The organism is Vreelandella zhaodongensis (genome assembly GCF_013415115.1).
GTDB lineage: Bacteria > Pseudomonadota > Gammaproteobacteria > Pseudomonadales > Halomonadaceae > Vreelandella > Vreelandella zhaodongensis.
Genome location: NZ_JACCDD010000004.1, coordinates 230,686 through 288,356, shown reverse-complemented (window position 1 = coordinate 288,356; position 57,671 = coordinate 230,686). Strand labels below are relative to the sequence as shown.

The 57,671-nt window shown below is 53.5% G+C and carries 51 protein-coding genes and 1 tRNA gene (2 of these 52 only partly in view); 28 read left to right on the top strand and 24 right to left on the bottom strand.

All coding sequences use genetic code 11. From position 1 onward, the window contains the following. Both tgt and queA read right to left on the bottom strand, forming a co-directional pair. Positions 1 to 472, bottom strand: the 5' end (the start) of a protein-coding gene (gene tgt, locus HZS79_RS09400; RefSeq protein WP_162218241.1) for a tRNA guanosine(34) transglycosylase Tgt. Its footprint begins 647 nt before the window's first position; the window shows 472 of its 1,119 coding nt (coding positions 1–472); it begins with the start codon at positions 470 to 472; its stop codon lies off the left edge, out of view. 64 nt (positions 473 to 536) lie between these two features. Then, on the bottom strand, positions 537 to 1,568 hold the full coding sequence (gene queA / locus HZS79_RS09395; RefSeq protein WP_162218214.1) for a tRNA preQ1(34) S-adenosylmethionine ribosyltransferase-isomerase QueA: 1,032 nt from the start codon (positions 1,566 to 1,568) through the stop codon (positions 537 to 539). Between the two features lie 113 nt (positions 1,569 to 1,681). Here queA and HZS79_RS09390 point away from each other — a divergent pair. Then, positions 1,682 to 1,768 (top strand) — tRNA-Leu (locus tag HZS79_RS09390). A 53-nt stretch (positions 1,769 to 1,821) separates the two neighbouring features. On the opposite strand, the gene HZS79_RS09385 is transcribed toward HZS79_RS09390, so the two are convergent. The 11 genes from HZS79_RS09385 to HZS79_RS09340 all read right to left on the bottom strand — a co-directional run bounded on the left by HZS79_RS09385 (position 1,822) and on the right by HZS79_RS09340 (position 10,991). Beyond that, complete coding sequence (locus HZS79_RS09385) at positions 1,822 to 2,847, bottom strand: phage integrase (protein WP_179927707.1); 1,026 nt, start codon at positions 2,845 to 2,847, stop codon at positions 1,822 to 1,824. Between the two features lie 2 nt (positions 2,848 to 2,849). Then, positions 2,850 to 4,142 carry a phage replication initiation factor gene (locus HZS79_RS09380; RefSeq protein ID WP_179927706.1) on the bottom strand — a complete coding sequence of 431 codons (1,293 nt, stop codon included), beginning with the start codon at positions 4,140 to 4,142 and terminating at the stop codon, positions 2,850 to 2,852. Between the two features lie 68 nt (positions 4,143 to 4,210). Continuing rightward, on the bottom strand, positions 4,211 to 5,629 hold the full coding sequence (locus tag HZS79_RS09375; protein WP_179927705.1) for a secretin GspD/PilQ domain-containing protein: 1,419 nt from the start codon (positions 5,627 to 5,629) through the stop codon (positions 4,211 to 4,213). Then, positions 5,610 to 6,674 (bottom strand): zonular occludens toxin domain-containing protein, encoded by a 1,065-nt coding sequence (locus tag HZS79_RS09370; protein WP_179927704.1) that lies wholly within the window; start codon positions 6,672 to 6,674, stop codon positions 5,610 to 5,612. The genes HZS79_RS09375 and HZS79_RS09370 overlap by 20 nt, the downstream gene beginning before the upstream one ends. Next, positions 6,674 to 7,024, bottom strand: a complete 351-nt coding sequence (locus HZS79_RS09365) for a DUF5455 family protein (RefSeq protein WP_179927703.1) — start codon at positions 7,022 to 7,024, stop codon at positions 6,674 to 6,676. Before HZS79_RS09365 ends, HZS79_RS09370 begins: the two co-directional genes overlap by 1 nt. Next, complete coding sequence (locus tag HZS79_RS09360; protein WP_179927702.1) at positions 7,025 to 8,326, bottom strand: hypothetical protein; 1,302 nt, start codon at positions 8,324 to 8,326, stop codon at positions 7,025 to 7,027. It abuts the gene before it with no gap. Positions 8,327 to 8,924: 598 nt separating this feature from the next. Further along, on the bottom strand, positions 8,925 to 9,179 hold the full coding sequence (locus HZS79_RS09355; protein ID WP_179927701.1) for a major coat protein: 255 nt from the start codon (positions 9,177 to 9,179) through the stop codon (positions 8,925 to 8,927). 109 nt (positions 9,180 to 9,288) lie between these two features. After that, positions 9,289 to 9,387: a tail virion protein G7P-2 gene (locus tag HZS79_RS16965; RefSeq protein WP_371829567.1), complete on the bottom strand. Its 99-nt coding sequence runs from the start codon at positions 9,385 to 9,387 to the stop codon at positions 9,289 to 9,291. An 11-nt stretch (positions 9,388 to 9,398) separates the two neighbouring features. Next, positions 9,399 to 9,737, bottom strand: a complete 339-nt coding sequence (locus HZS79_RS09350) for a hypothetical protein (protein WP_179927700.1) — start codon at positions 9,735 to 9,737, stop codon at positions 9,399 to 9,401. 376 nt (positions 9,738 to 10,113) lie between these two features. Then, on the bottom strand, positions 10,114 to 10,782 hold the full coding sequence (locus HZS79_RS09345) for a hypothetical protein (RefSeq protein ID WP_179927699.1): 669 nt from the start codon (positions 10,780 to 10,782) through the stop codon (positions 10,114 to 10,116). After that, entirely contained in the window at positions 10,782 to 10,991 is a 210-nt protein-coding gene (locus tag HZS79_RS09340) for a MerR family transcriptional regulator (RefSeq protein ID WP_240645136.1), read from the bottom strand. The genes HZS79_RS09345 and HZS79_RS09340 overlap by 1 nt, the downstream gene beginning before the upstream one ends. 127 nt (positions 10,992 to 11,118) lie before the next feature. Here HZS79_RS09340 and HZS79_RS09335 point away from each other — a divergent pair, with 127 nt between their 5' ends. Together HZS79_RS09335 and HZS79_RS09330 are read left to right on the top strand one after the other, a co-directional pair. Beyond that, positions 11,119 to 11,403 carry a helix-turn-helix domain-containing protein gene (locus tag HZS79_RS09335; RefSeq protein ID WP_179927698.1) on the top strand — a complete coding sequence of 95 codons (285 nt, stop codon included), beginning with the start codon at positions 11,119 to 11,121 and terminating at the stop codon, positions 11,401 to 11,403. Between the two features lie 70 nt (positions 11,404 to 11,473). After that, positions 11,474 to 12,298, top strand: coding sequence for a DUF7946 domain-containing protein (locus HZS79_RS09330; protein ID WP_179927697.1), 825 nt, complete (start codon positions 11,474 to 11,476; stop codon positions 12,296 to 12,298). 13 nt (positions 12,299 to 12,311) lie between these two features. On the opposite strand, the gene HZS79_RS09325 is transcribed toward HZS79_RS09330, so the two are convergent. Beyond that, on the bottom strand, positions 12,312 to 12,803 hold the full coding sequence (locus HZS79_RS09325) for a DUF4124 domain-containing protein (RefSeq protein WP_179927696.1): 492 nt from the start codon (positions 12,801 to 12,803) through the stop codon (positions 12,312 to 12,314). Positions 12,804 to 13,411: 608 nt separating this feature from the next. Here HZS79_RS09325 and HZS79_RS09320 point away from each other — a divergent pair. From HZS79_RS09320 to HZS79_RS09275, 10 genes are all read left to right on the top strand, one after another. Continuing rightward, positions 13,412 to 19,843: a calcium-binding protein gene (locus tag HZS79_RS09320; protein WP_179927695.1), complete on the top strand. Its 6,432-nt coding sequence runs from the start codon at positions 13,412 to 13,414 to the stop codon at positions 19,841 to 19,843. Between the two features lie 181 nt (positions 19,844 to 20,024). Then, positions 20,025 to 20,792 (top strand): helix-turn-helix transcriptional regulator, encoded by a 768-nt coding sequence (locus HZS79_RS09315; protein ID WP_179927694.1) that lies wholly within the window; start codon positions 20,025 to 20,027, stop codon positions 20,790 to 20,792. Between the two features lie 131 nt (positions 20,793 to 20,923). Continuing rightward, a complete protein-coding gene (locus HZS79_RS09310; protein WP_179927693.1) occupies positions 20,924 to 21,280 on the top strand; it encodes a RidA family protein in 357 nt (118 codons plus the stop codon). A 1-nt stretch (position 21,281) separates the two neighbouring features. Continuing rightward, entirely contained in the window at positions 21,282 to 22,217 is a 936-nt protein-coding gene (lhpI, locus tag HZS79_RS09305) for a bifunctional Delta(1)-pyrroline-2-carboxylate/Delta(1)-piperideine-2-carboxylate reductase (RefSeq protein ID WP_162218210.1), read from the top strand. A gap of 178 nt (positions 22,218 to 22,395) precedes the next feature. Beyond that, positions 22,396 to 23,469: a TRAP transporter substrate-binding protein DctP gene (gene dctP / locus HZS79_RS09300; RefSeq protein ID WP_179927692.1), complete on the top strand. Its 1,074-nt coding sequence runs from the start codon at positions 22,396 to 22,398 to the stop codon at positions 23,467 to 23,469. A 57-nt stretch (positions 23,470 to 23,526) separates the two neighbouring features. Beyond that, positions 23,527 to 24,072, top strand: a complete 546-nt coding sequence (locus HZS79_RS09295; protein WP_162218208.1) for a TRAP transporter small permease — start codon at positions 23,527 to 23,529, stop codon at positions 24,070 to 24,072. Continuing rightward, a complete protein-coding gene (locus tag HZS79_RS09290) occupies positions 24,069 to 25,343 on the top strand; it encodes a TRAP transporter large permease (RefSeq protein WP_179927691.1) in 1,275 nt (424 codons plus the stop codon). Before HZS79_RS09295 ends, HZS79_RS09290 begins: the two co-directional genes overlap by 4 nt. 20 nt (positions 25,344 to 25,363) lie before the next feature. After that, positions 25,364 to 26,398 (top strand): histone deacetylase family protein, encoded by a 1,035-nt coding sequence (locus HZS79_RS09285; RefSeq protein WP_179927690.1) that lies wholly within the window; start codon positions 25,364 to 25,366, stop codon positions 26,396 to 26,398. A gap of 10 nt (positions 26,399 to 26,408) precedes the next feature. Continuing rightward, a complete protein-coding gene (locus HZS79_RS09280; RefSeq protein ID WP_179927689.1) occupies positions 26,409 to 27,515 on the top strand; it encodes a histone deacetylase-like amidohydrolase in 1,107 nt (368 codons plus the stop codon). Beyond that, positions 27,512 to 28,468 carry a branched-chain amino acid transaminase gene (locus HZS79_RS09275; RefSeq protein ID WP_179927688.1) on the top strand — a complete coding sequence of 319 codons (957 nt, stop codon included), beginning with the start codon at positions 27,512 to 27,514 and terminating at the stop codon, positions 28,466 to 28,468. Before HZS79_RS09280 ends, HZS79_RS09275 begins: the two co-directional genes overlap by 4 nt. A 58-nt stretch (positions 28,469 to 28,526) precedes the next feature. Here the strand turns inward: HZS79_RS09275 and HZS79_RS09270 are convergent, their stop codons facing one another. Continuing rightward, positions 28,527 to 29,636 (bottom strand): pyridoxal phosphate-dependent aminotransferase, encoded by a 1,110-nt coding sequence (locus tag HZS79_RS09270; RefSeq protein ID WP_179927687.1) that lies wholly within the window; start codon positions 29,634 to 29,636, stop codon positions 28,527 to 28,529. Positions 29,637 to 29,772: 136 nt separating this feature from the next. Between HZS79_RS09270 and HZS79_RS09265 the strand changes: the two genes are divergently transcribed. The 7 genes from HZS79_RS09265 to HZS79_RS09230 all read left to right on the top strand — a co-directional run bounded on the left by HZS79_RS09265 (position 29,773) and on the right by HZS79_RS09230 (position 38,547). Then, a complete protein-coding gene (locus HZS79_RS09265; RefSeq protein ID WP_179927686.1) occupies positions 29,773 to 33,438 on the top strand; it encodes an ATP-binding protein in 3,666 nt (1,221 codons plus the stop codon). Further along, a complete protein-coding gene (locus HZS79_RS09260) occupies positions 33,435 to 34,064 on the top strand; it encodes a condensin complex protein MksE (RefSeq protein ID WP_179927685.1) in 630 nt (209 codons plus the stop codon). The genes HZS79_RS09265 and HZS79_RS09260 overlap by 4 nt, the downstream gene beginning before the upstream one ends. Beyond that, on the top strand, positions 34,061 to 35,290 hold the full coding sequence (locus tag HZS79_RS09255) for a hypothetical protein (protein ID WP_162218200.1): 1,230 nt from the start codon (positions 34,061 to 34,063) through the stop codon (positions 35,288 to 35,290). The genes HZS79_RS09260 and HZS79_RS09255 overlap by 4 nt, the downstream gene beginning before the upstream one ends. Then, the gene (locus HZS79_RS09250) at positions 35,287 to 36,156 is read left to right on the top strand and encodes a DUF7281 domain-containing protein (RefSeq protein WP_179927684.1); all 870 of its coding nucleotides are present in this window, start codon (positions 35,287 to 35,289) and stop codon (positions 36,154 to 36,156) included. The genes HZS79_RS09255 and HZS79_RS09250 overlap by 4 nt, the downstream gene beginning before the upstream one ends. A gap of 83 nt (positions 36,157 to 36,239) precedes the next feature. Next, complete coding sequence (locus HZS79_RS09245) at positions 36,240 to 37,010, top strand: hypothetical protein (RefSeq protein ID WP_179927683.1); 771 nt, start codon at positions 36,240 to 36,242, stop codon at positions 37,008 to 37,010. A gap of 162 nt (positions 37,011 to 37,172) precedes the next feature. After that, positions 37,173 to 37,466 (top strand): HigA family addiction module antitoxin, encoded by a 294-nt coding sequence (locus tag HZS79_RS09235; protein ID WP_030069600.1) that lies wholly within the window; start codon positions 37,173 to 37,175, stop codon positions 37,464 to 37,466. Positions 37,467 to 37,584: 118 nt separating this feature from the next. Continuing rightward, positions 37,585 to 38,547 (top strand): ribonuclease Z, encoded by a 963-nt coding sequence (locus HZS79_RS09230; protein WP_179927682.1) that lies wholly within the window; start codon positions 37,585 to 37,587, stop codon positions 38,545 to 38,547. Between the two features lie 172 nt (positions 38,548 to 38,719). Here the strand turns inward: HZS79_RS09230 and HZS79_RS09225 are convergent, their stop codons facing one another. Both HZS79_RS09225 and HZS79_RS09220 read right to left on the bottom strand, forming a co-directional pair. Beyond that, positions 38,720 to 39,916, bottom strand: a complete 1,197-nt coding sequence (locus HZS79_RS09225) for an E22 family MetX-like putative esterase (protein ID WP_179927681.1) — start codon at positions 39,914 to 39,916, stop codon at positions 38,720 to 38,722. Between the two features lie 77 nt (positions 39,917 to 39,993). After that, complete coding sequence (locus HZS79_RS09220; protein WP_179927680.1) at positions 39,994 to 41,166, bottom strand: UbiH/UbiF/VisC/COQ6 family ubiquinone biosynthesis hydroxylase; 1,173 nt, start codon at positions 41,164 to 41,166, stop codon at positions 39,994 to 39,996. Between the two features lie 115 nt (positions 41,167 to 41,281). On the opposite strand from HZS79_RS09220, the gene HZS79_RS09215 reads away from it, so the two are divergent. Beyond that, positions 41,282 to 42,121: an NAD-dependent protein deacetylase gene (locus tag HZS79_RS09215; protein ID WP_179927679.1), complete on the top strand. Its 840-nt coding sequence runs from the start codon at positions 41,282 to 41,284 to the stop codon at positions 42,119 to 42,121. Here the strand turns inward: HZS79_RS09215 and HZS79_RS09210 are convergent. Continuing rightward, a complete protein-coding gene (locus tag HZS79_RS09210) occupies positions 42,118 to 42,759 on the bottom strand; it encodes a DNA-3-methyladenine glycosylase (protein WP_162218193.1) in 642 nt (213 codons plus the stop codon). The genes HZS79_RS09215 and HZS79_RS09210 overlap by 4 nt on opposite strands. 70 nt (positions 42,760 to 42,829) lie before the next feature. Between HZS79_RS09210 and HZS79_RS09205 the strand changes: the two genes are divergently transcribed. From HZS79_RS09205 to HZS79_RS09190, 4 genes are all read left to right on the top strand, one after another. Further along, complete coding sequence (locus HZS79_RS09205; RefSeq protein WP_179927678.1) at positions 42,830 to 44,305, top strand: protein adenylyltransferase SelO family protein; 1,476 nt, start codon at positions 42,830 to 42,832, stop codon at positions 44,303 to 44,305. A gap of 63 nt (positions 44,306 to 44,368) precedes the next feature. Then, positions 44,369 to 45,415 carry a DNA polymerase IV gene (gene dinB / locus HZS79_RS09200; RefSeq protein ID WP_179927677.1) on the top strand — a complete coding sequence of 349 codons (1,047 nt, stop codon included), beginning with the start codon at positions 44,369 to 44,371 and terminating at the stop codon, positions 45,413 to 45,415. Positions 45,416 to 45,553: 138 nt separating this feature from the next. Beyond that, positions 45,554 to 46,375: an alpha/beta fold hydrolase gene (locus HZS79_RS09195; protein ID WP_179927676.1), complete on the top strand. Its 822-nt coding sequence runs from the start codon at positions 45,554 to 45,556 to the stop codon at positions 46,373 to 46,375. A gap of 18 nt (positions 46,376 to 46,393) precedes the next feature. Continuing rightward, positions 46,394 to 46,642, top strand: a complete 249-nt coding sequence (locus HZS79_RS09190) for a YkoF family thiamine/hydroxymethylpyrimidine-binding protein (RefSeq protein WP_030069625.1) — start codon at positions 46,394 to 46,396, stop codon at positions 46,640 to 46,642. Between the two features lie 48 nt (positions 46,643 to 46,690). On the opposite strand, the gene gabT is transcribed toward HZS79_RS09190, so the two are convergent. The 5 genes from gabT to csiR form a co-directional block, all read right to left on the bottom strand. After that, on the bottom strand, positions 46,691 to 47,965 hold the full coding sequence (gene gabT / locus HZS79_RS09185) for a 4-aminobutyrate--2-oxoglutarate transaminase (protein WP_179927675.1): 1,275 nt from the start codon (positions 47,963 to 47,965) through the stop codon (positions 46,691 to 46,693). Between the two features lie 136 nt (positions 47,966 to 48,101). After that, positions 48,102 to 48,905 carry an EAL domain-containing protein gene (locus tag HZS79_RS09180; protein ID WP_179927674.1) on the bottom strand — a complete coding sequence of 268 codons (804 nt, stop codon included), beginning with the start codon at positions 48,903 to 48,905 and terminating at the stop codon, positions 48,102 to 48,104. A gap of 240 nt (positions 48,906 to 49,145) precedes the next feature. Continuing rightward, positions 49,146 to 50,360 carry a CaiB/BaiF CoA transferase family protein gene (locus HZS79_RS09175; protein WP_179927673.1) on the bottom strand — a complete coding sequence of 405 codons (1,215 nt, stop codon included), beginning with the start codon at positions 50,358 to 50,360 and terminating at the stop codon, positions 49,146 to 49,148. A 19-nt stretch (positions 50,361 to 50,379) separates the two neighbouring features. After that, positions 50,380 to 51,558, bottom strand: a complete 1,179-nt coding sequence (locus HZS79_RS09170) for an acyl-CoA dehydrogenase (protein ID WP_179927672.1) — start codon at positions 51,556 to 51,558, stop codon at positions 50,380 to 50,382. An 83-nt stretch (positions 51,559 to 51,641) separates the two neighbouring features. Continuing rightward, positions 51,642 to 52,331 carry a DNA-binding transcriptional regulator CsiR gene (gene csiR / locus HZS79_RS09165; RefSeq protein WP_179927671.1) on the bottom strand — a complete coding sequence of 230 codons (690 nt, stop codon included), beginning with the start codon at positions 52,329 to 52,331 and terminating at the stop codon, positions 51,642 to 51,644. A 263-nt stretch (positions 52,332 to 52,594) separates the two neighbouring features. Between csiR and HZS79_RS09160 the strand changes: the two genes are divergently transcribed. The 3 genes from HZS79_RS09160 to HZS79_RS09150 are packed head-to-tail and all read left to right on the top strand — an operon-like array spanning position 52,595 to position 56,149. After that, complete coding sequence (locus HZS79_RS09160; RefSeq protein WP_179927670.1) at positions 52,595 to 53,554, top strand: TAXI family TRAP transporter solute-binding subunit; 960 nt, start codon at positions 52,595 to 52,597, stop codon at positions 53,552 to 53,554. 31 nt (positions 53,555 to 53,585) lie between these two features. Continuing rightward, positions 53,586 to 54,098: a DUF1850 domain-containing protein gene (locus tag HZS79_RS09155; RefSeq protein ID WP_179927669.1), complete on the top strand. Its 513-nt coding sequence runs from the start codon at positions 53,586 to 53,588 to the stop codon at positions 54,096 to 54,098. 32 nt (positions 54,099 to 54,130) lie between these two features. Next, positions 54,131 to 56,149, top strand: a complete 2,019-nt coding sequence (locus tag HZS79_RS09150) for a TRAP transporter permease (RefSeq protein ID WP_162218180.1) — start codon at positions 54,131 to 54,133, stop codon at positions 56,147 to 56,149. A gap of 107 nt (positions 56,150 to 56,256) precedes the next feature. Here HZS79_RS09150 and HZS79_RS09145 read toward each other — a convergent pair whose 3' ends face one another. Next, positions 56,257 to 57,671 carry the 3' portion of a penicillin-binding protein 1A gene (locus HZS79_RS09145; protein ID WP_162218179.1) on the bottom strand. It continues 1,114 nt past the right edge of the window, so the window shows 1,415 of its 2,529 coding nt (coding positions 1,115–2,529); its start codon lies beyond the right edge, outside the window — the gene reads right to left on this strand; it ends in the stop codon at positions 56,257 to 56,259.

Sequence of the window (57,671 nt, the reverse complement as noted above, 5' to 3'; positions counted from 1 at the left end):
ACTTTTCCGCTTCTTCAAAGGTAGCGGGGTACGGCGTGCACTCGTCGAAGATCATCACAACGTCAGAGCCCAGCGAGCGCTGCACGGCCATGGACTCTTCCGGCCCCATAAATACCTTGCTGCCATCTACTGGCGAGCGGAAATGGACACCTTGCTCGGTAATCTTACGCATTTCACCCAGGGAAAAGACCTGGAAGCCACCGGAGTCGGTCAGAATAGGCTTATCCCATTGCGCAAAGTCATGTAGGTCACCATGAGCTTCAATGACATCGGTACCTGGGCGCAGCCATAAGTGGAAGGTATTGCCGAGAATGATTTCTGCGCCAATCTCTTTCACGGAGTCTGGCGTCATACCTTTCACCGTGCCGTAGGTGCCTACCGGCATAAAGGCAGGTGTTTCTACAGTACCGCGGGGAAAGTGCAGACGTCCACGGCGCGCACGGCCATCGTCAGCTAGGCGCTCAAAGCGCATAAAACATTCGTTTCGCATCTAAATAACTCGTCAATAATCGGTTAAAGCGCTGGGCGTATCGTGCTTAGCGGGTCAGCAGCATGGCGTCGCCGTAACTAAAGAATGCGTAGCGCTCGTCTACTGCCGTGCGGTAAGCGCGCATCATGTGTTCATAGCCAGCAAACGCGGAGACCAGCATCAGCAGGGTCGACTCGGGCAGGTGGAAGTTAGTAATCAGGGCATCCACACAGCGCCACTGGTAGCCCGGGTAGATAAAGATATCGGTGTCGCCGCTGTAGGGGGCGATCTGGCCGTCGCTACTTTTCAGGCACGCGCTTTCTAAGCAGCGCACGCTGGTGGTGCCGACGGCAATGACCCGTTTCCCGGCGGTCTGAGTGTCACGCACTTTTTGACAGGCGGCCTCAGAAACCTCAATCCACTCGCTGTGCATGTGGTGTTCAAGAATGTTGTCGACGCGCACTGGTTGAAAGGTGCCAGCGCCGACATGTAACGTGACAAACGCACTGTTAATGCCTTTTGCGGCCAGGGCATCTAGTAGCGGTTGGTCAAAGTGAAGCCCAGCGGTGGGCGCCGCTACTGCGCCGTCGCGGCGGGCATACACCGTTTGATAGCGTTCCCGATCACTCAGTTCATCGTCACGGGTGATATAGGGCGGTAGTGGCATATGGCCGTGCTTTTCAAGCAGCGCAATCATGGGCGTGTCGCCTAAAAAACGCAGCTCAAAAAGTGCATCGCGGCGGCCCTCAACCACCGCATGAATATCGCCTTCAAAGATCAGCTCGGTGCCGGGTTTGGGCGATTTACTCGAACGGATATGCGCTAAACCACGGTGGCTGTCCAGCGGACGCTCCAGCAGCATTTCGACTTTACCGCCGCTAGCCTTGTGGCCATGCAAGCGTGCTGGAATGACACGCGTATCATTGAATACCAGCAAGTCGCCGGGTTCGAGCAGCTCAAGTAAATCAGGAAATCGGCGATGCTCAAGCGCGCCGCTTTGGCCATCCACGCATAGCAAACGGCAGTCGCTGCGCTGCTCAGAAGGGTAACGAGCGATTAGCTCGTCGGGTAGCTCGAAATGAAAATCCGCGCGCTGCATGGAAATGGCTCTTGTCAGTGGTCAAACAGGCGGCATAGGATAGCGCTTTAGATGGATAAAGTCAGTCAATGTGATTGACCTGCGAGGTTATCTCCGTATAATGCGCAGCCATTGCCGGTGTGGCGGAATTGGTAGACGCAGCGGATTCAAAATCCGCCGCCTTTACGGGTGTGCCAGTTCGAGTCTGGCCACCGGCACCATCTTTAGAATCAGGGGCTTAGGCCCCTTTTTCGTGTCTGTTTGCCTGGTTTTTTTACTCCCCCGTTTTTTCGAGTGTCCACTTTTTGTCCACCGATATTTTTGGCGCGTACTTAATCGCGTCGGCTAAATGATCGGGCGAAAGGTGTGCATAACGCATTGTCATAGAAATAGTTTGGTGCCCAAGAATTTTTTGTAGCGTCAAAACGTCGCCCCCGTTCATCATGAAATGGGAAGCAAACGTGTGACGTAAAACGTGAGTGCGTTGGCCTGTGGGTAACGTAATTTTCGCTTTAATGAGCGCTGCCGAAAAAGCTTTATAGGCAGGAGTGGGGAAAAGCCTGCCGATCCTAGAGCCATGAGCAAGCAAAGCCTGGTATAGGTCTTCTGGAAGGGGGATAGTTCTATTCCTACCGTTTTTGGTTGTGCTAAAGGTAACGCGGCTGTTCCTGAGCATTTCCGCCCTTAAATATTGTGCTTCACTCCACCTGGCTCCTGTCACTAGGCATAAGTGAGTAATGAGCAAAACATCTGGGTTACTGGATTCGCTAAGCGCTTCAAAAAGCGCGTTGATATCTTCATGGGTGAGATAGGAAAGTTCTTTTTCTTGAAGGCGTAGCGGCTGCACTTTGGCGAAAGGGTTGGTATCGCTCCATTCATCTAGCTTGATAAGCGTATTGAATACGGCTCTAAGATGCGCCTGGTCATGGTTCACAGTGTTAGGGGTAATACCGGATTCGAGGCGTTTCTGTCGTAGGCGGGTAGCGTCAGCGGGGGTGATTGTGCTGGCGAGAGGGTTGCCCATCATATCAGCGAGCGCATTTAGCTGTGAAAAACGCCGTTGGCCGTCTCTAAGCGACACGCCGTGATAGTTAAACCAAAGCTGGATTAAATCCTTTAAACGCCGCTTGTCGCGCTTTTTGGGGCCATATGGCTCACCTAAAGCTGCCTGACCAAGTACATAGCTTTCAAAGCGCTTCGCTTTAGCATGGCTAGGGAAAGTTTTGCGGACGCGTTTTCCATGTACGCCAAAGGGGCGGACATCAACCTGCCAGCCATTTTCTACTTTTTTGATGGCCATGTTTACGCTGCCTTACCCACCAATCGCCGTTCTATCAATTTCTGTTCTACGATCTGCCGGAATTGGCCGGAGTCGACGCCTCTTCGTCGGTAATATTCTGCGAGGTCTTCCCACATGCCGGAGCGTTGGAGAAAGCGAACAGCTTCATGGGTGCGGAAACCCTGACGGGCGTAAATGCTAATGAGGTTGCCAAACGCCAGGGTTACGTTCTTTTCGTTGCCGAGCCCAGGCGCTTTGCGGGCGCGTTTGTACATGAAACCAGGCTCATGACAGTAGAAACGGGCATCCTCTTGCATCACTTGCCACGCGGGATCAATAAGATTGCGACGAATATCCAATCGATAGGATTGCATGGCAGTACGCCAGAGGCCGGAGAGGTGCGGTACTACGTCAATAAAGCGGTTGAAGCCGTGGGAGTCGTCAAGGACTTCGCCAGTGTCGACGTTGCAGGGGATGCCCTGTGCATACTCTCGGAGCACCGATTGATGAAAGCGCAGCTCGATACGCCACACATCTTGATCAGGATCGTAAGCTTGACTGAGGTCGTCTTTAACGGCGTTTTTCCAGATACCTTCCCAGAAATGCATTTTGTCGCGGTGCTTGGCTTCGAGTGTTTTGTTATAGATACAGCATTGGAGCGCCCCAGCCGTACCAAACATGTAGGTTTCACCGCGGCCATAGGTGGTAGCAATATTGCCGTGGGCGAACTCTAAGGTATCAATGCCGTCGATCCGCATAATTTTCTTAGAGCGAGTTACGAAGCGTTGCATAAAATCGCTAGGTGGCTCCCAGCCTTGTACGTCTAACGCCAAGTGTATTGCACAGCCGATAGGTTCAACATGAGCGAGCATATGAGCCGCAATGTTGTACATGAAGTCTTGGCACTCTTGGGGGCTGCGCTCTTGAATGAAGTGAGGGGAAAGCTCAATTTTTAGGTGGGTACCGATGTTCTCATTTTTGACATGACGTGCCTGGAAAAAGACGATCACTCCTAGTTCATTGTTTTGGAGTCGATAGCGGAAGCCGGAACCGGCTGCGCCGGCACCTACTGCCCAATCTACATCAAAGAGACGCATGGTTGCGCCTTTGCCTTCGTTGTAAACGTTAATGATCTCATCAAATTGGTTAAGGCACGGTTTGCCTTGGTAAAGCTGGCGGACGGTATCGACGCCAGCATTCAGAAGATGAATTTTGTGCATTTCACGCTGCCCAGCAGAGCTAATCAGCAGCTTGCCAAATTGATCTTCTTCTCCTCGCTGTAACGATGCCAACGAATAACGATTCCAACGTTCCATGGCCTATTCCCTGTAAATTTCTAAATGTCGCAATGTGCTGTAGTGAGCCAATAGCTCAAGTTGGATAATTACTCTGCGAGACGTGTTACAGGGAGGGTCTCGACCTCGTGACGCCAGCTTGTAGTCATCAGACCTGCCACGGTTTGAGCGGCGTTATGGTCGGTGACGAGCTGGTTAGCGTCATAACGAGGCAGAACAGTTGCCTGTAACAGCACATGTAGATTGGTACGTTGGCGGGAGTTGGATTCGTTCTGGAATAGACGACCGGCAACGGGAACGCTCTGTAAGCCTGGAACGCCCGAGACCTGTTGTTGGTCGTTTTGGGACGAGAGGCCGCCTAGAAGAAGCGTTTGGCCGGAACGTATCTGAACGGTGGTATTGATATGCCGTTGATTCGTAATAATGTCAGAGGCTAGCACAGAATCAGTCAGCGAGTCAGCCGAGGTAGTGATATCCATGATCACTAAACCAGAGGCAGTGACCACAGGCAGCACGTTTAAACGTATACCAATATCGCGGCGTTCAATGGTCTGGAAAGGGCTGTTAACGTCGGCTGATTCACCAGTGACGCGACCAGTGACAAACGGCACATTCTGACCGATGGAGATCGTGCCACGCTTACCGGACAGGGTAAGTATTTGCGGTGTGGATAACACGTTAGAGCTTGAATCTCGCTGTAAGGCATTGATAGCTAAAGCGAGTACGTTGCCGTCGAAGATCCCGAAAGTAGCACCAGAGGAGGCTAACGATGTTCCTAAGCTACCGGTGTTAAAGCCACCAGCAATGCGGGAGCCGGTGGCGCGACCAAGAGCAACACCAAGATCGAAGGTATCCCCATCCGTGGTTTCGAAAATTACCGCCTGGATGAGTAACTGAGGGTGGGCGACGTCTACTTGGGGGATAAATCCTTGGAGCTGTTCAAGCTGCTTTTCTGGCCCTTTGGCTAAGATAGCGTTGGAAGCGTGAAGCACCTGTACCCGAGGCGGGGTAATGCCGTCCTGGGCGTTCTGAGTGAGAAAGCTGGTGACCAGTGGGGCAATGTCATCGGCGCGCACGTTGTCGAAGGAGAACAGGTGTGTTGCCTGGGGAGCTGGTGGTGGGGTGGGTGTTGGCTCGTTGGCGATCGTGGCAGCGGGTTTGGTTGGTTCTAAAGAAACACCTGGTGTTTGTTGGGTCATGGATGCCGTTGGGCGTTGGCTAGCAGGCGCAACGGTGGGCGGGTTACCTGGCTGTATAGTGTAACCATGTGAACTCAACACACCTTGAAAGAACTCATCAAGCTGGTGATCGGGCACATCCGGTGCATAAACGGTAAGCGTTCCGGTAGCAGTGGGATGGATGGCTAAGGAGGTGTCGGTTTGCTCTACGTACCAGCGCACAAAATCACGGATATCAGTGTCTTGCATCTGTATCGGCGTGGCGTTGGCGGTGCTGGTGAGCGTGGCGAAGGCAAAAGCGGCAACGGTATTAGCAACGAACTTCTTCATGGGTAACTCCATTTTCTACGCGGACGAGGCAAGCATTCACGGGGACGATGTCGAAGCCTTGGCGGGCGAGGTCGTCAGTGGTGGATGTGTTGCGGTCGCTATCAATGAGGTGGTAGTTAGTGTGGTCGCCAAACTGGCTAAAGCTGGCGATGCGGGTGGTGCTTAGGTTGGGAAGCTCTAACGGTGCAGCGGGGGGCGGTTGATCCTGGGCACGGGCATTAACTCGGTCAGCCACTAAAACGGATACCGTGAGTAGGCAGCCGATACCAAACGAGGCAAACGAAAGAAACGGGCGGTTGAAGCGTTTCCAGTAGATACGGGTCATTTTCATATAGAACCTCGCGTCATGGGGTACGCGGTGCATGCCGTGGGTGTACCAGGGCGGCAGCACGGAGTACGTGCCGTGGGGGTAGTGATCAGAGAAGGCTTGTTTGGTGTCGTAAGCGGGGTAGAGGGCGCGGCCGGTATAAGTCCAACGTTCAACGGTGAGGCTTTGCGGAGAGTCGCCATACTTAACGATGCCGAGGTGGACTTTCGGTAACGGTATTTTTGAGCCCATGAACAGCGAGTAAATAGCGCCGATGAAGGGGATGGAAACCCGATCCAGGCGACGGCAGTAAACAACGTGTTCCGCCAGGGCAACACGGGCTTGCTTGTCCATGATCGACAAGTCTTGAATCAGAAAAATAATGTCCCAGCCCAATTTACGAGCATGGAGAAACCAGTTGATAACGTCTTGGCGGCTTTTGTCGTTCCAGGATCGGGCGTTAAACCAAGTGCCGCATTCATCCAGGACGAGCAAGCCGTTGTGGTTTTCGTCGTAAGCGTCGGTACCGGTGCCGATAGATTCCAGGTCAGCAAGAACGGGTTTATCAGGAATGCGGTAGCAGCGGGTTTCTTTGGCTTTTTCACCAATGAGCTTATCTAGGTTTAAGTCTAGGTTCGTTGCGACCTTACAGCCCTGGCTAAGCTTGTCCTTGATCTTGCCGACAGCGACAAGGGTTTTTCCAGCGCCGAGCTTTCCGGTGACGACGTAAACGGCCATTAGAGAACGGGCCTCCCTTGCTCCCAATCAATTAATTGTTTTTTCTGCTGGAAGACCCACATGGCCACTTTGCTGCTGTAAATAGCAGCTATGCAGGCTTCAAGGTTGTCAGGCTTCACAGCACCCATGCCGTTAGCGAGTTCAGAAGGAAGTGAGGCGCTAATACCGTTGATGATCAACGCAAAGGTGGAAGCAAGAGCCACCAGGAGCGTGATATAGAGCGTTGTCCATACCAGCATGCCCGCTAAGCGGCTGGTAAAGCGGGACGCGATACGGGTGACAAACCATTCAACAATGCGCGTGAAAAAGCTGATGATTGCGCCCATGCCTAGCAGTGCAGGAAGTGCCATCTACGCTGTCCTCTGTTCAGAACGAAAGAAGGTGTCGATGATGCTAACTACCGTCCAGAAGTAGATGATCCACGTGAGCCAGAGCTTGATGGTGTTGAATGCTTGGCAAGTGATTTCCATGGGGCCGAACTGTAGCGGAACGCAGCCACCGGAAGGCAGCGAGGGTAAGCGGGAGGTGACTTGTTCGGCTATGCCAGAGGTAGCTCCATCGCCGATCTCATCCATCAGGATGTTTACATCATCGGCGTGCTGTTCTTCTTGGGCTGCTACTCCATCAAGGGTGTCGTCAAGGCCAGAGGAGTTGAACAGGTCATCACCGCTACCGAGATCTTCGGTAAAGCGAGAGGCGATATCATCAACCATTCCATTGAGCAAACGAGCAATACCACCTAAAAGGCCATCCCCTTCACCTTCTTCACCTTCCCCCTCACCTGCTTCACCAGACCCCGAACCAAAAGCGTTAATGGCATCGACAATGGACATGCCGAGGTCATCTAGTGAACCGGTTAGAGTTCCCGTTTGGCCTTCAATAGCACTAGTGAGGTTATTCGTTTGGTCATCAAGGGAAGTTGCAAGCGTATCTGTTTGGCTGCTCAATGAGCTGTTTAGAGCATCGGTTTGAGCGTTAGTAGCCGTATTAAAGTCACTTGTTTGACTACTAATTGCGCCGGTAACGTCGTTAGATAGAGCGTTGATGGCATCGCGGTTAGAGCGGCCAACGGAGCCAATAGCTTCAATAATGCCGGAATCATCAAGCTCAAAATCGGGCACAGTCGAGCCGCCACCGGACGAGCCACCACCAGACGAGCCACCACCAGTGTCACTACCACCAGTATCGCCACCGCCAGTATCGCCACCACCAGTATCGCCACCGCCAGTATCGCCACCACCAGTATCGCCACCGCCAGTATCGCCACCGCCAGTATCGCCACCGCCAGTATCGCCACCGCCAGTATCGCCACCGCCAGTATCACTACCACCAGTATCACTACCGCCAGTATCGCCACCACCAGTGTCACCGGTATTAGGGTTCGTTTGAGTTACGCCGTTAGTATCAACATAACTGAACCAATCAGGAGCCTGATCCCAATCAACTAAAAAAGCCGATTCACCGATAAACACACAGTTAGAGTTATCAATACAACCGCCAGGAAGCTCATGTAGATAAGATGAATCAACGTCAAACGAAAATTCAGACGAAAAACCACTATCTATTAAATCAAACTCAGTGTTTCCAACAATGGAAGAAAGGTCTCCAGGACTACCAGAAGAAGTCGCAACTAAGTCAACAGTACAAGTCATAGGCTCATCACCAACCTGAGAACAAACCGACGAGGAACCAGTAACTGAACAAGTACCACCCATAGTTGAATAAGTACCACCAGAGGTTAAGTAATTTGCAGAACCTAAAGATAACGGAATAGAAGAGCCAGAATATTCTGAACAGCTATTATCATCGGCGGGGTAAACGCTTAAAGGATTTTCAATCATCCATTGATAAAGTTCGGGAGAATAATCAGACCGTTTAACAATACAATTAGCATATTGTATTGTTTCGCCATTAGAATTTCTGCGACTCTCTCTCCAATAAGACAATTCACCCCTAGAGGTCATGCCAGGAGTTATATTAGCGTAGTGAGAGCCAGGGAAACGAAAAAAACAAGTATGAGCATACCCAGGTTCATAAGCAGAAAAGGAATAATCAGAAAACACCATTAAAAAAGGCGCTGTAAGTGTTAAAAGAACGGCTTTTTTAATCATGTTTTCCTCGCTATATAAAAAGGGGCGTTTCTGCCCCTTGGTTGATCCCTGGATGGTTAGAGCACGCCGAACAGACTCGCGGCAACCCCAGCCGCTCCCTAATTCGACGCGCCTAACCATCTGGGGTTAATGAGCGGTATTAAGAAGCGCGGTTAGCAAACTTCTTAAACAACTTGATACCGATCAGCGCAGCGGTGATGGAAGCTACTACTGGCCATGCGTAACCGGCCATATCAGCACCGGCTGCTTGTACTTCAGAAAAGGCAGTTTCTGCACCAGTGGTTTGTGCGTGAGCAGCTGCCGAACCCATTAGCAGGGCAGCACCGCCAGCGATTTTGCCGCGTGTGGTGGTAGCGGCGTGTTTAACGTGTTGTGCGATGGTGTTAAGGGTCATGAGACAGACTCCATAAAGCGTTTCAACGTAAGAATGATGTGCCCAAAAGCCCAACCGAGGGCGTAGGACGTGAAAAGAGAACCAACAACAAACGTAAGGCTGGGATCGTTCATCGTTGGCCCCCATTTATTGCGCCGATCCCGAAGGCCAAGACGAGGCCGACGCAATAAACCAGGAGCCACAGACCAGAGAGTTCACTAGTGTCCATGGCTCAAAATCCTATTTTTTATCGCTGTTAGTAGACGATTGCTGCTGTGGGCTACCAGTGGCGTTAGGTTTGCGGGCGGCAATAACGTGAATGGTGGTTTTGCCACCCGCTGATGCGGCAGAGGTGCGCAGTTCAATATCAAGTTCCATGCTGCAAGGCATGTGGGGGGCTGAGGCGTGGAGCTGGTCGAAGATTTCATAAGGCGCGGTCATAACGCTGACCTGGTTGCCTAAGACGTTTTCGTTGTCAGCAGAAGCCGACTGCATAACGGTGATTTTTGCGCCTTTAACGCCGTTATCCATGCTGTAACGTGATGCGCCGATAACGTGGGCTTGAATAGTGTTGATCATGGTCGTGTTTCCTTTTCGTTAGCGTTGGGTTCTGGCGGCCTGGGTTAGGCAGTAGTCCGCGAGAATGGCTAGCTCAGTGGTTTCAGGTGTAATACCGTCGACGACTAATAGGCAGTATTCAGCCTGGGCGTAGTACGTCGCGGCGCGTGCATAGTCCCTACCGTGGAGGCACCGCTGGCCCCGCTCCCTCAAAGCTCTGGAATCGAGGCAGGGGGTTGTCCCCTTCGCCCTATCCGTGCCCTTCGGTCGTTTTGCACGGCAGCCCACCCCGGCACGGCTGTCAACCGCTCGTGCCTCGGGTATGACAGCCGCACCGGTGAGGGCTCTAGAAGCCGTGCGACCGAAGGGCGACGGATGACGGGCAGGGGACACAGGTTTATGCCCCGTTTCCGTAGGGAGCGGGGGTGGCGTCACTGGCAGGTGCTTTCAGCGGTGCCTTATCGCCGTGTTCTAACTGGGTAATGCCGTACTCAATCAGAAGCTCCCCCAGTGCCGAAGGAGTGAGGCTGTTGGTGCCTGCCTGGATTAAGTAACGGCTGTGAATCTCTTGGTCGAGAAACACGCGGATGGGCTGTTTTTTAGCCATGTGCATAACTCCGAAAGGGCTAAAGGCCGTTGTGGATAACGGGCGACGCGTTAGCCGTGGGGGTGTGGATAGATGCGCAGGAACAACAATTACCGACGAACAGGGGGAGGCATCGGTGGTTGCAGGGGCGCAGTGATCGGCCAGGGAAAGGCCGTAGTGCTTGGCGAGGTAGGCCAGGGCGTGGTGGTAGTGTTTAAAGACGATGCCGTAGCGGTGGCCGTTATTAAGCACGCTGACACGGGTAATGGTGCTGTCGTCTAGGTCTAGCGCGAACAGGTGAGCGGCAGGCACATCGATAAAGCAGAAACCACCCGCAGGCGCGATATGTTGGTGAAGCGTGACGTTGTCGGGCGTGTGATCACCGTCCAGCAAGAGCTTTTGCGTGCTGATAGTGAGAATGTCGGTGTCCAGCAGGGTGAAGGAGGCCGCAAGCGAGGAGATAGGGGCTAGAACGGTCATTAGTTCCAATCCTCCGATTGCAGGCACTCAGCGGTAAAGAGCGCGACATTTACCAAACGGCGACGACCCACCTTAATAAGAGGGAGGTTTCCTTGGTTAAGCTGGCCGCGAACAGTGTCGGGGGAAAGGCCAGTTAGCTCTGAGAAACGCTCTATCGTCATGATGGGCACTTGAGGTGCTGGGACGTGGGGCGTGTTGCTCGTTTCCATGCTGTACCTGCTCGCTGTGGCATGTTGTGTTATCTTCAGAATCTGAACTGCTTTATGCAGTACACTTCAGAACATGTGTACCAATTAATTGGTATCCGATGAAATTAGTATACGAAGAAGTTGGTATATGTCCAGTGATTTAGCCCAAAAAATGCGAGAAATTCGTGAGGCCGAGACATCAGGCCGCACAGAGTTTGCGCAACTAATTGGTTTTAATAAAAAAACTGTTGAGAGTATTGAGCAGGCAGGAAGAGCGCCCAAAGGTGAAATGTTGGAGGCGATTTGTAAGCAATGGCCGAAGTACACGCTTTGGTTAATGACTGGCCAAACTAACGATGAGTGCGGACAAGTAAGCCCCGAGATAGAGAGGGCTCGCCGTGAGTTGAAGCAAACAGGGACGGATACCGACTAGCGCAACGGGTTGTGAATAGATGGTTCCAGGGAGGTAGGGGTTGTGGATAAAGATAAAAAAGGGGGATGTGATGAGTAATAGGGAACCATTTCCGCAAGGAAGTATAGATATCCAATTTAAACTCACCTTTAAAGGTGGAATATACGATAGTAATGTGAGCGATTTATATGATGGCATTGAGGCTTTGGATGGCTTTTCGAAAATGCTACATATAACAACTCATGCTTATATTAATCAAGAGGTTATAAGGAAGGCTACAGCTTTAAAGGGAGCGAAAATATACCGTACTGCTTCAAGGCCTGGAAGCTTTGTTGAAGTAATAAATGTTGTTCTAGAGCATCCCGTTGAAGCTATTGCGACGAAAGTTGTTTATGACGGGCTTTATGATTTTGTAAAGTATGTTGGAGCTAAAGCCATTGGTAAAGCCTACTCTCCAAAAAATAGAAAAGTAAAGAAGCTGGTGAGAGATGAGCCTTTTATTAGCGCGCTCAACGACTCGGTGAGAAAGCCAGTAAAAGAAATGCATAGACCTATAGTTACGGATAGGAACGTTAGAGTTGAAGTTGGTAAGCCTAGGACTCCCTTGTTGTTATTTAATGAGGATAGCTATCTTTATCTGAAAGAAGAAAGACTTTTAGATTTAGAGGAGAATTTGTCATGCAATGTGACTAAAATGAATACTCTTTCTCCTCATGGAAGGATTTATTTAGACTCAGAGCGTAAAACAGTTTCATATGAGGCTGATGATGGTTTGTCATTTTCTGAAGGATTGTTGTTAAGCAAATCTCTTGACGATACAAAAAACCGTAGAAATAATAAGATAAATATTGATGTGAGAAAATTGGTAGATGGAAATGGACGTTTGCTAAAAATATTTATATATGGTGTTAGGTAGCTTTAAAGTCAGGTTATCTTCTTGCATAACTAGAAACCTCACCATTGCAGATAATGACCGTATGGCGTCCGCTTTGAAAACGCTGGCGTCCATCCCAGTACAAACGGCGGCAGAGATTTCCCCCGTAGGTGTAACTGGATATACGGGTTGGATTGCCCAACACGCTAATGGCCTGGTTTTCAGACATTCCAGGAATCACCACCCCGCGAGCGCGGGCACGCACTTCAGCGTTACGGCGTTGGGTGCTGGTTTGGTAGCTACTGCTGGATGAGCTGTAGGCGGGTTGGCGTAGCTGAGGTGTCGCAGATCGGGCAGGTTGAGAGGGTGTGGTAACCCTTGGGGGAGCAATAATGGTTAAGTTGTTGGTATCGACTGTTTCAGAATTGCCGTTCGCACAGGGGAAATCTTGAAAGGTGGTATGGCCATTCTCGACACACTTGAATAGTTCAGCGTGAGCGGTAACGGGAAGAGCAAATAAGAACGCGAGTAGCGCTGTTTTTTTCATCGTCCATGATGCCTGAGTGAATATCGGTTACGAAAGATTACCAAGGAAATTTTGGTTTTGGGGCGTTGGGGATAAGTTTTTTTGATAATACTTGTTTTGGCATGGCTTAAGGGAAGTGGAAAAAAAGTGTCCATCGCTGTATGCCAAAGCAGGTCAAAACAGGCTGTTGATAAGGCAGAGAAGCCAGAAAATACGGGCAGTGTGCTGTAACGTGCTAATAAGCAAAGGCTTCAAAATCCGCCGCCTTTACGGGTGTGCCAGTTCGAGTCTGGCCACCGGCACCAAATTTAAGGGCTTAGCGATTTATCGCTAAGCCCTTTTTTGTTGTTTGTCATTTGCCGCTTCTGCTCATCCCGCTATCCCTTCCCGCTATTCTCACTGCCTGCTTGTGGCTGCGCTTTTGTCGTGGCGATGCGTCTAATGCTCTGTTACCGCTATATAACCAGCCTTTTTCAGGGTTTGGTTAGTACCTCTTTGTGGAATACTTAAGCTTATTTTTCTAATACGCCTGATTAACGGGGTGTGTGCAGGCGTGTGGGCGATGAACGTCAACCAGACACAAAAATAGGGCGCCAAGCGCCTGTGAACTTTAAGTGGAGAAGTGCTCAATGGCGATATCATCAGCCGATATTCTTAAGTCGACCCAGCCTGGTGTGATGAACGGCCACTTGCTCAATGGCGTCAGGGTGAGTTCAGTGGGCTCCCAGGGCGACTGGCAAGAGTTCGCTGACACCCAAGAGGGTGTGGCACGCATAGAAATACCGGCTGATCCACAGGCACGTCTTGCTTTTGTTCGTCGTTGGATGGTGAAAAACCAGAAATTGTTAAAACGCGGCGGAATGGCTTCGACGCTAGTACTACCGCTGATGGCGCAGCAGGTATTGGCTGATGATATGGTCGCCATTAATGACCTGCAGGGCGTTGATGATGTCATTCGCCAGCCTAATGGCAGCCTCACCTTGGTGATGAATAACGGCCAGCATATTTATCTGGCGGCAGCGGATGTTGAGCTTGAAGGTGGACGCGTGGTGGTCGATATCACGGCGTTAATGGAAAAATTAGATGCAGGCAGCGGCCTTCTGGTGCCATTAAGCCAGTTACCCAATGTGCAGACATGGGAACTGATGCCCGATGGCAATGTGATGATTACCCGCGCTGACGGTTCGCAGTTACTGGTGGAGCGGGGCGCTGTGGTGCAGCAGGGCGATCTTTTATTAATTAGCCCGAGCAGCGCATTGCAGCAAGGTGTGGCTGAAAGCACTGACTTTGCCACGCTGCTTTTTGTGCCTAGTGCGTCTTTTTCTTCACCTAGCGCTAGCGGTAGAGAAGTCTCAACGGCTGGAACGAGCGCGAGCAGCGCGCCGGTCAGCTCTTTTGGTGAGATACCACCTTGGCTTTATATCGGTGGCGGCGCACTGGCGTTAGGGGCGGTTGCAGCAGGCGGTGGTGGTGGCGGTGGCGGAGGCGGCTCTGAACCATCTACGATCAGCGGCTATGTAATTGATGGCTACATTGCTGGCGCAACTGTTACCCGTGCCGTTAATGCCAATCAAGTGGAAACCGACAACAGCGGTTTCTTTAGTGGCTTGCAGGGCAGCGGCATTTTGACTGCTACGGGGGGTGTGGATATTGCTACTGGGCTGCCCTTCAATGGGGTGTTGCGAGCACCAGAAGACGCCACGGTGATCACGCCATTGACCACCATGATGGTTCAGTTATCGTCGCAGTTCGATATTAACGACGCCACTTCACAAAGTGTCATTAAAACTGCATTGGGATTGGATGAACGCGTTGATTTGCTGACTAGCGACCCACTGGGCGAGGACTCTGCTAGCGTAGAGTTGCTTGTCGCGGGTGTTAAAGTTGCTGGCTTGCTGGCGATGGCCGACAGTGCAGGTATCAGCAGTAGTGACGCGCTGTCACTTCTGGCTAACGCTCTCAACCAAGCCAATGAGGCAGGGCGTGAGCTGACCAATCAGCAAATGGCCGATGCGCTAGGGCTGCCTTCTATAGCAGGTCAAGTGAAGCAAGCATTGGACGCTATTGATAAAGCGGGGGCAGACGTCAGCCTTGATGCTTATCGAGAAGGCGACAGTAATCCGCTTCGCGATGCTCAACAAGCGGTTCAAAACCCCAACAGCGATCTTTCCAATACGATTGATGTTCGCGCTGATCTTGCTTATCTCACGCTTCAAACCGCGGTTAATCTTGCGCAGAACGGAGACTTGCCCTCTCAGTACTTGATCAACCCTGATCAGGGGTTCTCTGCGGGCACGTTGGGGTTGACCGTCGCCGCTGACCGTTTAGCGCTGGTGGAGAAGATCTTAGCAGGTGATTACGATGTTGGAACGGCGCCTATCGAGCTTTCCGACATTTACACTTGGTCAATTCGCGCTAGCGTCGAAGATGTGTTGGTGACTGGCGGTTTGGAGCGCCCCGCCGTTTTAGGTGCTGAGCGCGTTACGCTAACGGACGAAACGATCCGGCCGGACCAGTTTGCAGACTTGAATACGCTGGATAACTTTGTACTTGGCAGCACGGTGGTGCCTTACACGCTTGAAGAGGCGCTGAAAACGGCAGAAATGCCCGCAAACTACACGTTAGATCCAGAAACGCCGTTTGTTAATAATGAATTAAGCCTGCGTGAAGCGGCAGAGCTTATTGACGAAACACGGCTGTTAACGGATCGCGCTCTGAACACTGGCGAGGATGGTTTAACACGCGAGATGTTGTTGAACTGGACCATCCTCGATAGCTTTGACAACGTGATGGGCGCTTCCAGCGCTGACCCGCAGCTTAATGAAGCCCGCGGTATCAGCATCACCGAAGCAGTGATTACTCCTGAGCAATTTAAGCAGCTTGATGCGTTGGGGAGTTTTGAGCTAGGAGCCACAGAAGTAGGCTATACGCTTTCAGAAGCCCTTGAGGCAGCGCCGCTGGCCAGCAACTACATTATTGATCTCGATGTTCCCCTTAACGTGGGAACCGTGAGCGTTGCGCAAGCGGCGTCAGCATTTGCCGATGTTTCGCGTGTTTTGGAAGGTGCTAACAATCAACCACCGCTGACGCTATTTCAATGGGCCGTTAGTGATAGTGCCAATGCCATTATTGCGGATATCAACGATGGCCACATCGCTGGCGCTAACCCCGTCACTATCAGTGATCGTGCGATAACCGTTGGTGAGTTTGACCAGCTTAATACGCTGGAAAACTTCCAGCTAGGCGAAACCGTCGTAGGCTACACCTTGGCGCAAGCAATCACTGCCGATGTGCTTGCGGATAACTATGAAATTGCCGAGCAACCGCCCTTTAATGCGGGCAGCGTTAGCGTATTGGAAGCAGAAGAGACGCTTGCCACAGTAGAAGATCTCCTGGCTAATGCGGTTAATCCACAAACGCCCAATGCCGACCAGCTCTTCAACTGGATAGTGTTTGATACGGTTGATGCTATTTTGGGCGCGGGTGACGTCGCTCACTTATTGCGTGCCAATGCAGTCAACGTTAGCGACGGCTTGATCACCCTGGCGCAGCATAACGCTCTTCTTGAGCTGGATAGCAACTACGTACGCACCGGAGAAACCGTTGAGTACATCCTTTCAAGCGCTATTACCGCTGACAATAATGAGTCGCTGCTCAATAATTATGCGATCAACCTAGAGGCTATTCGTGAGGCTGGCGAAATCACTGTGGAAGGAGCACGTGACGCGTATGCCCAGGTCGTCGAGTTGGTGGAAAATGCTGAAAATAGTGCTGAACTGCTCGAAAACCTGCCGTTTAGTTGGGTAGTCGTCGATAACGCCAACACCATCATTGGTGATATTGCCGACGACCATGTGACGCTGGCGGATCAAGTGCGCGTTACTAATGCTGGGATTAATCAATCCCAGTACGAACGTTTGGCAATGCTGGAGAATTTTGAACTGGCGTCCGCTGTTGTTCGATACACGTTAGAAGGTGCCCTCAATGCAGACATTGAGTTGGCGGACAATTATCAAATTGAAACAGAGGCTTATACCCCCGGAAGTCTCAGTGTTGCTGATGCCAGTTCTGAGCTTGCCCGTGTTGAAGACATTATAAAAAGCGCCAATAACGCCGATGGGCTAGACGCTGGCGAGCTATTCAACTGGGTGATTAACGATACTGCTGAGGCTATTTTGGCGGCTGGACAAGATGCGTCGCATATCGTACGCGCCGATGAGCTTCGTGTAACTGATCGAACTATTTCGGTTGGCGAATACAATGCTCTGCTAGCCATTGAGAGTGATAATGGTGGGTATCAGCGCGGCGACGAGCAGGTGGAGTACACGCTAGAGCAAGCGTTTACCATGGGCGACGATGACGTAGTGGCTAATTATATCATTAGTACTGGCGCGTTATTTGCGCCGCAGCCATTGACTGCACAGGCTGCTATTAATGATCTGGCCGCTGTGCGCCAACTACTGGATAACGCTGAAAACACGCCTAATCTCAGCAATGTTTATACGTGGAGCGTGCTTGATAGCTACGCCAATATCCAGGCGCAATTAAGGGCCAATCTTCCAGACGGGTTGCAGCTTGCGGATACGGTTCAAGTTACTACCCCCACGTTAACCGCTGGGCAGTACGAGCGTTTGGATACGACGCTGAATAACTTTAGTTTAGGTGATACGACCGCAGTAACCTATGTCGATATTAGCGATGCGTTGCGTGCCGAAGAGGCCGATCTGCTCGCGCCAGAAGGGCGTTTTAGCCTGCTAGATGACACAACAGCCCTGGTAGAGACCTTAACTGTCTCAGAATCCGCCGACACCTTGGCCAACATCCGCACGGTGCTAGAAGCAGCTAACGGCCTCGCCAATGATGATCAAACCGTTCAAACACTGTTTGACTGGACGGTAAGTGACACGGCTGACAACGTTATTCGCGTCATCAATCAAGGCCACATAACGTTGGCTGGCAATGTCGTGATTACGGATGATCAAATCACCTATGCGCAATATCAGTCGTTGATTACCCTAGGTAACTATCAGTATACCGATGACCCTATTGAGGTGCTGTATACCCTAGAAGAAGCATTAGAGGTCATTGACGAAGAGGGTGTCGAAAGCCTCAATAAAGATCCAAGCGACAGCAGTGTGGGTTATCGCATTGCCGATGAAGAGCTGCCTGTCGGCACCTTCACTGCTGCAGACGTTAAACCGTTGGTAGATAAAGCGCTATCTGCACTGGTAAATGCCAATGCGCCCACGCCAGCAGTAAATGCACTACTGAAATGGACGGTTGTTGATACGGCAACTGCCTTGCTAGAGGCCCAGGCTGGCACCGAGTTCCCGCTGCATATCACGGGCGCGGAGCAGGTGTCGGTTAATAACGACATCCTAGCGATTGCCGATTTACAGCGTTTACAACGGTTAGATAATTTTGAGCTTGGCGATACGCCGGTGCGATTTATCTTAACCAGCAACTTAACGCTGAATCAGATTGAAAGCATTGCCAATAGCTATGAAATCACCCCAAACAGTGGTGAGCTACCCAATTTCTCACTTACTACGGTTGCCGATGCACAAGCCCGATATCAGTCGGTTCAGGCAATTGTCGATGGTGCGCTAAACAGCCGCGATGTCAGTGTGGAAGTGCTGCAAATGTGGAGTATTACCGGGGCTCGGGCGGATGATTTATTAGCGGCGAGTGATGAAGCGTGGGTAACGGGCGCTACTACTACCAGCTTGGAGTTGGGGGCTGATGAGCTTCTGACCGCCGAACAGTACGAAGCGTTTGTTGCGCTAGGCAACGTGACGCTCGATAGCATAGAAGTGGGTTACTCCTTACAAGATGCGGTTGCCGTGGTAGATGCTGGAGAGGTGTTGCCTGCCAGCACAGAGGAGCGTCCGGGCAGTTATCAAGTGTTGGCTGATCAGCCTTTCGATGCCTCCTCGTTAACCGTAGCGGAAGGTGAGCAGCTGCTAGCCACCGTCGCCTCAATTATGGCAGACGCCAACAATGCCGCTGCGCTAGACCGCGAAACGCTGCTGAACTGGGTGGTAGAAGATAGTGTTCAGCAGCTCATGGACGCCATCGATAGTGACGTGCTGTTAGCGGCGAGCAGTGTGCGCGTCAATACTGATGAGATCGGTTATCAAGATTTTGAAGTGCTCAGCGAGCTAGAGAACTTTGACCAAACAGGGCTGACGGTTTCTTACCCCCTGGCAGACCTAGTGCAGCGCTTTATCAGTGGAGGAAGCATCCCAGAAAACTACTCGCTGGATACCAATCAAAGCGCATTTTTTGATGCTGGATTGTTGGATGTTCGCGCGGCTGAGGAACTGTTTGACACCGCTAGCACGTTGCTAGATGGCGCGGTAAATAACGATGTGCCTCTCTCCTCATTAACGTCATGGGTGGTGCAGGATACCTACAGCAATATCTACACCCTTAATGTCGCAGGCAATGGGGGGGTACCTGCTGACTTTCTAGTCGATGATGCCGCAAGCATTGTTGTAATCGATGACCCGCTTGAGAGTGATGCCGAGCAGGACCTGAATATAGCCTTTACGGTCAATGGCTACACGCATCAGCCCGGTGCTGAAGCGGGTGGCAGCGTTGAGCAACTATCTAAAACCTTTACGGTGGATGGTCAGCCAGACGGTAGCGTGATGACCATCACCGACTTCCGCGTCGGCGATGTGCCAGGCGCCGACGAACTACGCGTTGGCCTAACAGTAGAAGAGTTTGCAGCACTACGTGGTGAGGGCGCTGGGCTTGTTATTAGCGAGGATGTGCAAACGCTAGATGTTAACGATGCTTTCGCCGTGTTCACGACTGCAGAATTCGAGAACGGTGTTGATTGGCTCGATCAGCTTGGCCTGGAAAGCGGTGACGTAGTGTACCTCTTGGCGGGTGATGGCAGTACGCAAGAGATCGCCGATGACGCGCTACTGCAACGTGTCGAAGCACTTTCAAACAGCGCGTTTAATATTGATACGCTAGCGTCGTTCGAGACTATTAATCTGGGAGACTTTGATAATGTTAACTGGAATACCAATTACAATACGATTGCCTAATGGCTGTGTGAAGACGGTGTTGGCTAGTTTGGCGGAGACCGTCTTTCAAACGTCGAGTTAGCTGTTTGTAAAATTGTTTTACGTATAAAGAAAGCGTTAGCCGATCGTTGGCGCTTTCTCGCTTTTCTATGGGCAGCCGTTTTATAGTGAAATCGTCAACGTAGAATCAAACGGTATGTCCATGGTCCAGTTTGAGCTGCATAACCGTAATTTAGCCCCCGAACAGGTCTCTCACTCGCATGATTTTCACCAGTTAATTCTGGCGACATGTGGCGTGACGGAGCTTGCTATGGAAGGGCAGAGCGAGCGCGTCACGGCACGCCGTGGCTGCTTGATTCCGTCGTCCCGTCACCATGAGTACCTGGGGGATGGCAGCAACCGCACGCTGGTGCTAGATATTCCGGTAAAGCACTTGGCGATTTTGGAGAAAGGCAGTGAAATCGAGCGGCTGTTCGATAAGCCACGTTTTTTCACCGTGCCTCCGGCGCTTAATCAGCTTACTCATGCCTTAACGCATCAGTTAGAGCAGTGTCCCGCGCTGCAAAATGAAATTGCCGTGCTGCTGCTTAGAGCGCTGTATATGTACCTTCAAGATGAGCCGAAGAAAGTTGCTGATCAGGTTGGCGTACGTAGTATCAGTGAGCGGCTGGATCTAGAAAGGCTGGATGCTTGGCTAGATCAGCACTTAGCGGATGATATTCGGGTGGAGCAATTAGCGGCATTATGTGCGCTAAGCCCAGGTCATTTTCATGCCTGCTTTCGTGAACTAACTGGTGTGACACCCTTAGCGTATGTTCAGCGCAGGCGGCTTGAACACGCGCGTACCCTGGTTCGGCATAGTGCGCTAAGCCTAGGCCATATAGCCATGCTGGTTGGCTTTCGTGACCAGGGCAGTTTTTCACGCGCTTATCGGCGCTACTTTGAGATTTCCCCCTCCTCAGACCGCTAGCCTACCCGCGATCATCATTGCTTGGCGTGTTTCAACACTTACGGGCAAACTTGTCAGAGTTTCGGGCAAGCACGCCGCTCATCATCATCGTAGTCTCAAGAGGAACCCCCCACCTTCCTTGGAGAGACTCCATGAGCGTTACCTATCAAGACAGCAATGCCCGTATGAGCCAAGTCGCGGTTCATAACGGTACCGTGTATCTCGCTGGCCAAGTGCCCAGTGATGCGACGGCTGATATGCGTGGACAGACCGAGCAGGTACTTGCGCGCATTGATCAGTTGTTAGCTCAAGCGGGTACCTCGAAAGAGCAACTGGTTTCAGCACAGATTTGGGTCACCAGCATGTCTGAGTTTGACCAAATGAATGCAGCCTGGGATGCCTGGGTAGTACCTGGCCGCCCGCCAGTACGCGCAGCGGTTGAGGCCAAGCTTGCCAAGCCAGAATGGAAAGTAGAAATCATGGTTGTTGCTGCGCTGCCGGAGGCTTGATATGCAGGTTGTGTCTGCGGCGGAAGTGGCGCGCTATCTTACCTGGGAAGGTTTGATTAAGCGGCTACACACTACCTTTGTGAACGGCGTTGAATCTCCGCCACGCCATCATCACGCGATGTATCGTCCCGACGGTGAAGCCACCATGCTGCTAATGCCAGCATGGGAAACGGTAGGCTATATCGGCGTCAAAATGGTCAACGTTTTTCCTCAAAATGCCCAGCACAACCTTCCTGCCATTTCTGGGCTTTATTTGCTTAGCGAAGGCAAGCATGGCCAGCCGCTGGCTTGTATTGACGGCAGTGAGCTGACCCGGCGTCGCACGGCGGCGGCATCGGCGCTAGCAGCAAAGGCATTGGCGCGGCAAGACGCAGAGACCCTACTGGTAGTGGGAACAGGCAAGTTGGCGCCTATGGTTATCGAAGCCCATGCCAGCGTGCGCCCTATCAAACGTGTTCTGGTATGGGGCAGGAGTGTCGAGAAAGCTGCTGCGGTGGCTAATGCCTATGCCGAGCGTTTCGACACCCAGGTCGTCGGCAATCTACAAAGCGCTGTTGCCCAGGCTGATATCGTCAGCTGTGTCACGCTCTCCACTGAGCCTTTAATTAAAGGAGAGTGGTTGGTACCAGGCACGCATGTTGACTTAATCGGTGCTTTCCGCCCCCAAATGCGCGAAACCGATGCTGAGTGCCTACGCCGAGCTGATGTGTTTGTCGACACCTATGCAGGTGCTAAGGGCGAAGCGGGCGATATTCTTCAAGCCATTGAAGAGGGAGCCTTTCGTTTCGAAGATATCAAGGCAGATCTTGCCGAAGTGCTGTTGGGCGCTAGGCCAGGCCGCACCGCTGAAGACACCATTACGCTGTTTAAGTCAGTCGGCGCCTCGCTTGAAGACCTAGCGGCGGCGATTGAAGTATGGGAGGCCATTAACGAATAACTAACAGGGAGCCGAGTAAATAATAGGAAGCACTAACGTTCGCCATCTACAGCGATGGCCATAACAAGCATTAATCGATTACATCGTTAGTGGAATAGTTAGTAGAAACGCTAGTGAAATAGCTAGTGAAAACGCCAGTCATAACGCAAACCAGCCAATAACCAAAACGAGGTAAGTTATGAAGCCTACACAATCTTTTCTAATGGCGGCTATGGCCGCGCTGCCACTGGCTATTGCCAGTGCCACTGCTCAAGCGCAATCTTATGAAATGGTCATCGCCACTCAGCTGCCAGAAGATATGCGCAATAACGAAATCTACCCAGCACTGGTGCACTTCAAGAATCTTGTAGAAGCACGCACGGATGGTGACCTTGAAGTGACGATCTTTGGGGGGGGGCAGCTAGGCTCTGAAGTAGAAAATGGCTCGGAAGTGCAAGGTGGTCGTACCCTTCAGTCGACCATTATGTCAGCGGGTGCCATGTCGTCGTTTTACCAAGACTATCAGGCGGTAACGGCACCATTCTTGTTTACCAGTTGGCGTCAAGCGTGGAGCTTCTTTGACAGTGAATGGTTTGCTGACTTTATGTCCGGAACCGTCGAAGACGCCAGTATGCGCTACTTAGGTACGTTCGATGATGGCGGGGGCTTTGTGGCCTTCACTAACAACGTGCGCTTGATTGAGACCATGGAAGATCTAGAAGGGCTCAATATCCGTACCGAAGAGAATCCAGCTCACGTCGCTATCATGCGCTCACTTGGTGCTTCTGCTACGCCACTGCCTTGGGGAGAGCTAATTACGGCTCTGGAAACCGGCCTCGCCGATGGTCAATTCAACGCCCCAGTACTCAACACTACCTTTAACTTCGATGCAGTCACCGACTACACCACATTGACAGGGCATGTATACAACAGTGCCCCCTGGGTGGTTAGCGAGTCCTGGTATCAGTCATTACCCGAAGAGCACCAGCAGGCGCTAATTAGCTCTGCCCGAGAAGCCATTCAGCTAAGCCACGGTATGTCGGGCGCACTTGCCACCGCAAGCTGGGTGGAGTCCTGTGAACGTTTCGAAGCCTGCTACCTAATGCCCGATGCTGAACGGGAGCGGATGGCAGAGGTGGCTCGCCCTGCTTGGCAAGAATGGATCGTCAACGACTTTGGTATGGATGAAGCCCGTGTTCAGGGGCTACTAGACGAAGTTGAGCGGGTTGGTCAGCAGCTTGCAGATGATGATCTGCGTATTTACGGCCAGTAAGACTTAGCGACGGACAAACGCTGGGGTAGTTAGTTTGCCCCAGCGTGAGGAATCACGATGAGCGTTTTACTCCCGTTACGCCGTCTAAGCGATCACGTTAATCAGGCGGCAATTGTGCTGTGCGTTGGCTGTATCTTAGCAATGCTAGGTATCTCCTTCACGGCTTTTCTTTACAAGCTGTTTACCGGTAGCACGCTGAGCTGGACCTACTCGTTAGCTCGGCTATTTCTACCGTGGATAGGCTTTCTCTCCATGACCATTTCACTGCGCTATGGCGAGCATGTGGCGATGACGTTGTTAGTGCGCAGTCTGCCAAAAATTATGGTGAAAATAGCAGCGGTGATGTGTCTTGCCGTCATCGGTTTGTTTGCTCTCATGCTCACTTGGTATGGCTGGGGCTACTTCACCAATGCGACGCAGGTTTACATGGTGTCGGATCAAATCCGCATTCCTAGCAAAGTGACCGCCATTGTCGTTCCCATCAGTGGTTTGATTATGTTGCTGCACTTGGTTCACGGCTTTGCATTGCTTGAGCACTTTACGAGCGAGAGCGAGGTGATTGAAGAGCTTCTTGAGAGTGCTGAAGGGGAGACCCGGCCATGACGCCTACTATTGTTGTTTTTGTGTTGTTGCTATTTATTGGGGCGCCGGTTGCTGTGGTAATGGCCATGTCCGGGTTAGCTGGCGGCTTTGCCCTGGGCGGAGAGCGCATGCTCGGTATCATTGCCGACAGGATGTTTTCAGGTGTTTCTGGCTTTCTGCTGATTGCCGTTCCTTACTTTATTTTTACCGCTGAACTGATGAACCAGGGGGGGTTAACGCATAAGCTGATTGCGTTTAATAACTCCTTGTTTGGCCGCGTGCGGGGCGCGCTTTCCCACGTCAATATATCCGTATCGGTATTTTTTGCCGGGTTGACCGGTGCCGCCGTTACCGACACCGTGGCGATTGGTAAGATCATGATCCCCGAGATGAAAAAGCAGGGCTACGACGCTGAATATGCGGCTGCGGTGACGGCGTGTTCATCGATTATTGGGCCGATTATTCCACCCAGTGTGGTGATGGTGGTTTATGCAACGCTGCTACGCGACATTTCGGTAATTGATCTATTTGCTGGCGGTATTGTCCCTGGGCTGCTGATGGCGCTGGCGCTTCTAGGGGTGAGTTTTTTCTTGGCTTGGAAGCGTGGGTACCCCAAACAGGCACCCACGCCGTTTAAAGTAGCGATGATGTCGTTTTTTGTCGCGCTGCCCGCCATGGTGGTTCCGCTGATTATTTTGGGTGGCATTCTGTCAGGCTTAACCACCATCACAGAAGCCTCTGGATTTGCGGCGGTATATGCCATCGTGATTGGCGTGGTGTTTTACCGGAACCTCACTTGGCGAAAAATTTGGGACGCGCTAGTCGTCACTGTACGCTTCTCTGGCGTGGTGTTTTTCTTGCTTGCCACCTCGGCGGTATTGGGCTGGTTTGTAACACGCTCGGGTATTGCCAGAGACGCCGCTGGGCTGATTACCACCTTTAGTGATGCTGCCTTCTTACAACTGATGCTGGTGTGCGTGCTGCTGTTGGTAATTGGTACGGTGATGGATGTGCTACCTGCGCTAGTGGTGGTGGCGCCGGTGCTTGTGCCTGCCATGATTCAGCTTGGCTTTGATCCGCTGCATTTCGCCATCTTAATGATCGTGGTGCTCAACGTTTCCAATGTGACGCCCCCTGTGGGGATGACTCTAATGACCGCTGCCCGAATAGCCGAAGTCCCCTACGAACGGGCGATTGTGGCATCACTGCCATTTTATGTAGCGTTTATTGGCGTTATTGTGCTGTTAGCGGCGTTCCCAGCGCTTTCTACCTGGATTCCTTCACTCCTTTAAACGCCTAAGGATTGCGATACATGAAGTGCTTTTACCACCCTGATCAGGACTACCATGCGCCGCCGACCTTTCTGCTGCGTGGCCAGCCGGCCCCTTCGCCAGAAGGGCCGGTACGCGCTGAACTGCTCAGCGAAGGGCTGGCGGCGGCTGGCCTTAGCCTGACAGCCCCTGGTGAAACCGACTCGCCAATGTTGCGTAAACGTCTTGAGCAGATTCATACGCCGCGCTATTTACGCTTTTTGGAAACGATTTATGAGCGTTGGCAGACGCTGCCTAATGCAGCGGCGCTGGTGGCACCGAACGTTCACCCCTGCGGCGGTGCGCGTCACTATCCGAACCACCCGATTGGCCAGGCAGGCTGGCATTTGCACGATATGGCCTGTCCGCTAAGTGCCACTAGCTTTCAGGGGGCGCTGGCCTCGGCGGCGACCGCCGTGGCCGCGACAGAGGAGGTAATGAGCGGGGCCCCACGTGCTTATGCCTTGTGCCGCCCACCGGGTCATCATGCGGGGCCGGATAACGCGGGTGGCTTCTGTTTGCTGAATAACGCTGCTCTGGCTGCCAGCGTGCTGCGTGAGAAATTTGCCAAAGTAGCGATCATCGACGTGGATCTGCATCACGGTAACGGCACCCAAGATATTTTCTATTCCCGCGGGGATGTCTGGACCGGCTCGGTACACGTCGACCCAAGCGATTTTTATCCCTTCTTCTGGGGAGGAGTGGATGAAGCGGGTAGCGAAGAGGGTGAAGGTGCGAACGTTAACCTGCCTTTGCCGCTGGACAGTGATGGAGAAGCCTATCTTCACGCCGTGGCCACACTGATTGAACAGCTCAATCGTTACCAGCCAGAGGCGGTCGTGGTGTCGTTGGGGCTGGATGTCCACAAGGATGACCCGCTTGCTGGGTTCAGCGTGGAAACGGAAGCCTTTGTGGCACTAGGTGAACAGTTGAGCGCTTTATCGCAGCCCACCGTTGTCATTCAGGAGGGCGGCTATCCGACCGACCATCTCAGCGCTAACCTTGCCGCCTTTATGCGCGGTTATCAGAGAAGTTGAGAGAAGCTGAATGAGCAAAACAGGGTTTTACTGGCACGAACGCTGCTTTTGGCACGACCAGGGTGCTATTGGGGTGTTTTCCGCCCCTGGCGAATTTCTGCAGCCGCAACCAGCGTCGGAAAGTCCCGAAAGCAAACGGCGGCTGAAGAACCTTCTTGAGGTTAGCGGACTGATTGACGAGCTCCGCGTCGTCAAACCTCCTGCTGCATCTGTTGAGGACCTGCTGCGCTTCCATACGGCTCGTTATCTTGAATCACTACAGGCCGGCGACCAGGCGCGCGGTGGCAACGGCGGCGACTGCGCGCCTTTCATGCCTGGCAGTTGGGCAGCAGCAAGGCACTCGGCGGGGCTGGCGATTGCAGCGGTTGAAGAGGTGGCGCTAGGGCATGTAAATAACGCCTATGCGCTTTGCCGTCCGCCGGGGCATCACGCCGAGGCGGATCAGGGGCGCGGTTTTTGTTTGCTGGGCAATATCCCAGTAGCCGTGATGCGTGCCCGGGCCTTGGGGCAAGTGAAACGGGTGGCGATTCTTGATTGGGACGTGCACCACGGTAATAGCCAGCAGTCGGCGTTCTACACCGAGTCTGAGGTGTTCACCGTTTCCGTTCATCAAGCTGCGAACTATCCCCTCGATACTGGCAGTTTTGAAGAGCAGGGAGAAGGCGAGGGGCTAGGGGCGAATCTTAACCTACCGCTGCCGCCGGGCTGTGGTTTGGGCGCTTATCGCTATGCGATGGAGTCGCTGGTGTTGCCAGCGCTGGAAGCTTTTAACCCAGATTTAATCGTGGTGGCCTGTGGTTATGATGCCTGTGCAAAAGACCCGCTAGGCAAGATGCTGCTCAATAGCGCCGCCTTTGCCGAGATGACCGCACAGTTAAAAGCACTTGCCGCCCGTTGCTGCCAGGGAAAGCTGGTTTTTGTCCATGAAGGCGGTTACTCAGAAGGCTATGTACCGCTATGTGGGCATGGCGTTATTCAAACCTTGGCAGGTAGTACGATGAGTGTCCCCGATCCGCAAAACGATGAAATTGCTGCCTGGGGGTATCAAGCCTTACAACCGCACCAGCAGGCGCTTATCGATGGCTGGCGCCAACAGTGGGAGCAATGCACGCAATGACACCGCTTTATGATCGCGATGGTTGGATTTGGCAGGATGGTGAATGGCTGGCTTGGCGAGAGGCCAAGGTTCATGTGTTTACCCATACGCTGCACTATGGAATGGGCTGCTTTGAGGGCGTGCGCGCCTATGAGGGGGAGCAGGGAACGGCGCTGTTTCGCGTGGCTGAGCATACCCGCCGCTTGGCAGAGAGCGCCCACTCCTTAGATATTCCGATCGCTTTTAGCGAAGAGGCGCTGATCGAGGCTCAGCAGGAGTGCCTGCGTAAAAATCAGCTGACTAACGCTTATCTTAAGCCAACGGTGTTTCTTGGAGCGGAAGGCCTTGGCCTGCGAGCCAAAGGATTAAGCACCCATGTGATGATTGCTGCCTGGGACCTTGGGCCGTATCTGTCGCCGCAGGCAACCCGCTGTGGCCTACGTGCGCTGACGTCTTCCTGGGCGCGTCACCACGTCAATATCAGCCTGTGCCGTGCCAAGACAAGCGGTCATTATGTGAATTCGATGCTGGCGCTGAATACCGCCGTGAAAGCAGGGTTTGATGAAACCATCATGCTTGATCCAGAAGGCTATGTAGCCGAAGCGTCCGCCGCCAATGTTTTCTTATTGCGAGATGGCGTGCTGCATACGCCTGAAGTGACGTCCTGCTTGCAGGGCATCACTCGCGACAGCGTGATCCAGTTAGCCCGCGAGGCACTGGGCATTGAGGTACGCGAACGGCGCATCACCCGCGATGAGCTATATACTGCCGATGAAGCGTTCTTAACCGGCACCGCTGCGGAAATTCTTCCTCTGCGTGAGCTGGATGGCCGCCGCATCGGGGTAAGGGCGGGCGCGCCGGCTGTCGACGCACCGATTCCTGACGACAGTGTGACCGCGCGCTTGCAGCGTCTGTATCGCCAAGCGGTGCGCGGCGAGCTGCCCGCGTTCAAGCACTGGTTAACGCCCGCCTAGGTTCGTTCTACCTAACCCGCCCGGTGTTTGAATAATGCCTGACAGCCACTACTGGCTGTCAGGCATTCTCTTTAATGGCCTGCTCAAGAATCGCCAGCTGCCCTGGTTCCAGAGCATCCGCGACGGCGGTAATGCGTAATACATGGCCAAGCGCTGGATGAGCGGGGCGGGCGATTAAACGGCCTGCTTCTAATAGCTCTCTATTAACGCGCTCGGCAAGTGCCGCGCTAGGTAGGCGAATGCCGATAAAGTTGGTGGCGCTAGGCAGTACGTCGGCGCCAAGTGCTCGGAAATGAGCCGCTAATTGTTCCCGCCGTGCTTTCACTTCCGCAATATGTTGGTGTACTTCATCTGGGTGATCGAGCACGACTTCTGCGGCTGCCTGGGTAAAGGTGGATACCGCGTAGTGAATGCGCACCTTCATCATCAATGCGAGCACGTCAGGGTCAGCAATCGCATAGCCAATGCGTAAACCTGCTAAACCGTGGGCTTTTGATAGGGTACGCAGACGAATGACTCCAGGAAGTGCCTTGGCGGCGAACTCGCTGTTGGCGTCATCACGAAAATCGCCATACGCCTCATCCAGCAGCAGCCAGCAGGTGTCCGGCAGTGCGTCGCGCAGCTTGAGAATGGCACTGTCGCTATGCAGGTGGCCGCTAGGGTTATCGGGGTTGGCTAAATAAACCAGCTGGGCGTTTTCCTGGTGTGCGGCTGCCGCTAATGCCTCTAAGTCGGGGGCAAGTAGGCCTGGGGCTTCAATGTAGCCAGGTTCTACTAAGCGGCAACCCTGGCCTTTCGCAAAGTAGCCAAAGGTTGGGTAAGTGCCCGCCGTGCTAACCACGGTGTCGCCCGGTGTGCAGGTGGTGCGCAGTGCTAATGCAATCAGGCTATCGGCACCGGCATCCACCAGTAAATGATCAAGCCGTATACCCTGCTGGGCGCTTAGTCGCTGACGAACGCCGAGAGCTTCCGCATCGCCGTAACAGTACACATGCTCGGCGATAGCATCGCCAAAATGTTCACGTAGCGCACGATGGGGCATGTCCAGCCCTTCATTAGAGCCCAAGCGGTGGGGGATCTCGCGGCCAATTCGGCGCTCCAAAACTTTAATCCCAGGAAACGGATTAACGGGACCTTCACCCGTAAGATGATGGGGGTAGGAGGGCATATTGGTGTCCTAGTAGTGAAAAATTTCTTAGCTCAGTCGTTCTTCATAAATGAATAGTCTACACCTGAACAGATGCCGCCACGCTCTGTGTCTGGCAAGATAGCCTTTTCGGACGTTTGACGATCAAGGACACGGCATGGCGCATTTGCTACGCATCGTTATGATTCACGGCCACTTGTCGGGAGTGGTTGAGCTCAATGTGGATGGCCACACCAATATCTGCGGCACCAACGCGTCAGGCAAAACCACGCTTCAGCGGTTAGTGCCGGTGTTTTATGGTGAGCTGCCCAATAAGGTGGTGCCGAAAACCCGCATGAAGTTTGATGCCTTCTATTTGCCCACTCGTCAAAGCTATCTCGTCTACGAATACCGCCGCGAAGCAGGCAATGTTTGCCAAGTAGTGCTGACGCGCAAGCAGGAAGGCGGCGTGGAGTACCGTTTTGTCGGTGCCCCTTATCGGCCAGAAGACTATCTGATCGAAACTGAAAAAGGCCCCTTGGCGCTGGAGTACCCGCAGTGGTCTAGCGGATTGCGCCGCAGCGGGATTCCTGTCTCTTCCAAGCTGGGGGCTACCTCCGAGTTTCGCTCGGTGATCCAAAACGACTTTACCCAGCTTCACGGTAATAGCCGCGACGGCCTAAAACTGCGCCAAATCGCAGCGCAGTTTAGCCTGGTTAACCCTGAACGGCGTATTCGTCATATCGAAAAATTGGTCTCTGCTGTGCATGCGAAAGAGGGCAAGATGGATACCCTCAAAACCATGCTGGCGGCAATTTTCGAAGAGGATGGCGTTGAGCTACCGGTCACCCGTATTCGCAGTGCCAAAGCGCGGGAGTGGATTGCCCAGATGCGCCAGTCCATGCGCCTGGAGCCGCTGCAAGCCGCGCTGACCAAGCTTGGCGGCATTGACCGCGAATTGGCCCAGTTAGAGATCACGCTGTGGCAGTTGAAACCCCAGCTAAGCGCCGATCATCAGCAGGCGGAGCAGCGCATTGCGGATCTGGATGGCGAGTTAAACCGCCACCAGCGCGAATTCCAGCAGCGTGAAAATGCCTACACCCAGCAGCGCGATGAGCTGAACGACCGCCACAGTGAAGTTGCGAGCGACTTACAGCACACTCAGCGTCGCTTGAATGACCTGCAAACCCAGTTTGAGCACTACGCTGATGCTGACATGACCGGCCTGGAGCGGGACATCAACGCCTTGCCACAGTGGCGTGATCAGCGTGATCAGCTTCAGAAGCACCTGCAAGTTATGCAAGATGCGGTAAAAGAGAGCCAGGCGCGCTTAGATGGCCGGTTACGCGAGCTTTCCGAAGCACTTGCCCGGCAAACTCAAGAAAATCAGGAGTTGATAGATGCCCTGGTCGAGGAAAAAGCCCAACGCCGAGAGCAGCAGTGGCAAGCCGAACAGCAGCATAACGAGCGCTATCAGCAAGAGCGTCAACGGTTAGAAGGTGAGTATCAAGCGCAGTTAGAACTGGGTGTTGAGCAGCTTGCCGAATTAAAAGCGCAGCTGGCGATGCCCACCCAAACTGCTGAAGAGGCTCAAGAAGCCGAGCTTGCCCAGGCGCGTTTAGACCAAACACAGCAGGAACGCAGCGCTGCCGCCGCCACGTTGGAAGCGCTGCGCCGCGAGCTTGAAAGCCACAAACGTGAACGCGATGCCGCCGAGCAGCAGCTGGTGCAGTGTCGCCAGCAGCGTGAGCGGGCCGAACAACACTGCTATGCACTCTATCAACAGCGCGACCCCGAGCAGGGTAGCCTGCGCCACTTCTTGCGCTACCATCGCCCCGGCTGGGAGCAGCAACTCGGCAAGGTCATTGCCCCAGAACTGCTTGAGCGCCGAGACCTCGCCCCGCAGCTTGCTGAAGGCGCTAGCGACGACCTGTTCGGGTTAGCGCTGGACCTAAGCGCCATTGCACTGCCGGATTACGCCCAAGACGAAGCCAGTTTGCTGGCGGCGATTGAAGAGGCGGATGGCGCTAAACAGCGCGCCCAAGCCGAGTGTGCCGCTGCCGAAAAAGCCCTAAAGCAGCACAACGAACGGGTGCAACAGGCCGACGAGGCCCAAGATCAGGCGCGCATGGGGTATCAGCGTGCCGAACAGGAAGTGGAGTATGCCCTTGAGGCTCGCCGCCAGCAGCAAGAGCGCCATACCAAGCGCCAGCAGGCACGCCGAGCGGAGCACCAAGCGGCGTTGGCTCGCCAGGAGCAGGCCCAGGCCGAACTGCGTGAAGAGAAACGCCAGTCGCTTGCCGAGCTGGCCGAGACCCATCAGGGCCAACTGCTGGAGTTAAAAGCCGATGCGCAAAACCAGCTGGATAGCCTGGATGCGCAGCTACGCCAGTACAAGCAGCAGCTCAACGATGCCAACGCGGAACATCAGCGCCAGCGCAATGAGCTGGAAGCCGCCTTCAGCCAGGAACTTGCCGAGCAGGGCGTGGACCCCGCGCAGCTTCAGGAAACGAAAAAACGCATAGAGCAACAGAATGAGCGCATTCGTAAAATCGCCGCTCGCCAGGAAGAACTCACCGAGTACCAACGCTTTATGCGCGTGGAGTGGAGCCAGCACAAGCCCCAGCTGGTGGCGCAGGAAGCGGAGCTTGTTCAGCTTGACCAGCAGTTGAAACGTGAAAAAGCGCGCCTCAAAAACGACTTCCAGGCCGCACGTGAAGCGCATCAATCAGCGGTTAATGAGCTAAAAATTCAGCGCGCAAATGCCCACGGCAGTGTAGAAGCCCTTAAGCCGCTGCTGGCCCAGTTGGAAAGTTTGGACATCGTTTCAGAGGGGGCGCCCTTAGCGGATGCCGTAGGTGACATGGAGGAGCGCATTGAGCGTGCGCGCCAAGCGTTAACCAGCCGCCATCAGCAGCTTGAACAGCTGCGCCGGGGCTGTCTGGAGGTAGAAAGCCAGCTGATTAAAGATGCCAGCAGCGGCTTTGCCGATGCACTGCAAAGCGAACGCGAGAAGCTGCCGAACGACAGCCCGCGACTAGTGTTGCCGCTGCTGCGCGACATGTTAAAACTGTTAGAAGATCAACAGCAGCAACTGATTCAGGAAGGGCGCAATTTAAGCGATGACCTGGATAAATTCTTTATTGTCTTCCGCGACTTAAACCGCCGTATCAGTGCGCAAAGCCGTCGGCTTTCCGACGAAGTAGCGGATGACCTGCGCTTAGAGGGCATCAGCAAAGCGGAAGTGCGCATTCAATCGACGATCGATGAGCTGGGTTTCTGGGAGCCTTTAAAGTTGTTTGCCCAGCGCTACAAAGCGTGGCGGGAATCTGGCCAGATGCTGCCCAGTGACGATTACCTTAATGCGCTGGCCGATGTAGTCGATTTGCTGCGCAGCGACCAGCAGTACAGCTTCGAAAGCCTGCTGCGCCTTGAACTGCATCTAAACGAAGGCGGCACTGATCTGGTGATCAAAAACGACCGCCAGTTGTTGGAGTCCTCCAGTCATGGCATGGCCTACCTGATTTTGTGTAAGTTTCTGCTGGCGTTTACGCGGCTACTGCGGGGGGATGCGCAAATCGCTATCCATTGGCCGATTGATGAAATCGGCACGCTGGCCTATCACAATGTCGAAAAGTTGTTTGATGCTTGTGACAGCAACCGCATCCACATTGTGGGGGCTTTCCCCAACCCAGAATCGGATGTGCTGCTGCTGTTCGCTAATCGCTACCTGATTGAGCGGAACCCTAACCAGCCCAACCAGCGCCTGCTAAAACGTATTGAGCCGCGCCTTAGCCCGCTTGCGAAGCGGATCAAGGAGCGTCAGCAAGAGGTGACCGCATGATCGAACACGGCCCGCTACTGGAACGCCTGCTGGCTGGCGAGTTTGTCTGCGCCGTCAGTGATGACAACGCCTTTCGCCACTTGGCAAATGAAGAGACCCGCGACGCGATTGATGACTACCTGCGCCCGCTCAATCGCAGGCTGGCGAGCAATGATGAAGGCAGTGTCTACTTTTTAGCTTGGCGACAGCTTAATGAAGGCGCTCGGGAGCAGCTATCGCGCCAACTGAGTGACACGGTTAACAGCCTGTTGCCGCTGCTGGAATGGTTGCAGCTGGTTCAAGAGGCGCTAGGCCGCGACACCTTGGCAGCCCCTGGCGATGTTCTTAAGCCCGCCGAGTTCAGTGCTAAGTGCGAAGATAACCAAAGCCTGCGTGAGCGCCTGGAAAGGCTGGCCACAGACAGCTTCTTTGGCTCCCAGAGCGACCAGTTAGATGCCCAAGTAAAGCAGCTATTTAAGCGCTTGAAAGAGCATGGTTACTTGCTTCAGCCCCACACTGAGCGTCAGGTGTTTGTGGTCACCGGTAAAATTGATTACCTGATCGAGGTGGTGCGCTTTATCCGCGATGAGGAAAACTTGCCCATTGACGTGGAGCAGGAAGAGGGTGCCCAGGAGGCGCTGCTGTGAGTGAACTGGAAAGCCGTCTGCTAAAAACCGGCGCTGAACGGCTGGCGCTGTTGGGCAAGCATGCTGAACGACTGATGCAGGGCTACACTCGTGATGACGTGCCGTTAGACGGACTCAACGACAGTGCGCTGCGCAAGCTGTTGGCCGCTCGGGTGTTATGGCGGCCAGATGAGCAGAGCGGCGTAAAGCTCTCTCCCAAGGTGCGCGACCTGATCGCTGAAATGCTCGCCGACGAAACCCGCCGCCATGTAAATGCCGATGTCGCGGAAACCCTTGAGCTAGTGCGCTCGTTGGTGCACAGCTACCGTGAGGCCCGCAGCCGAGGTGAACATTGGCGACAGGAGCAGCAACTGCTGCGCCTGCGCCAGGAAGTGGACGATCTGAACGGCCGCTTTGCCGATGCCATTGATAGCCTTTGGCAGCGGCTCAATAGCGATTTCGGCTTTGTTAGCCAGTTGAGTGATAAGATCCGCGAAAACGACCGCGCCCAGAAGCAGATTGTTAGGTTGCTGGATGGCCTGGCACTGATCGATTTCGACGAGCTGATTGCGTTAGTAGGCAGCGATGGCAGCTTGCGCAAGCTACTGATCAGCCAGCTACAGCAACGCTTAAGCCACCATTACACCAGCCTGCGGGAAGTGCAGCGACGATTAATCGAGCTAATGGCACGCTTTCGCAAACAGCAGGCACGCAGCCGCCTGATCAGCGGCATGGTCGCGTTCATGCGCGAACATCCAGGCTTTGTGCCGAGTAATTACGCGAAACGCAGCGACGTACCTGCGTTATTCAACCACGCCGTGCCGTTACATGCCGCCGCTGCACCAGCGCTAGACCGGGCGCTAGAAAGCCGCGTGCTGGCAGAGCTGCTGCATGAATTGCCAACCCCGCGCCATGCCACGCAAACCGTCGAGTCGGCAGTGCCTGCGCTCACGCCGGAAGATAGCCTCGCCGCCGCTCGCCAACAGGCGCTTAAACAAGATGTCGAACGCTTTTATCTTGCGGTGTTAGATCAGCCCCCCGCCGAGCCGATTAGCGCCCTCGCTTATCTGTACGACAGTCACCTCGAATGGCCCGATGAAATTTGGCTGTTTCAGGTGATCTCCGAATACCAGGGCTTGCCGCGTAGCGAGCAGCAAGCGTTTCGCCTACACCAAGACGAATCACCGGCCAGCCCATTTAACGATCTGCGCCTGATTCATGACGTCGCACTGGCGGTGGCGGTATGACGTTAACTGGTCGTGCCCGTGCGGGGCTTAACAGTGTGGCCCAAGAACTTAACCGCAAGCCCTGGGTAGAAAAGCCGCGTCGCCAGTGGGTAGAAGATGTGGTGGCGTGGTGTCACCAGCAGGATATTGACCTGGGCATGCGGCTTTCCAGCCAAACACTTCGTTTTGACGCAAGTTTGCTAACACAAATCAATGACCTATTAGAGAGTGCGCGCTTGGCACCGCTAGGGCGGTCGTTAAGTGGCTTAAATAGTGCCGCTCAAGCAGCAGAAGGCGTCGAGGAAGATAAAAGCAGCCGCGAAGGGCCACGCGCAAAACGCGTGCTGATCAACTTGCCGCCGCAGCCCTCGGCGTGGCTTGCGCCAGAGCCGCGCAGCATTCGCGATGTTGATGTAAGCGGCTTGAAGCTGGCCGTGTTTGGGGCGCTCGTTCAGGTGGAAAACCTGGATAGCTTCTACGTGTTTTCACCCGAGATAGAAGCGCTTAGCGGCTACGCCAACCCGCTGGTGATCTATCGTGGCGACAGCCACTACGGCGGCGGCTTTGCCGAACTGACAAAAGCATGGCGCAAAACCAACCGGCCACACCTCTACGCCGGTGACTTCGATGCCAAAGGCGTGACCCTGGCCCTAGACAGTGGCGCCACACATCTACTACTACCGGACATCGAATGGCTCGCCCAAAACGTCACGCCACTGCACCAACCCGCCGAACAACTGCCTTTCCAGCGCCGCCTACGCCAGCTGCACGTTACATTACCCAACCACCACCCCCTACGCCCGTACTTAGCCCTGCTGGAAAAACAGCGCGGGCTAAAGCAGCAATGGTTCGGAGGGGAGTTGGTGTGTGTGGGGTTGGGAAAGTGATGGGAAAGAATACTCGGGTAAGCAAATGAAGTAGGGTTGGCTTAGATAGAAAGGTCATCGCTGTTATATTCTTATGAGGTGGTATGAAAAAGCTTACGGCTATAGTTGTTATTGTATACTTTATTCCATTATTGATTTGGTGGTTGGTTTTTGGTATGTATAGCGGTGGTGGTATTAGTTTGAATAATTCGGACTGGGGGGCTTTTGGCTCATTTGTAGGTGGCGTTCTTTCCCCTCTTTTTAGTTTGATCTCTATTATTTTTCTATATCTTAGTATTAGAAAAAACAATGAGAATCATCAAGATCAACTGGATTCGCTAAAGGCTCATAATCGTAGAGAGCAACTGGTAAAGCTAATTGATATTTATAATTCGAAGTTAGATGAGCCAGTGGGCAGGCAGTTTGATAGTATTTTATGTAAATCTAAGTCTAGTGGGTATAAAGTTAATGTTTATACTGACGGATCTAAGTATATAGATTTTCCTAGCGGAGCGATGAGAGACGTTATTTTTGGGTTTTACTCTTCAAAAAGTGCTAAAAAAAGACATTCAGAAGAGTATATTGATCTTGTTAAATCGATAGTTGCAAATGTAGAGTTGTGTTTTTGTAAAGTGTTAGAGCTTCTAAGCTCTATTGAGAATCCTCAGGAGTTTGAAGATGCTGTTGATATTGCTGAGGCTTTGTCAGAGTTTCATACAACAATTGGGCTTTTAGAGTTTAATTTAAGTCAATTGCTTTATAGTGATGACTCTCCGCTGCTTGAAAGGTTGGCTTTATTGAATAAGAGAACAAAGTTTAAAAATGAGGCGGTGGTTAGATACTTGAGAATTAAAGAAATAAAAGCTGCGGGCTAAAAGGTTAGGTTGTTTATTTTCTTCAATGAAGTGCTTCGATATATCAGAGTTAAGTGACTGTGTGTGACAGAGTAAACTGTTGAAGATCAACGGAAATTGGCGCATGACGTTCGAATTTCGAGATGGCAATGCGTACATTCTTGATTATGAGGATTATCACTAATGACGATGCATAATCCGCCGCATCCTGGCGAATTTATTAGGGAAGTTTACCTAGAGCCTTTTGGTATCAGCTCCCGTCAGCTTGCTTCCAACTTGGGTGTTTCACCATCCACCTTGTCACGGTTGCTCAAAGGGGATAGTGGCATTAGCCCTGAAATGTCTTTGCGCTTGTCGAAGGTTCTCGGACGTACCCCAGAGAGCTGGCTATTAATGCAGGATATGTATGATCTATGGATGGCTCGCAGCACAATTAATTTGGACGACCTGCAGCCATTGGATTTTGAGGCCGCTTAATGATTGTCACTGTTGTTGTTGGCATCCTGTTGTAAAAAGCTGAGCAACCAAACTTATTGGAAATCTGTATGCCGCCAGACTAGGTTCAGGTTTCTAATAGAGAAAGCACGGACGCGATATGAACCTACTCTTTCTCGGCACCTCCGCCGGTGTGCCCACCAAACAAAGAAATGTCTCTGGGATCGCTTTGCGTGAAAGCAAAGGGAAGGGCTGGTACCTGATTGATTGTGGTGAGGGCACCCAGCATCAGGTCTTGCATACCAAGCTGTCGTTCCATTCTTTGAAGGCTATCTTGATTACCCATGTGCACGGCGACCACTGCTATGGGCTGCCGGGCATTCTGGCGAGTGCCGCCATGGGGGGCCGGAAAGCGCCGCTGACTATTGTTGCGCCCACAGGTATCCAAACGTGGTTGGAGGCAACCTGCGAGGTGACGCAGCTATGCTTACCTTTCGCCCTGGAGTTTATCGCCTCAGACGATCTGCAAAGCGTTGAGTTTGAGAGCATCGCGGTTGAGACCTTCAGACTTTCACATCGGGTGGCGTCTTATGCCTATGCATTTACAGAGCGAAAGGTTGATGCTGCCCTGGACGTGGATAAGCTAGCGCAAAAGGGGATTCCGAGAGGGCCGTTGTGGGGGCAGTTGAAGCAAGGGGTTGATAGTGAGTTTGCAGGTGAGCAGTTAAAAAGCCATGACTACTTAATTTTTAAGAATAAGCCCAGGAAAGTAGTGATCGCTGGAGACAATGACCAGCCTGACTTATTGAGCGAGGCGTGTGCAGAGGCGCAGGTGCTGGTACATGAGGCCACCTATACCGAAGAGATGGCCCAGAAGGCCGGCGATGTGGGACATAGCTACGCCAAACTTGTTGCTGCTTTTGCCGAATCGATAAAGCTACCTAATTTGGTGCTGACTCACTTCAGCCCTCGTTATCAGTTAGGTGCCCATGCATCGCCGTCCATCGAGGACATCCGCAAAGAAGCTGAGGGCGCCTATTCAGGCTCGCTTTTCTTGGCGCGGGATTTTGGCGAATACAGCTTGGAAAAAACGGGTTGCTTTTCTGAGATGGTGGGCGAGTAGTTTTTCCACGCGTTTATCAGTAGTGATACCGAAGTTGGGCGATCAGCAACGCTTCGTAGTCTTCAAGCACTGGCTTCCGGAGAAGCCAGCGCTTACTTCGTTATTTCAAAAGCAGCCTCAAGAACTGCCTTAAGAACTGCCTTAAGAACTGTCTCAAGAACTGTCTTAAGAGCTATTTCAAAAACGCTCGCAGCGTTTCGCTGGCTTGGTCGATAGCGACAACGCCATCTAAATGGCCGCGGTTGCCTTCTAGGGTTTCAAGCGTTACTTCGGTGCCGTCGGCTTCTATCAGCTCGGCAGTGCGGCGCACGCCTTCGGGGGCGAAGACGAGGTCGTTTTCGCTGTAGAGCATCAGCGTGGGGGCGTCGATGGCGGCCAGCCCTTCTTCTAACGAGTCACCGTGGCCCGCCATAAAGAGTTGGTTGGCGCGAACCAGGTAGAGCAGGTGGTTGGCATCGGAAAGCTCGGCGCGGGCGGCGGCGACGTCATCCAGCGTTTGCTCAATGGCGTAGCGGGCGTTGATATCCTGAGCGGGGTCGCGCTCGGCATCGGCCCAGTCGCGGTTGAAAGTTTCGTTGGCCCACTGCCAGTGATTGGCATTGAGGGTGACGAGCTTGAGCGCTTCTTTTAGGCCATCGGTGGGTGGCTCGCCATCGTAATAGTTGCCTTCATTCCAGTTGGCGTCTAAGCGAATGGGCGCTGCCCAGGCGCTAAGCGTTGCCAGTAACCAGGGGTCGGCAACGCCGCCGCCGATAACGGGAATCAGCCTGTCCACTTTGTCAGGGTACGCGCTAGCCCATTCAAACGCTTGAAGCGCCCCCATGGAGGCGCCCATGACCGCGTGTAGCGATTCAATGCCCTGGCTCTCTAACAATGCCCGCTGTACCTCCACAAAGTCACGGATCGTTACCACAGGAAAGTCCATTCCCCACGGTTCGCCGGTGTCTGGGTTAATAGAGGCGGGACCAGTGGTGGTGACATTAGGGTCGTGGGCGTTGAGGTTCACCAGCGTATCGGACGCAATAATGTAGTACTCGTCGGTATCCAGTGGTTTGCCGGGGCCAATGATGGCATCCCAGTAGCCGGTTGGCTCGCCATCTGGGTCATAACGACCTGCTGCGTTACTGGTGCCAGAGAAGAAATGGGTGATTAAGATGGCATTGTCACGGGCGTCGTTTAATTCACCGTAGGCTTCCCAACCCACCGCAAGTTCGGGAATTGTTTCGCCGCTTTGGGTAGTGAAGTCTTGCATCTCGAAGGTTTGTTTTTCGACGATGCCATCCCAGGCCAGTAGCGGTGATGCTGCAAGTAACCCGAGGCTGGTGAACGTCACCACGGTCAATAAAGAGTGTCGTTGCTTGAGGAGCATACGCCTTCCTTAAATGAGGGATTATTATGATTATTGTTGGCAACGGCTGCGTTGCCACCCTCTTAGCGTAGTCGGCTTTAGCGCATTTTAAATGGGTTTAGCCCGTTGGCTTGTTGCATCATCATGCGTTTGGCGAATGGTACGCGTTCGGCAAGGTGCAGGCTCAGGTCGCCCAACTTGCGCAAGGGCTTGGCGCCGGTAAACAGGTGGTGGAAGCTGTCGGTGGCAGCAATCATCGCTTGGTTGGCCAGGCGGCGCTGGCATTCGAAACGGTGCAGGCTGATGGCGTCACCGGGGTCGCGGCCTTTGACGATCAGCTCTGCCAGGGTGTCGGCATCATGCAGGCCAATATTCAGCCCTTGCCCTGCCAGCGGATGCACCACGTGGGCGGCATCGCCAATCAGTGCTAAGCGCTTGCCAATATAGCGCTTGGCGTGCTGGCGTCTAATTGGAAAGCTCGCCTTTGCGACCACACGGGTTAGCTTGCCAAGCCGCTTGGGGAAGGCCGCTTCAATGGCTGTTTTTAAGGCGTCATTGGATAGCTGCTCACGGGCTTTGGTGGCTTCGTCACTGTCATACCACACCAGCGATGCACGATGGCCGGGTAAGGGAAGCATGGCAATCGGGCCGGTGGGGGTGAAACACTGCCAGCTGATATCCTGCTGGGGTAGCTCGGTTTCCACGTTAATAATCATCGCCCGCTGATGGTAGTCGTAGCGACTAACGCCAATGCCAGCAAGTTCCCTTAGCGTCGAATGCGCGCCATCCGCGCCAACAATCAAGCGGGCGCTTAAGGTTTTGCCGTTATTTAGCTCCAGCATGCGGCCGGTGCTGGCCGCCATGGTGCTGAGCGGTGCGCACTGGGTGTAGCAGGTCACGCTGGGGAGGTTCTCCAAGCGCTGCCACAACGCATATTGCAGGGTGCGGTTTTCGATAAAAATACCGAAGTCGTCCATGCCGCTGTCCTGGGCAGAAAACAGTGAATGGCCGGAGCCATCCTGGTTGGCGACATCAATATGGCGAAACGGGCAGCAGCGCTCTTCGGGAAGCATGGTGCCGCTCACTTTTACAAATGCCAGCGAACGGGCATTAAGTGAGGAGATACGCAGGTCATAATCGCCGCTGGGCGGGGTGGGGGCGCTGCCACGTTCTACCAGCCCAACCGACATGCCGGTGTGCCCTAACCGGGCCGCCAGCGCGGCACCCACCATGCCACCACCGACAATGATAATCTCGTGATCCCACTGCATGAGACACTCCTTACGTTGAATAACGAGGACATATTGCACGACCCTTTATTGTCATACAGTATCGGTTACTTGTCGCAGTGTTGCATAGGGTGATCCATTGACGCAGGCCGTGGAAATGATAAATAGCATAGCGCAGGCGGGTGAGGCGCTGGCGGGTTTTATTGAGCGCCACCCTAAACTGTGGGTGATTACTGGCGCAGGAGTAAGCACGGACAGCGGCATTCCTGATTACCGCGATGCCGACGGGCAGTGGAAGCGACCGCCGCCGGTACAACATGGCGATTTTATGGCCTCACTTGCTGTGCGCCAGCGTTATTGGGCGCGGGCGCTGATCGGTTTCAAGGCCATGCGTGAAGCCCAAGTGAGCGGTGCGCATAAGGCGCTGGCGGCGTTGGAAACCATGGGCTACGTGGAACTGCTGGTGACACAGAATGTGGATCGCCTGCATCAGCGGGCAGGTTCCAGCAAGGTGATTGATCTGCATGGTCGAGCAGACGTAGTGGCGTGCATGACTTGCGGTTATCAACTCATGCGCCATGCCATGCACAGCGAAATGGCCAGGATGAACCCGCGTTTTGCAGCGCTAGATGCCCGCCATGCGCCCGACGGCGATGCGGATTTAGAAACTGATTTTTCGACGTTTAAGGTGCTGGATTGCCCGCGCTGCCAAGGCATCTTAAAGCCCCAGGTTGTCTATTATGGCGATGTGGTGCCACCAGCGCGGCGCTTGGCGGCCCAGGCGGGGCTGCAAAACGCTGATGCCGTGTTGGCTGTGGGCACTTCGTTGATGGTGTATTCCGGCTACCGCTTCTGCCGCGACGCCCACGCCATGGGCTTGCCGGTGGCCTCGCTGTCGCTGGGCGTCACTCGCGCCGATGCACTACTAACCCATCAGTGGCGTGCGCCGTTAACGCCGGTGCTAGAGCACGCAGTTATGTGCTTGAAGTGTCACTAACGCGCTTTTGAGACCCAGGGGTTACCGTCACTCCACAGCCGCCAGGGGGCATCGCGGTCGGCGGGCTGGGCATAATCGATACCTACGCGAGGGCCAGAGGCAACGGCGTCGGGTGGCTCGCCCGCCGTTATCCATAGCGCGTTAGACTGAGTCATATCATGACCATATAGCGTTTTATCAATATGCAGCGCGCGGGTTAGCTTGCCGGGACCGTTGGTGAGATTGCGGCCCTTTACATCACGTAGCGCGCGCATGGCTGCTTCGCCTACCACTGGCTCCACCGCGCGAATAAGCACTGCACAGGGATTGCCCTCTGGCTGTGTGACCACGTTCAGCAGCCAGTGCATGCCATACACCAGATACACGTAGGCGTGTCCTGGTGGCCCAAACATGGCCTCCGTTCTCGGCGTTTTGCGCCGATGTGCATGGCAAGCTGAATCTTCGGACCCCCGATAGGCCTCTGTTTCGACAATTTTTGCGACCAACAGCTCACCTTCGTAGTAACGAACCAGTTGGCATCCCAGCAGGTCCCGAGCGACGGCAAGGGTATCACGGCAATAAAAGTCGCGTGAAAGAGGGGCTAACGCCGCTGTGTTGGCTAGTCTATTAACGTCAGTTAATGGGTCAGTGTGCTCCATGATATCGCCAATTACTTGAGTAAGCTGCTAGGGTATTCGTTAGCCCTTTCTTTTAAAAGCGGAGTCGCCCGTGCTGTCATTTGAACACCAGTTTGCAACGCTTCCCGAGCCACTGTGGATTGCCTGCCAGCCAACGCCAGTGAGCCACCCCACACTAATTGTATTTAATGAGTGCCTAGCAGAAACGCTAGGGCTGAATATCGCTATGAAGGGTAAGCCTGATGATGCCACCCTTGCCCAATGGTTTAGTGGCAACCAATTGCCACCAGGCGCAGAGCCACGGGCGCTGGGCTATGCTGGGCATCAGTTTGGTAACTTTGTACCGCAGCTGGGTGATGGCCGCGCACTGCTGCTGGGGGAAGTTATCGACCAGGACGGCATGCGGCGCGACGTGCAGCTCAAAGGCAGCGGCCGTACGCCATTTTCCCGTGGCGGCGATGGTCGTTCGCCGCTAGGCCCAGTGCTACGGGAGTATTTGGTCAGTGAGTTTATGGCTGCAATGGGCGTACCCACCACACGCGCCCTAGCGGCAGTGACCAGTGGCGAGCGGGTGATACGCCAACTGCCTGAGCCCGGCGCGGTATTTACCCGTGTGGCCAGCAGCCATATTCGTGTGGGCACCTTTCAATTTGCTGCGGTACGCCGGGATGAAGCTGCTCTGAAAGCGCTGGCCGACCATGTGATTGAGCGCCACTACCCAGAAGCGGCCAGTGCAGATGATCCTTATTTAGCTTTGCTAGAGGCCGTGGCTGCCCGCCAAGCGGTGCTGGTGGCGCGGTGGATGAGCCTTGGCTTTATTCATGGCGTGATGAATACCGACAACTGCAGCATTGCTGGAGAAACCATTGATTATGGCCCCTGCGCCTTTATGGAGCAGTTTAATCCGCAAAAGGTCTATAGTTCGATTGATGAAGGCAAGCGTTATGCTTTTGATAATCAACCCGCCATTGCTCAATGGAACCTAGCTCGCTTCGCAGAAACGCTGCTGCCGCTGATGCGCGAAGAGGGCGATACCGTCGTCGAGCAGGCCACCGATATCATCCGCCGCTTTGAACCACTGTTTGATGCCGAGCAGCGCCGCTTGCATGCGGATAAGCTCGGCCTTGCAGCAGACAGCGACCAAGCGGTACCGCTAATGGAGATGCTGAAAAGTCAGATGCACCAGGGACGGATGGATATGACCGCTACCTTTGATGCGTTGACACACTACGCCAGCACTTCAAGTGAAACACATAAGGAAGCACTGCTGGCGCTGACGACTCAACCCAATGAGTTGGCGACATGGTTAGATAAGTGGCAAGCCGCACAGGTTGCCAGACAAGACAGCGAGCGCTTAGACGCTATGCGGCGTGCTAACCCAGTGATTATCCCCCGCAACCACCGCATTCAGGAGGCTATCGATGCGGCGAACGAGGGCGATTTTGCGCCGTTTCACAGCTTACTTGCTGTGGTCACCCAGCCCTTTGAGGAATCCGCAGAAGCACGCCGCCTTGCAGCCCCAGCAACGGAAAACGAACAGGTACTGAGAACGTTTTGCGGCACCTAATCTCGGCTTTTTCTGTGGTAGACTGTAATTATTTACAGGTGAGGGCGGAGGCAAGGGCAACCTGTGCGCAAAATTATTCATTGCGACTGTGACTGCTTCTACGCAGCGGTTGAAATGCGCGACAACCCAGCGCTTAACGACGTGCCTATTGCGATAGGTGGCAGCGTTGAGCAGCGCGGGGTTGTCGCCACCTGTAACTACCCCGCCCGCGAATTTGGCATCCACTCGGCCATGCCCATGGCCCAGGCGCTCAAACGCTGCCCGCATTTGACCGTGATTCGTGGTGACATGGCCAAATACAAAGCGGTGGCACGCCAGGTGTTTGCGATCTATCGCGATGTGACCGAACTGATTGAACCGCTCTCGCTAGATGAAGCCTTTTTAGACGTGACCAATGTCACTCTGTGCAACGGTAGCGCCACCCGAATGGCCGAAGCGATTCGTCAGCGTGTGAAAAGCGAAATAGGCATTACCGTCTCGGCAGGTGTCGCACCCAATAAGTTTCTTGCCAAAATTGCCAGCGACTGGCGCAAGCCGGACGGCCTGTTTGTGATCACACCAAACGACATTGATAGCTTTGTGCAGCAGCTACCGGTCAAGAAAATCCACGGCGTAGGGCCGCGCACCGCTGAAAAATTGGCGGGGTTGGGTATCCAAACCTGTGCGGATTTGCGGGCTCGTCCGCTCACTGAGCTGGTCGAACAGTTTGGCCGCTTCGGTCATCGACTGTTTGAGCTTAGCTTTGGGCGCGACGAGCGGCCAGTGAAAACCCACCGTGAGCGGAAATCGATCAGCACCGAGCAAACCTACTCCCAAGACTTGCCTACGCTAGAAGCTTGCCGCCAGCAGCTGCCCGACCTGCTCAACGACTTAGAGCGGCGATATGCCAGACTAGACCCAGCGCCCGCTGTGCGCGGGCTAATGGTAAAGGTGAAATTCAACGACTTTACCCAAACCACCGTGGAACACGCCGACCCCGCGCCTAACCTGGATCAGTTCGAATCTCTGTTAACTATTGGTTGGGCACGAGGGGAGAGGCCAGTTCGGCTATTAGGCGTCGGCTACCGCTTGGCAGAAGAAACCACCGTTCAACAACTCTCGTTGTTTTAATTAGCCTGTTAATACTTATGTCGATTGACGCTCATTCAAAGGCGAGTTAAAACAGACGTATGATAGTCTGTCTAATTACTAAATAGCGTGGATGCTGCCCCACGCTGCTTTCCTGTCTTATTACCCTGCGAGCGACCCATGTCTGCCCATGCCACCCAACGCCCTCGTTTAGTGTTCGCCCATGCGAATGGCTTTCCTGGCTTAAGCTATCGCACGCTGCTGGAACCACTGGCAGAGTCGTTTGACCTCCATCCGCTGGATCGATTGGGGCATCACCCGGATTACCCGGTGAACCATAACTGGGGCAATTTAGTCGATGAACTGTTGAGCTACTTGCCGGTTACAGACACACCGCTATTGGGGGTTGGTCACTCATTAGGCGGTACCCTGATGGCCATGGCGGCAGATAAACAGCCAGAACGCTTCTGCGGCGTAATTATGCTTGACCCGCCGTTGATGCTGGGGCCGGATGCCTGGGTGATGAAAGCGGCGAAGCGGTTTGGCTTTATGGATCGCATCACGCCTGCTGGTAAAACCCAGGGGCGGCGCAGTGTGTGGCCTAGCCGAGAAGCGATGGCCAACTCGCTACGCCGCCGTGGGTTATTTCGCCGCTTTACCCCAGAGGCGTTGAACGACTACATTGAAGCAGGCACGCGCTTGCTAGATGACGGTAGCGCTGAGCTAACCTTCGACCCTGGGGTTGAGGTAGAGATATTTCGCCATCTGCCCGACCACCTTTCTGGATTGCCACGTCGAGTCGGTGTGCCGATCCACTTGGTGGCAGGGCAGGAGTCGCACCTACTCACCCCTAAACGGGTCAAGCGGCTACAGCGTTGTGGGTTAGCGATCAGCGAGGTTCCCGGTACCCACATGTTCCCTATGGAGCATCCGGATGAAACCCGGGAAGCCATATTGGCGGCGTGGCAGCGTTTCGAGCTGGGAACCAGTAAGCGAGCATAAAGCGCATAAGGAGGCAGGATGTATCTTTCCGTACAGCTAAGCTATTACCCGCTGGCCGATGATTTTAAGCCAGTGGTGAAAGACGTGGTAAAACGTTTGGAAGCCACCGGGTTAGAAGTACACCCTAATCGAATGAGTACCCAGGTGTTTGGGGAATTCGATGCGGTGATGGCCGCTTTAAGCGATGTCATGAAGTGGTCGTTTGAGACTCATGGAAAAGCGGTTTTTACAGCTAATTTCCTCGAAGGCGATCGACGTCCACGTTAAAGAAACGCCGCCCGATTTGGGCGGCGTCTATGTTGGCGCTAATAACAGCTAAACCAGCGATTCCAGGCAGGATTCAATAATGTCCAGCCCTTCGTTGAGTACGCTGTCTTCAATGGTGACAGGCATCAAGAAGCGAATCGTGTTGCCGTACATGCCGCAGGAGAGCAGGATTAACCCCTCTTCACGGGCTTTCTTACACAGCGCCGCGGCAAGTTCTGCATTGGGTGTGCGATCCGTTTTGTTTGAGACCAGCTCAAATGCCGCCATAGCGCCCATGTTGCGCACATTATCGATGCAGTCGAACTTGGTCTGCCACTCGCCAAAGCGAGCCGCTAGCTTTTCGCCCAACGCTTGGCTTTTTTCAAGAATATTCTCCTCTTCGAACACGTCCATCACCGCCAGGGCAGCGGCACAGGCGGTGGGGCTGCCGGTATAGGTGCCGCCGAGGGAGTTAGGGCCTGAGGCGTCCATGACCTTATCGGTGCCAACAACCGCAGAGATTGGCATGCCGTCGGCCATACTTTTCGCCATGGTCATCATGTCCGGCTCAACGCCGCTGTGCTCAATGGCGAACATTTTACCGGTACGGCCAAAGCCCGACTGCACTTCATCGATGATCATTAGCATGCCATGCTCATCGCAAATTTCGCGGATCTTTTCCAGGAAGCTCTTGGACGCAGGATAGAAACCACCTTCTCCAAGCACTGGCTCTAAGATAATAGCGGCGGTATCTTTTGGGTTAGCGTCGGTTTTCAGAGTCATTTTCAGGCCACGAATGGCCTCGTCTTCGCTGACGCCGTGATAGGGCACCGGATAAGGCGCGCGGAATACCGTACCAGGCATCGGGCCAAAATCGGTTTGATACGGGGCAACTTTGCCGTTCATGGCCATGGTGTAGAACGTACGGCCGTGATAACCACCGTCAAAACAAATGACGTTAGAGCGGCCGGTGGCAGCGCGGGCAATTTTAACGGCATTTTCCAACGCTTCTGCCCCGGAGTTAGCCAACATGACTTTGGCGTGGCCGCGAACCGGTACGAGGTGGCTAAGTTTTTCAGCAACTTTTACATAGCCTTCATAAGGCATCACTGTTTGGCAGGTGTGCATGACCTTATCCAGCTGGGCTTTCACCGCAGCAACCACTTTAGGATGACGGTGGCCTACGTTCAAAACGCCAATGCCGCCTGCGAAGTCGATAAAGCGGTTGCCGTCGGCGTCCCAGATCTCAGCATTTTCAGCGCGATCCGCAAAAGCAGTGGCGGGGCTGGCAGCACCCGCTGCGACATACTTCTGCTTTAGTTCGTTTAGCTCGGCGTTGCTCATGGCTCAACTCCTTTGGATGTTGGGTATTGCTTGTGCAAGATGTGCAGTGTCACTGCTTATATGACAGATTCAGTCGTCATTGTTTCAGAATCGTTATTTGGGCGATAAAACGGGTGTAATAGGTAAACAATCTGTGTCAGTAGCTCGATGCTTCTAAGCCTACACATACCTCTTCTCTTAAGTCTAATAATAGAGGGACAAGATCTGGGCCTAGGGAGTTAATAGCTGGTTTGGCGTAGAAAAACCCCTGTTGGCGATCAATGCCCGCGCGCGCTAACCATAGCGCTTCTGCACGTGTTTCTACCCCTTCCGCAATGAGCGTCATGCCTAACTCTTGGGCTAGCAAAACGATGGAATTAAGCAACGCTTGGCGACGTGTGTCGTGATCACAGTTCATCACCAGCTCGCGGTCGATTTTGAGCTTATCCGGTGTTAGGTCCGTTAATAGATCCAGGTTGGCATAGCCATTGCCGAAATCATCAAGGGCCGTTTTAAAGCCCATTTCGCGGTAGGCTTCGATGATATTGCGAAGGTGCTGGCGGTCACGTACTCGCTCGGTTTCAGTGATTTCAAAAATTAGCCGATTCATTGGCCAGCCAACGCGCCGAGAAACATCGAGCGTTGCTTGAATGCAGGCTTCCGGCTCATAGACAGCATTGGGTAAGAAGTTGATCGATAACGCTGTTGGCATGTTCAATGCGCTGGCCATCTCAATCGCCTTAACGCGACAAGCCTGATCAAAACGATACAGTAGGTCGTCAGTCACCTGAGAAATAACGCTCCAGGCAGACTCACCATTGATACCTCGTACTAGCGCTTCATGAGTCACTACCCGAGCAAGTGACACGTCCACAATGGGTTGGAAGGCCATCGTAAAATCAAAAGGAAGCTCCCCCTCACATCGTTTACAGCTACCATCTACCCGTGCGCAGTGACCCATGAAATCCCCCTGTAGCAGTGCGCCAAGTTACCCGTTGGCCAATTTACTTCAGCCTTTGCCGGTTAATTTGAAATTTTTTTTAACTATATAATCATAGACGAAATCAGTTTAGTCGCTTGTTAACTTTTCGTATAGGTTTTGTATAGAAATTTCAGAGTGCGTTGAGCCAACAAAAAAGCGCCCAAGTGGGCGCTACGATGAAGCGTTAAGTCGATACGAGAAGGCGTTTAATAGCGAGCGTTAAATAATGCCTGCTTGTTGCAGTGCGTGGCGCTGTTCTCTGGTAATGCCTAGCTCGTCAAGCACCTGCTGCGTGTGCTCACCCAGTGAAGGAGGGGGAGTCTGGGCGCTGATGGACTCGCCGTTGATACGGATAGGATTCGCGACTAAATCGACGTGACCGGCTTGGCTGTGGGGAAGCGTTTGCTTCAAGCCACGTGCTTTGACATGGGGATCGTCAAAGACGCGGTCTAAGGTATTGATTGGCCCGCTGGGTACACCGGCGGCTTCAAAGGCTGACAGCCATTCGTCAGTTTTCTTTGTCAATAATACGACTTCCAACAGCGGAGCCAGTACTTCTCGGTGTTGTACGCGTGCGCCGTTAGTTGCAAACCGCGGGTCTAGCGGCAGGTTTGGTTGGTCGATCACTTGGCAGAAACGCTTAAACTGTTCGTCATTGCCGACCGCAACAATCATATGACCATCTGCTGTGGCAAACGCTTGGTAGGGCACAATATTGGGGTGCGCATTCCCCAGCCGCTGAGGTACTTGACCGGAGGTTAAGTAGTTGAGCGCTTGGTTCGCCAGCACACCCACCTGCACGTCCATCAGCGCCATATCGATATGGCAACCACTGTCGGTGATGTGGCGCTGATAAAGCGCTGCCAGCACCGCATTGGCGGCATATAGCCCGGTGAAAATATCGGTAAAAGCAACGCCGATTTTAACGGGGCCACCACCGGGTTCATGATCAGGCTTGCCAGTCAGGCTCATGATGCCGCCCATCGCCTGAATCATGAAATCGTAACCGGCGCGGTGTGCGTAAGGGCTTTCTTGGCCAAAACCGGTAATTGAGCAGTATATAAGCCGAGGATTCAGTGCCTTAAGGCTTTCATAGTCCAGGCCATACTTTTTCAGGCCACCTACTTTGAAGTTCTCGAGTAGCACATCTGAGGTGGCTACTAGCTGCTTAATCAATGCCTGGCCTTCAGGCTTGGCCATATCGACGGTGACCGAGCGCTTGCCTCGGTTGGCGCAGAGATAGTAGGCCGACTCTGAACTGCCAGAGAGCCATGGAGGGCCCCAGTGGCGAGTGTCATCTCCACTGATGGGGCGCTCTACCTTGATCACATCAGCTCCCATGTCCGCGAGCATCTGCCCGCACCACGGGCCAGCCAGTACGCGGGAAATGTCGAGTACTTTGATGCCTGCTAGTGGCTTGGTTGCTGTGCTCATCGGATGCCTCGCTCGCCGTTTAGAAAAACGCCTGAATACCGGTTTGGGCGCGGCCAAGAATCAAGGCATGTACGTCGTGAGTGCCTTCGTAGGTATTTACCGATTCCAAGTTCACCATATGGCGAATCACGCCGTACTCGTCGGAAACACCGTTACCACCGTGCATATCACGTGCAACGCGGGCGATATCCAGCGCTTTGCCACAGTTATTGCGTTTGATCAGCGAGACCATTTCGGGGGCCCAGTTACCGCTATCCATCAGGCGACCCACTTGAAGGGCAGCTTGCAGGCCGAGCGTGATTTCGGTCTGCATATCTGCCAGTTTCTTCTGGATCAGCTGATTAGACGCCAATGGGCGGCCAAACTGCTTGCGGTCCAGAGTGTACTGGCGGGCGGCATGCCAGCAGAATTCAGCGGTGCCCATGACACCCCAAGCAATACCGAAGCGGGCTTTGTTCAGGCAGCCGAAGGGGCCTTTTAAGCCGCTAACGTTAGGCAGCAGGTTTTCTTCAGGGACAAAGGCGTTATCCAGCACGATTTCGCCGGTGATGGAGGCACGAAGTGATACCTTGCCTTCAATTTTGGGTGTGCTGAAGCCTTCGGTGCCGCGCTCAACAATAAAGCCTTTGATTTGATTGTCGTGGGCAGCGGATTTCGCCCAAACTACGGCAATATCCGCAATCGGGCTGTTGGTAATCCACATTTTTGCACCGGTTAAGCGGTAGCCGCCGTCAACCTTTTCTGCCCGAGTGATCATTGAGCCAGGGTCTGAGCCATGATCCGGTTCGGTTAAACCAAAACAGCCGACCATTTCACCGCTGGCGAGCTTAGGCAAATATTTGTGCTTTTGCTCTTCAGAGCCATAGGCTTCGATCGGGTACATCACCAGTGATGACTGTACACTCATGGCCGAGCGGTAGCCTGAATCGACGCGCTCTACTTCGCGAGCAATCAGTCCATAGGCCACATGGTTCACGCCTGAGCCGCCATATTCAGGGGCGACGGTTGCGCCCAGTAGGCCAAGTTCACCCATTTCGCTCATGATTTCACGGTCAAAGCGTTCTTCACGAAAAGCACTCAGCACGCGTGGCTGCAGGTTTTCCTGGCAGTAGTCGTGGGCTGCATCGCGAATCTGGCGCTCTTCATCGGTGAGCTGGTGTTCGAGCAGCAGTGGGTCGTCCCAGTTGAAGTGGGTCATGGCGTGAACTCCTACATAGTTGTATTGATACGCTTCAATGTATCGCCGTTTTGTTAAAATATCTACATTTTAACATAAAGAATTTAATTAATACCTCGTGCCTTGAGGACGCGGGTAATAATCGGGACAGGCGTCATTAAGTGGTCACGCATGAGATTAGCCGCCTGCTCTGTGTCGCGGGCAAGAATGACGTCTACTAAGGCAGCATGTTCTTGTCGTTTGATTTCCAGCGCTTGGGGAGACATGACCGTTTCCTGCAGCCATAGGTGGCGGTAGCGCTCTACCTGATCAAACAGCGTGTCGCGCATCTGTAATAGATGCGGCGAGCTGCAGCCGCTAGCAATAGCGGTATGAAATGCCTTGTGGCGTAAATCCCAGCCATCGAGAAGTTCATCTGGTGAACTCACTTCGGTCACTTTAGCCAGCCGGTGGGCAGTGGCGAGTACGTTGGCTTCCCAGTCGTCGTCGCCGCGTTCAATGGCCAGGCGTAAAATCAAGCCTTCTAACTGAGCACGCGCGTCGTAAATATCGTTTAGCTCGGCCAACGACATTGGCGCTACCCGATAGCCGCGCTGGCTAATCGCAATCACCAAGCGGTCGGCAACTAACTGGGAAAGCGCTTCTCGGAGCGGACCAGTGCTGGCACCGTAATACTCCTTGAGACGGCTCATTAAAAGCTTCTCTTCAGGCGCATAGCGGCCGCGAATGATGTCGTGCTTCAGGGCGCGATAGGCGCTGATAGCGAGGTTCGGGCGCGGCGCATCGTGCTCCATGGTAACTCCTTAGATCAGCGGTGGGCGTGGTGATCAGCATTAAATAAAAGCTATTATCAATAAATTTTATAAATATGGCACAGGTCACGACATTTATATGGGGTTTAATCGTTGATTTATGTTGCATTAGCATCTCACGCTAAAGCCGTGCTAACTTCTTTGCACTGCCTTTGCTTGCCGTTTACGGCAACCGGAGGATGGGGCTTCACACCTCCTTATCGTCAACCATACTTATAAGTCCAAATAGGACGGAGGAACCGCTCATGCGAACTCTAAAATATACAGTGGCAGCATCCATGTTAGCCGTCGCACTTCCCGCCAGTGCGCAGCAGCTTTCTATCGCGACTGGCGGTACCGGTGGGGTTTATTACCCAATCGGCGGTGGCTTTGCTGAAATGATTAATAACCATATTGAAGGCGCTCAGGCGACCGCAGAAGTAACCGGTGCCTCAGTCGAAAATATGGGCCTAATTATGCGTGGCGATGCCGATTTGGCACTGGCGCTCGCCGATACGGTCTATCAGGCTTATAACGGCAGCGGCGACTTTGAAGGTCGTCAGATTGAAAACACCCGTGCGCTGGCCTCTGTTTACCCGAATGCGGTGCAGCTAGTGACGCTGGCTGACTCGGATATCCAGACCATTGCTGACCTTGCCGGGAAGCGCGTTTCCGTTGGTGCGCCAGGCAGTGGCACCGAGCTAAATGCGCGTGCTGTTTTAGAAGCCAACGGCATTAGCTATGACGACTTCAGCCCTCAGCGCCTTAATTTCAACGAAACCGCAGATGCCATTCGTGATGGCGATATCGATGCCGGTTTCTGGAGCGTTGGGCCACCCACCAGCTCTATTCTTAACCTTGCTGCTACCCGTGATATCCGCCTAATCGGTCTCTCCGATGAAGAAATTGCCAATGCCCAGGAAGCGGAAGCGGTGTTCGCGCCCTACGAACTGGCAGCGGGTATGTATGACGGTATGGACGAGGCGGTTCAGACCATCGGTATTCCCAACGTGTTGGTGGTGAATTCTGATATGGACGAAGAGCTTGCTTACCAACTGACGCAGCTGTTGTTTGAAAGCACTGACGAGTTGATTGCTGTTCACCCCGCTGCCAACGACACTACCATTGAGTTCACCATGAACTCTACGCCAGTGCCGCTGCACCCGGGGGCGATTCGCTACTTCGAAGAAGTAGGCGCTGACATTCCTGACCGTCTGCGCCCTTAACAGTTAAAGGGGCTTATCTAAGGACATTGCCATGCAGTGGCAACAACGACTGATGGCGCTACTGTGTGCATGTCTACCACTCGCCGAGGTGGGGGCTTCCCCCGCTTCGGCGAGTGCGTCTATGCGTTTAGCTGTGGTAACTGAGCAAGGCGACACCCTAGTGGATGAGCCGGTGCCCTCGGGAGGCCGCTGGTGCATTCAGTGGGAGCACTCCGTTGAGCGCTTTACGGTACTGGACTGCTATCGCAATGTGGCAGGCGTTATGCAGCTAGAGCGCAGTCATCAGCCTGATTTTGCCGCAGGGCTTGGCCATATTTATGGTCGTGGGGAACAGGTCTCAGACGGTGAGGGCGGCTATTGGATTAATGCGATTAACGAGCCTGTCGCCAATAATCGTTATGCGTTAAGAGTGGGTTCCTCTGCCGTCAATCACCAAGTGGTGTGGCCAGGCGGTGAGCACTCACCGGTGAGCTTAAGTGAGTACGCAGCCGGGCAACGCGTGACCATCCAACTAATAACACCCAGCGCCGCCCCGCATGAATAAAAACGATAGTAGTTAACGCTTCCGAGGATCTCATGAACGAAACCACTCCACCGCCGGTTGTGATGCCCGGCGCGAATGCGATGCAGCCCCGCATTGTTCTGTGGTGTATCACCGCGGTAGCGGTGGGGCTTTCACTCTTCCAACTCTACTCTGCGGGTATCCAGCCCCTTGGGCTTTTCTACCAGCGCAGCATTCACCTTGCGCTGATTATGCTGCTGGCGTTTTTGATGTTCCCGGCATTTGGGCCAAATCGAAAGCGTGGTGTGGTGGGATGGGGCATTGATTGCCTATTTTTAGCCGGTGCACTGATTACCGGTGGTTATCTAGTGCTTAACCTGGATGCGATTTTTAGCCGCGCCGGGTTTTGGAGTGATACCGATATTTTGGTGGCCTGTATTGCCACAGTAACAGTACTTGAAGCTAGCCGCCGCGCGGTGGGCTTTGGGATGACCCTGATTGGCCTACTTGCCATTATTTATGCGTTTGCAGGGCCAAGAGGAGAGCTGCCATGGCTAGGTGAGTGGATGCCCGGCATCTTGTCGCACCGCGGTTATACCCTAGAGCGCGTCGCTGGACAGCTCTACCTGGGGCAAGAAGGTATTTTTGGTCTCCCCCTTGGTGTGGCCGCAACCTATATCTTTATATTCGTGCTGTTTGGTGCCTTTTTAGAGAGCACTGGTGCGGGTAAATTCTTTATTGATATGGCTTACGCTGCAACCGGTCGCCAACGGGGCGGTCCAGCGAAAGCAGCCGTATTGGCCTCAGCGGGGATGGGGTCTATTTCAGGTAGTGCGATTGCCAACGTAGTCACGACGGGGGCATTCACTATTCCGCTAATGAAAAAGCTTGGCTATAAGCCTAAGCAAGCAGGTGGGATTGAAGCCGCAGCCTCAACCGGTGGTCAGATCATGCCGCCGCTTATGGGCGCAGGGGCGTTCTTAATTGCCGAATACACCAATACGCCTTATCTGGAAATCGTCAAAATCAGTATTTTGCCGGCGATTATGTACTTTGCGACGGTCTATTTGTTTGTCCACATCATCGCTTTAAAGCAGGGTATGCAGGGCATGCCCAAGAGCGAGCTGCCGCAAATGCGCCAGGTAATGAAAGATGGTTGGCACTTCTTGCTACCACTGGCGGTGTTAGTGTGGCTGCTGGTCATGAATATGTCGCCAATGCGAGTAGGTTACTACGCGGTGGTCACCATGATCGCGGTGGCGGTTCTTCGCTATGCGTTGTGGTACTTCTTTGTTGCGCCGAAACAGGGGCAGCCGGTGACCATAAGCCGTACCCAGAGCGTGGTATGGGCAGGGCTTGTGAAGTTGGTTCAGGGCTTAGAGCTAGGGGCGCGTAATGCGGTTGCTGTGTCTATGGCTTGCGCCGTGGCAGGGATTATTGTTGGTGTTGTAGGGCTGACAGGGCTTGGCCTTAAGTTTTCCTCGATGATGCTAGCCTTCTCTGGGGGCAACCTGGTACTGGCGCTGGTTATGGTTCTGTTGGCGAGCCTGATTTTGGGTATGGGGCTGCCAGTGACCGCCAGTTATATTGTATTGATAGTATTGGTGGGCCCGGCGTTAACCGCTGAATTTGGGGTACCGCTATTGATCGCTCACTTGGTAGTGTTCTGGTACTCCCAAGATTCTAACGTGACGCCACCTATCGCCTTGGCAGGTTTTGCGGGGGCGGCGATTGCGGGAAGTAAGCCCATGGAAACCGGTTTCCAGGCCTGGAAGTTTGCCAAAGGGCTCTACTTGATTCCGCTGTTTATGGTCTTCAACCCAGAAATTATTGTCGGTGGACCAGTACTTGTGGTGGTTTGGAATGCGGTGATTGCCATTTTGGCGCTGTGTGCTTTTGCGGCGGCGCTTGAAGGTTACTTATTCACCAGAATGTCCTTGTTGCCGCGCTTGGCGATTGGCGCCGCCATCTTTGGCGTTTTCTACCCGAGTATGTGGACTGAAGTCGCTGGCGTTGTCGTGATGATGGCAGCGATTGGGGGGAATTGGCTTGCCAGCAGACGAGAGGAGCAGGCAACGCCCATTGCTGGCTAGGCTAGGTGCCATCCTTATTGAAAGCACAGTCAGCAGCCATTAAAAAGCCCGGAAACCATTAGGTATCCGGGCTTTTTGCTACGTACGGTTTGTTTCAGGTAGTAGCGTTAGAAAATAGACTCGGGGGCTCCTGAGCCTTGAGAACCACTTACTTCTTCCAGCTCACGACTGACACGGCGCGGTTGGAAACTGGGAAGGTGGTCGCGATGGAACAGCTCTGAGATACCACCTGATTGGTCTTCGGGTAAGCGGCGACCCGTTGATGAATCAACCCGCATACTCACAATGGTGTCAGGACGCTCGGGTATCGCAGATGGAGTGCCTTCTAATGCCTTGCCCATAAACTCGGTCCAGATCGGTAGGGCGGCGTTAGCACCGTATTCTGCTATGGTGTCGTTGCTGTCTTTACCAACCCACACAGTGGTGACTAAGTCGCTGTTGAAACCTGCAAACCATGCATCGCGCTGGCTGTTGGTGGTGCCGGTTTTACCCACGATATCATCACGATTGAGGCTCAGTGCTGCACGACCTGTTCCCGACGTAATAACGTCGCGTAGCATGTCACGCAGAATATAAACAGCAGCAGGGTCTGCTACGCGAGGGGCAATGGGGTACTCCTTGCCATCGACTTCCACCGTTTCTTGCCCTTCAGCACAGCTGGGGCAGGCGATTTGAGGGGTTGCCTCGTCAATCACCTCAGTGTCGTCGTTACGCGTAATACGCTGGATAAACCACGGTGAAACCTGGAAGCCACCATTGGCAATTACTGAATACGCGTTGGTCATTTCCATCGGCGTTAAGCTGGCGCTACCTAACGCGAGCGATAGTCCACGGGGGAGGCGGCCAGGTGCGAAGCCAAAACCTTCCAAGTAACGAATGGTATGGTCTAGCCCCATGGTTTGTAGCACACGGATGGTCACTAGGTTACGCGAGCGAGCAAGTGCTGGGCGTAAGCGCGTCGGCCCTTGGAAGTCGCGGCTGGCGTTTACTGGGCGCCATAAGGAGTTACTACCATCGTTCACCACGATGGGGGCATCATTGACCACGCTGGCAGCATTCATCTCACCACCTTCTAGCGCGGCAAGATAGATGAACGGTTTGAAGATAGAGCCCGATTGGCGCTGTGCCTGAACGGCACGGTTAAATTTACTGGCGTTAAAATCAAACCCACCTTGCAAGGCTAAAATGGCGCCGGTGCGTGGATCTTGAGCCACCAAAGAGCCTTCTGCATCGGGGCGCTGAGACAGGCGCAATGAGCCGTCTTCGTCCTCAATGACACGGACTAAGTCGCCGCGAACAGCAATTTGGCTAGCTGAGCTGGGTTCTGCGCCTCGGCTGCGAGGGCTTAAATACTGACGAGCCCAGCGTAGACCGCTCCATTCAATGGTATGCAGTTCGCCGCCGCGGGTGAGTACTTGCATCTGGCGACCACTGCTTTCAACGACAATAGCCGGCCGCAGTAAGCCGTAATTAGGCGTGCGCTCTAGCACTTGTAACCAGTTACTGACGTCGCCATCAACGC

Coding starts and splice junctions, on each gene's coding strand:
- queA (WP_162218214.1), bottom strand. CDS start 1,568: ATGCAGCGCGCGGATTTTCATTTCGAGCTACCCGACGAGCTAATCGCT.
- HZS79_RS09385 (WP_179927707.1), bottom strand. CDS start 2,847: ATGGCCATCAAAAAAGTAGAAAATGGCTGGCAGGTTGATGTCCGCCCC.
- HZS79_RS09380 (WP_179927706.1), bottom strand. CDS start 4,142: ATGGAACGTTGGAATCGTTATTCGTTGGCATCGTTACAGCGAGGAGAA.
- HZS79_RS09375 (WP_179927705.1), bottom strand. CDS start 5,629: ATGAAGAAGTTCGTTGCTAATACCGTTGCCGCTTTTGCCTTCGCCACG.
- HZS79_RS09370 (WP_179927704.1), bottom strand. CDS start 6,674: ATGGCCGTTTACGTCGTCACCGGAAAGCTCGGCGCTGGAAAAACCCTT.
- HZS79_RS09365 (WP_179927703.1), bottom strand. CDS start 7,024: ATGGCACTTCCTGCACTGCTAGGCATGGGCGCAATCATCAGCTTTTTC.
- HZS79_RS09360 (WP_179927702.1), bottom strand. CDS start 8,326: ATGACTTGTACTGTTGACTTAGTTGCGACTTCTTCTGGTAGTCCTGGA.
- HZS79_RS09355 (WP_179927701.1), bottom strand. CDS start 9,179: ATGACCCTTAACACCATCGCACAACACGTTAAACACGCCGCTACCACC.
- HZS79_RS16965 (WP_371829567.1), bottom strand. CDS start 9,387: ATGGACACTAGTGAACTCTCTGGTCTGTGGCTCCTGGTTTATTGCGTC.
- HZS79_RS09350 (WP_179927700.1), bottom strand. CDS start 9,737: ATGATCAACACTATTCAAGCCCACGTTATCGGCGCATCACGTTACAGC.
- HZS79_RS09345 (WP_179927699.1), bottom strand. CDS start 10,782: ATGACCGTTCTAGCCCCTATCTCCTCGCTTGCGGCCTCCTTCACCCTG.
- HZS79_RS09340 (WP_240645136.1), bottom strand. CDS start 10,991: ATGGAAACGAGCAACACGCCCCACGTCCCAGCACCTCAAGTGCCCATC.
- HZS79_RS09335 (WP_179927698.1), top strand. CDS start 11,119: ATGTCCAGTGATTTAGCCCAAAAAATGCGAGAAATTCGTGAGGCCGAG.
- HZS79_RS09330 (WP_179927697.1), top strand. CDS start 11,474: ATGAGTAATAGGGAACCATTTCCGCAAGGAAGTATAGATATCCAATTT.
- HZS79_RS09325 (WP_179927696.1), bottom strand. CDS start 12,803: ATGAAAAAAACAGCGCTACTCGCGTTCTTATTTGCTCTTCCCGTTACC.
- HZS79_RS09320 (WP_179927695.1), top strand. CDS start 13,412: ATGGCGATATCATCAGCCGATATTCTTAAGTCGACCCAGCCTGGTGTG.
- HZS79_RS09315 (WP_179927694.1), top strand. CDS start 20,025: ATGGTCCAGTTTGAGCTGCATAACCGTAATTTAGCCCCCGAACAGGTC.
- HZS79_RS09310 (WP_179927693.1), top strand. CDS start 20,924: ATGAGCGTTACCTATCAAGACAGCAATGCCCGTATGAGCCAAGTCGCG.
- lhpI (WP_162218210.1), top strand. CDS start 21,282: ATGCAGGTTGTGTCTGCGGCGGAAGTGGCGCGCTATCTTACCTGGGAA.
- dctP (WP_179927692.1), top strand. CDS start 22,396: ATGAAGCCTACACAATCTTTTCTAATGGCGGCTATGGCCGCGCTGCCA.
- HZS79_RS09295 (WP_162218208.1), top strand. CDS start 23,527: ATGAGCGTTTTACTCCCGTTACGCCGTCTAAGCGATCACGTTAATCAG.
- HZS79_RS09290 (WP_179927691.1), top strand. CDS start 24,069: ATGACGCCTACTATTGTTGTTTTTGTGTTGTTGCTATTTATTGGGGCG.
- HZS79_RS09285 (WP_179927690.1), top strand. CDS start 25,364: ATGAAGTGCTTTTACCACCCTGATCAGGACTACCATGCGCCGCCGACC.
- HZS79_RS09280 (WP_179927689.1), top strand. CDS start 26,409: ATGAGCAAAACAGGGTTTTACTGGCACGAACGCTGCTTTTGGCACGAC.
- HZS79_RS09275 (WP_179927688.1), top strand. CDS start 27,512: ATGACACCGCTTTATGATCGCGATGGTTGGATTTGGCAGGATGGTGAA.
- HZS79_RS09270 (WP_179927687.1), bottom strand. CDS start 29,636: ATGCCCTCCTACCCCCATCATCTTACGGGTGAAGGTCCCGTTAATCCG.
- HZS79_RS09265 (WP_179927686.1), top strand. CDS start 29,773: ATGGCGCATTTGCTACGCATCGTTATGATTCACGGCCACTTGTCGGGA.
- HZS79_RS09260 (WP_179927685.1), top strand. CDS start 33,435: ATGATCGAACACGGCCCGCTACTGGAACGCCTGCTGGCTGGCGAGTTT.
- HZS79_RS09250 (WP_179927684.1), top strand. CDS start 35,287: ATGACGTTAACTGGTCGTGCCCGTGCGGGGCTTAACAGTGTGGCCCAA.
- HZS79_RS09245 (WP_179927683.1), top strand. CDS start 36,240: ATGAAAAAGCTTACGGCTATAGTTGTTATTGTATACTTTATTCCATTA.
- HZS79_RS09235 (WP_030069600.1), top strand. CDS start 37,173: ATGACGATGCATAATCCGCCGCATCCTGGCGAATTTATTAGGGAAGTT.
- HZS79_RS09230 (WP_179927682.1), top strand. CDS start 37,585: ATGAACCTACTCTTTCTCGGCACCTCCGCCGGTGTGCCCACCAAACAA.
- HZS79_RS09225 (WP_179927681.1), bottom strand. CDS start 39,916: ATGCTCCTCAAGCAACGACACTCTTTATTGACCGTGGTGACGTTCACC.
- HZS79_RS09220 (WP_179927680.1), bottom strand. CDS start 41,166: ATGCAGTGGGATCACGAGATTATCATTGTCGGTGGTGGCATGGTGGGT.
- HZS79_RS09215 (WP_179927679.1), top strand. CDS start 41,282: ATGATAAATAGCATAGCGCAGGCGGGTGAGGCGCTGGCGGGTTTTATT.
- HZS79_RS09210 (WP_162218193.1), bottom strand. CDS start 42,759: ATGGAGCACACTGACCCATTAACTGACGTTAATAGACTAGCCAACACA.
- HZS79_RS09195 (WP_179927676.1), top strand. CDS start 45,554: ATGTCTGCCCATGCCACCCAACGCCCTCGTTTAGTGTTCGCCCATGCG.
- HZS79_RS09190 (WP_030069625.1), top strand. CDS start 46,394: ATGTATCTTTCCGTACAGCTAAGCTATTACCCGCTGGCCGATGATTTT.
- gabT (WP_179927675.1), bottom strand. CDS start 47,965: ATGAGCAACGCCGAGCTAAACGAACTAAAGCAGAAGTATGTCGCAGCG.
- HZS79_RS09180 (WP_179927674.1), bottom strand. CDS start 48,905: ATGGGTCACTGCGCACGGGTAGATGGTAGCTGTAAACGATGTGAGGGG.
- HZS79_RS09175 (WP_179927673.1), bottom strand. CDS start 50,360: ATGAGCACAGCAACCAAGCCACTAGCAGGCATCAAAGTACTCGACATT.
- HZS79_RS09170 (WP_179927672.1), bottom strand. CDS start 51,558: ATGACCCACTTCAACTGGGACGACCCACTGCTGCTCGAACACCAGCTC.
- csiR (WP_179927671.1), bottom strand. CDS start 52,331: ATGGAGCACGATGCGCCGCGCCCGAACCTCGCTATCAGCGCCTATCGC.
- HZS79_RS09160 (WP_179927670.1), top strand. CDS start 52,595: ATGCGAACTCTAAAATATACAGTGGCAGCATCCATGTTAGCCGTCGCA.
- HZS79_RS09155 (WP_179927669.1), top strand. CDS start 53,586: ATGCAGTGGCAACAACGACTGATGGCGCTACTGTGTGCATGTCTACCA.
- HZS79_RS09150 (WP_162218180.1), top strand. CDS start 54,131: ATGAACGAAACCACTCCACCGCCGGTTGTGATGCCCGGCGCGAATGCG.